The sequence below is a fragment of the Pseudomonas vranovensis DSM 16006 genome (assembly GCF_000425805.1).
GTDB classification, from domain to species: domain Bacteria; phylum Pseudomonadota; class Gammaproteobacteria; order Pseudomonadales; family Pseudomonadaceae; genus Aquipseudomonas; species Aquipseudomonas vranovensis.
Genome location: NZ_AUED01000018.1, coordinates 1 through 56927, shown reverse-complemented (window position 1 = coordinate 56927; position 56927 = coordinate 1). Strand labels below are relative to the sequence as shown.

Sequence of the window (56927 nt, the reverse complement as noted above, 5' to 3'; positions counted from 1 at the left end):
GCACTGTCCAGTCGGGCATCCAGCGCAAGGCGCTGTACATGGTTGTCGGCGTGCGCCAGTTGCTGGCCCTGCAAAACCAGAGCACCTTGCGGGGCCTCCAGGGTACCGGCGACTTCCAGTTTGCCCTTGAGCTGGCCTTGCAATTGCGGCCAGAGCTGGCCCAGGCGCGGCAGATTGAGGTCCAGCTGGCCTGCCAGGCGCTGCTGCAGGCTACCGCTGCCGTTGATGTGGTTGTCGCCCAGGCGGATATCGAGCGTCCCCAGGGTCCAGTTCTTTCCGGCCCCGGTGGCAACGGCCTTGAACACCGCCGGCTGACCGCGTAGTCGCCCCTTGAGGTCGAGGTCGGCATCGAGGCTGAGCTCACCGTTGTTCATTTGCCCTTTGCTGCGCAGCGGCCCGGCCAGTGTGCCCGGCAGCTCGGCCAGCCAGTAGGCTGGGTTCAACGCCGACAGCTCAAGGGCCGCATCCCAGGCCAGGGTATCGGCAAATTGCACGCTGACGCTGCCGGCCAGCTTGCCTTGCCCGGCCGTGAGGGCCAGTTGGGGCAAGGCAATCTGCCCGAGGTCACCCTTGAACGGGCTGCTCAGGCTGAACGCACCCGCTGGCCCATCCAGGTCGCCATTGAATTGGCCCTGATAGTTGCCGTCGCGGTACTGCACCTGGCCATTGAACCGGCGCAAGGTTACTTGGGGCGCCTGCTCCAGCGGGTACAGCCGCAGCCACGGGAAGTCCAGCCAATCGACCGTTGCCTCGGCGCTCAGGCCTGCCTGCCAATCGGCGCTGGCGGTGAGCTTGAGGCGCTGCTCGGCACTGGCGGTCAGGTCCAGCGCACTGAGCTGGGCGCCCTTGGCGTCGACCTTGCCTTGCAGGCTCAGCGCCACCGGGCCTTGCTCGGCCGGCAGGCTGGCTGTTCCTAGCAATTGATAGCCGCGCTGCAGGTCGCCCTTGGCACTGAGGTCAAGGTTGTTCAATTGCAAAGTGTCGGGCAGGTCGGCGCCGGGCTTGAAGGCCTCGGCCTTGATCTGCACCTCAGCCGGCAGATGCTCGGCCAGGGCTTGGAGCTGTCCGCTCAGGCGCGCATTCAGGTAACCGCTGCTGTCGGCAGAAAGCTTGAGGGTTTTCTGCAAGTCACCCTTGACCTGCAAGGCCAATTGCCAGTCCTGGCCGTCGACCTTGGGCAATTGCAACTGCCCCTGGGCCTGCAACGGCCAGTCGCCCTCCGGCTTGAGCAGCCCCTGAAGGTTCAGGTGCAGATCGTCGCGCTGCAGTTGCAGGCTGTCGATCCTGAGCCCTTCGAGGGTCCAGTGTGCCGCCAGCTGCAGCTGGCTCAACTGTTCGTTGCCATCCAGACGCAGATGGCCGATGCGAACGTCACCCAGCTCGATCGCCAGCGGCAACTTCAGCGCAGGCAATTGCAGCGGACCACTGTCGGGAGTCGGCTCACCGGGGGCGAATGCCAGGTTGACCTGCTCGGCCTGCAAGCGCTCGATGCACAAGGTCATGCGCAACAGGCAAGCCGGCGACCAGTCGAACACCGGCGCTACCAGCTCGACCCGATCAGCGCCCTGCTCCCACACCACGCGATCCGCTTGCCACTGGCCAGCCAGACGACCTTCAAATGCCTCAAGCTGCAAACCCGGCACCATCCCGAGCGCCCAGCGGCTGCCGGCCTGGGTGCCCAGCAACAGGCCTACGGCAAGCACCGCCAGCAGCACCAGCGCCAGCACGCCGAGAAGAACAGTTTTGATAACGCGACTCACAGTTCTGGCCCCATGGAGAAGTGCAGACGGAAACCGCCGTCGTCATCCAGCGCATGGGCCAGATCCAGACGCAGCGGCCCTACCGGAGACACCCAGCGCACACCGATACCGACACCGGTCTTGAGGCTGGGGAATTCCAGATCGTTGAATGAATTGCCCTGGTCGACAAAGGTCGCCACCCGCCATTTTTCAGCCACGGCGTACTGGTACTCGGCACTGCCGGCCACCATATAGCGGCCACCGATACGGTCGCCATCGGAGTTCTTCGGTGACAGGCTCTGGTAGTCATAACCCCGAACGCTCTGGTCGCCACCGGCGAAGAAACGTAGCGAAGGGGGTATCGAGCTCTGATAATCATTGGTGGCACTGCCGCCGAACTGCACACGGCCCAGGAAACGATGATTCTGCCAAAGCGTCGTCAGCCCCTTGAGCACTACGCTGCCATGCAGCAGGTTGGTATCGGACACCAACCCTTCCTTGGCCGCCTGCACATCGAACTGCAGGCGATAGCCGTTGTGCGGATCGATACGGTTGTCACTGCGCAGGTAGGAATAGCTCGCCCCTGGCATCAGCAATGTGCTCAACCCCGAGTCATCACCCAGGCGATATTCCTCGTGCTGGAACTTGAGCGACAGCACCTGCTGCCAACCGCTGGGCAGCTTGCTGTGCCATTCCGGGCCGACGGTGAGCAATTTACTCTCCGTGTCGGTGCCGGAAATTTCTTCGTTCTGGTAGCCACCGGCAAAGCGCAGCTTGTCGGTCAGGGGCGGATCGAGCGGGATGTCATAGAACAGCCCGACGTTCTGGCGCGGCGCCGAGAGTTCGGTTTCCCAGCCATAGCTGTGGCCTTGCGGGTTGACCCAGTGACGGGTCCAGTTGGCTTTTCCGCGCGGACCGACGTCGGTAGAGAACCCCAGGCCCAGGCCCATGGTCCTGGGCTTTCGGGTTTGTAGCTGGACGGCCACCGGAATGTTGTGGTCAACGGCGGCCGTGGGTGCGGCATCCACACGCACGCCCTCAAAGTAGCCGCTCGATTGCAGGGCGTTGTTGAGTTCAGCGATCAGTTCGGAATCGTAGGGCGTGTCGGCCTTGAAGGGCACCATGCGTTGCAGGAGGGCTTCATCGAAGGGTGTGTCGCCGGCAAAACTGACCTTGCCCAGGCGATAGCGCGGGCCACTTTCGTAGATGAGCTCGATATCGGCCACGCCCGCCATCGGGTCGACCGACAGGCGCTGGCGTACAAAGTGTCCGCTGAAGAAACCATAGCGCGATGCCTGGTTCTGGATCAGGCGCTTGGCATCTTCGTAGTGACCGTGGTTAAGCACCTCGCCTGAGCGCAGCGCCTTGCTGTTGGGGATACGAAAGGCCTTGAGTTCGCTGGCCGGGCCGTCGATGCGGATGGTCACATCGCGCAAGTGCACGGGTTCGCCCGGATCGATGGTCAAGATCAGTTGTGGGTGGTCGTCAGCCTTGGCTGGCGGTTTGACCTCACTGTCGATCTGCGCCTGATAGTAGCCCAGTGCCTGAGCAGCCTTGCGCGCCTGCTCGATGGCCCCGCGGCTGAAGCGCAGCAGCGCCTCTTCATCGCGTTTACCAAGGCTGCCGATATAGCCTTCGACATTGGCCTTGAGTTCGTTGTTGGCAGGCTTGACTCGAACCACCAGCTCGCTTTGTGCGTACACGGCAAAGCTGGCAACCCATATCATCAAACCGCAGGTGAATCGTCCTGAATACGTCATAGGCGCGGATGCTACCAGAGCTTGGCGCCTGCATGGAGCCCAAGGCTCTCCAGCCTGTTATACAGGCACTGCCGCTGCCTGTCGGGAGGACTGCGGTCTGGGGTGGAAGAACACGTGCTCACGGACAGGCCCAACGGCAATTTCGCCGATCTCCTGATAACCCTGGCGTTGATAGAACGCCAGGTAGTGGGGGTTTCCGGTGTCCAGCACCACACCCTCGGAATGCTCGTCTTCGGCGCACCAGTCATGGACGGCCTGCAGCAGTTGTTCACCGTAGTGCTTGCCCTGGAACTGCGGGTGTATGCCCAGCAGCGGCAACACATGCACCGTGTCGCCTGGCAGGCAGGCCATCAGGGCAGCCTGGTAATCCAAGTAGCGCCGGGTGCAGCGAAACCCGGTACTGAGCACCATGCGCATCCGCCAGGCCCAGCTTTCAGTGATGCCCAGGCGCCGCTGCGGTGGTGCGATCAGGGCAATGCCGATCAGGCGGTCATCCACCAGCAGCCCCAATGCCGGCAGGTCCTGGAGAAAATGCTGTTTGACCAGCTCACGCACCGTGGCCCGGATGCGCTGATCGTAGCCGGGGCGCTGGGCCTCGAACAGGAAGCTGAACGTCGGTTCATGACGATAGGCGTGATACAGCAGAGAACGCGCCTCGCGGCTGTAGCCGCCATCGAGCAGGCGGATCTGGGCCGGGACGGCAGTCGATTCGGACATGCTGGGAAACCTCTGCAAATGGGCATTCATTGCCTTTGAGGTGAACGTTGCGCCGACGTTCACCCCGAGCACCACGGTAGCAGCCTATGGGGTGGCGCGCCACGCTGGCCGCAGGCGCCGATGTCGGCTAGCATCCTGGGTTTTACCAGGATTGTGTTTCCCATGAAGATCGTCTCGTTCAACATCAATGGCCTGCGCGCCCGGCCCCATCAATTGGCGGCGTTGATCGAAAAGCACCAGCCTGACGTGATCGGCCTGCAGGAAACCAAGGTCAGCGACGAACAATTCCCGCTGGCCGACGTCCAGGCCCTGGGCTACCACGTACACTTCCACGGCCAGAAAGGCCACTACGGTGTCGCCCTGCTCTCGCGCCAGGCGCCTCTGAGCCTGCACAAGGGCTTTGCCAGCGATGAAGAAGAGGCCCAGCGCCGCTTTATCTGGGGCACCTTCGCCGATGCCGACGGTACGCCGATCACCATCATGAACGGCTATTTCCCCCAGGGCGAAAGCCGCGACCACCCCACCAAGTTCCCGGCCAAGCAGCGCTTCTACAGCGACCTGCAGACCCTGCTCGAAAGCCAGTTCAAGAACGACGACCCCCTGGTGGTGATGGGCGATGTGAACATCTCGCCCGAAGACTGCGACATCGGCATTGGCGCCGACAATGCCAAGCGCTGGCTCAAGACGGGCAAATGCAGCTTTTTGCCCGAAGAGCGCGAATGGATGGCCCGCCTGAAGAACTGGGGCCTGGTCGACAGCTTCCGCCACCTGCACCCGGAAGTGGCCGACCGCTTCAGTTGGTTCGACTACCGCAGCCGTGGTTTTGAAGACGAACCCAAACGTGGCCTGCGCATCGACCTGATCCTGGCATCCCAGGGCCTGCTGTCGCGGATCAAGGCGGCGGGGGTCGACTACGACCTGCGCGGCATGGAAAAGCCCTCGGATCACGCGCCGATCTGGCTGGAGCTTGCATAACCTGCAGGAACGGGCCTCCCCCGCGACGGCGATATTGAAGGCCACATCGCGGGGCTATACCTACCTGGCGACAGCTATGCAGCCGATCACAGCCTCGTTCCTCGGCAGCGGCTACCGGCTGCAAGCCGAGCCTGCGTAGCCGCTGGCGATAGCCTGCGATCGGCCGCGCAGCGGTCGCGGCTCCATACAGTCGTGTCATCCAACTGTCATTCCACTGTCTTAATCTGCCGCACACCCTCTGCCTGAAGAGTGCCTGCCGGCATGTTCCGCCACCTCAGCCTGATCCTGCTGTGCCTGTTCCCGCTCGTTACCCACGCGGCGCCCCTGTTGCGTATCCAGGGTTCCAACACGATCGGCGCGGTACTCGCGCCGGCACTGGTGCAAGGGCTACTGGCCGCACAAGGCGCCAGCGACATTTCAATCGTCGCGACCCAGATCCCCAACGAAATCCAGGTCAGTGCCCACGACGGCAATGGCCACCCCGTGCGTATCGACATCGCCGCCCACGGCTCCAGCACAGGCTTCGCCGCCCTCAAGGCCGGCCAGGCTGATCTGGCAGCGGCCTCGCGCCCGATCAAGGCCAGCGAACTGGTCGCGCTCACTCCGCTGGGCGATTTGAACAGCGCCACCGCCGAGCAGATCATCGGCCTGGACGGCGTGGCGGTGATCGTCCATCCCGATAATCCATTGCCACAACTGAGCACCGAGCAACTGGCGGGAATTTTTGCCGGGCGCATTACCACATGGGACGCCCTGGGCCTGGGCCACGGGCCGATCCACCTGAATGCCCGGGATGATCGCTCAGGCACCTTCGAAACATTCAAGGCCCTGGTGCTCGACGCCAATGGCCTGGCATTGGCCGCCACCGCCCAGCGCTTCGAGTCCAGCGAGCAACTGAGCAAAGCCGTGCAGTCCGACCCCCAGGCCATTGGCTTCAGCAGCCTGGCCTCGGTGCATGGCGCCAAGGTCCTGGCGATTGCCGATGGCGCTTCCCGACCGATGCTGCCAAGCCCAGCGCTGGTGGCCAGTGAAGACTACCCACTGTCGCGACGCCTGTACTTCTACCTGCCGCCGGACACCCCCTCCCCCTGGGCCCGGGCGCTGGTGGAGTTCGCCCAGAGCCCACAGGGCCAGGCCATCGTGACCGGCAATGGCTTTGTCGGCCAGCAGGTAAATGCCTTGCCGGTACCCCCGGCTGCCGACATGCCGGCGCGTTACCAGGACCTGGCGCGCAACGCCCAGCGCCTGTCGGTGAACTTCCGCTTTCAAGAAGGCAATGCCAGCCTGGACAACAAAGCGCTACGTGATGTGCAGCGGGTGGTCGAGTTTCTGCGCCAACACGGCAAGCTGCACAAACGCGCCGTGCTGGTGGGATTCGGCGATGCCAAGCGCGATCCGCAACGCGCCGACCTGCTCTCGCGCCTGCGCGCCATGGCGGTGCGCCGGGAACTGGTCAAGGCCGGAGTCGAACTGCGCGACATCATCGGCCTGGGCGATGAATTGCCGGTGGCCACCAACACGGCTGAAGAAGGCCGTATCCGCAATAGGAGAGTGGAAGTCTGGGTGTACTAAATGTCCTGGAGTTGCGTAGGCAACCTTTTGTTACAGCCCCGGTTGGGCTGCGGTCGTCATCGGGTCTAGTCTTTCAACTGTGACGCCGGGCCCCTCTGACGGCTGCCAAGCCGCCATGTCGGAGTCACTGCTGCCTTGATCCTCAAGGCAGCGACGACAATCAAGGAGGGGCGCATGGCGGCTCTACAGGCATTTCTCGACAACGACTTCCTCGGTACCAGCGCCTGGTTCTGGCTGGCATTCATCGGCATCGTCCTGACATTACTGGTGCTGGACCTGGGCGTACTGCACCGCAAGGCCCACACCATCGAAATGCGCGAGAGCCTGCTGTTGTACAGCGGCTACTTCAGCGTCGGGATGCTCTTTGGCGGGTGGGTCTGGCTGGAGTTGGGCGCCCAGAGTGCCCTGGAGTTCTACACCGGTTTTCTTGTCGAACAGTCGTTGTCCATGGACAACGTCTTCGTCATGGCAATGATCTTCAGCTACTTCTCCATTCCCCGCCTCTACCAGCACCGGGTTCTGTTCTGGGGCATCCTCGGGGTGGTGGTGCTGCGCGCGATCATGATCGGCGTGGGCAGTGCACTGGTTCAGGAATTCGCCTGGATCCTCTATGTGTTCGGGGCCTTCCTGCTGTTCACCGGGGTGAAAATGCTCCTCAGCCGCGAAGAAACCCACCCGGACCTGGCCAACAACCCGGCGCTCAAGTTCGTCCGCAACCATATCCGTGTCACCGATGACCTGCACGGCCCGCGCTTTTTCGTGCGAATCCGGGCAGCCGGGCAGAACAAGGCCGTGCTGTTTGCCACGCCACTGTTCCTGGCCCTGGTACTGATCGAGCTCGCCGACCTGGTATTCGCCGTCGACAGCGTGCCGGCGATCTTTGCCATTACCCAGGACCCGTTCATTGTCTATACCTCGAACATTTTCGCGATTCTTGGCCTGCGCGCCTTGTACTTCGCCCTGGCGGCACTGATACACCGCTTTGTCTATCTCAAATATGCCCTGGCCCTGGTGCTGATCTTCATCGGTGGCAAGATTTTCTACCACGGCCTGATCGGAGCGGTTCCGGCGCTGCTGTCACTCGGCGTGACCCTTGGCCTGTTGACGGGCGGCGTAGTGCTGTCGCTGCTCAAAACCCGCGACCGCCCACCGCAACCTGTCAATTCCAGCCACCATGAATGACTCAGGCCCGCATGCGCGGGCCTGAGGTTTTCCTGTCATCCGTCAATGCTCGCTGCGGAGCATTTCCTTGGGTACGTACTTGCCGACCTCGAACTTGCCGATGGCCGCCCGGTGGACTTCATCCGGGCCGTCGGCCAGGCGCAAGGTACGCTGCATGGCATACATGTAGGCCAATGGGAAATCACCGCTGACACCGGCTCCACCGTGGATCTGGATAGCCCGGTCAATCACCTTCAAGGCCACGTTCGGCGCCACCACCTTGATCTGGGCGATCTCGCTGCGCGCCACCTTGTTGCCTACCGTGTCCATCATGTAGGCGGCCTTGAGGGTCAGCAGGCGGGCCATGTCGATCTCCATCCGCGAATCGGCGATCTTGTCGACGTTCCCCCCCAGGCGTGCCAACGGCCGGCCGAACGCCGTGCGCTCCACCGCGCGCTTGCACATCAATTCCAGGGCCCGCTCGGCCATACCGATCGAACGCATGCAGTGGTGGATACGGCCAGGGCCAAGGCGCCCCTGGGCAATCTCGAAGCCGCGGCCCTCACCAAGCAACACGTTTTCGTAGGGTACCCGCACGTTTTCGAACAACACTTCAGCGTGACCATGAGGCGCATCGTCGTAACCGAACACCGGCAGCGGACGGACGATTTTCACTCCGGGGGTATCGGTAGGTACCAGGATCATCGAATGCTGCTGGTGACGCGGCCCGTCGGGGTTGCTCAAGCCCATGAAGATCATGATTTTGCAGCGCGGGTCGCAGGCCCCGGAGGTCCACCACTTGCGCCCGTTGATGACCCACTCATCGCCATCGCGCACCGCGCGGGCCGCCATGTTGGTGGCATCGGACGACGCCACGTCCGGCTCGGTCATGGCAAAGGCCGAACGAATCTCGCCGCGCAACAGCGGCTCCAGCCACTGACGTTTCTGCTCCTCGCTGCCGTAGCGCACCAGCACTTCCATGTTGCCGGTGTCCGGCGCCGAGCAGTTGAAGGGCTCGGGGCCCAGCAGCGAACGGCCCATGATTTCGGCCAGGGGGGCGTATTCCAGGTTGGTCAGCCCCGCGCCCAGCTCCGACTCCGGCAAAAACAGGTTCCACAGGCCTTCGGCCTTGGCCTTGTTCTTGAGCTCCTCCATGATCGCGGTCGGCTGCCAGCGATCACCCTCGGCGACCTGACGCTCGAACACCGCTTCAGCGGGATAGACATAAGCATCCATGAACGCCGTGACACGTTCGCGCAACGCCTGGACCTTGGGTGAATAGGCGAAATCCATGGGGCAGTACCTTCAGTGGAAAGGGGATCTGTTGAAGAGACTAGATCAGCGATCAAAATCCACCTAGTCTATTCTCGGCGTGTATAAACATTCATAACCGATATATGATCCACCCATAACACCCACAAGAGCGGCGCCCATGAACCTGAGCAAGGTCGACCTGAATCTGTTCATCGTCTTCGATGCCATTTACACCGAAGCCAACCTGACCCGCGCCGGACAGATCGTCGGCATCACTCAGCCGGCGGTGTCCAACGCCCTGGCGCGACTGCGCGAGACCTTCAACGACCCGCTGTTCGTGCGCACCGCCCAAGGCATGGTGCCGACGCCCATGGCGCAGAACATCATCGGCCCGGTGCGCAATGCCCTTTCGCTGCTGCGCGTGTCGGTGCAAGAGAGCCGCATCTTCAACCCCTTGCAGGCCAACAAGACCTTTCGCATCAGCATGACCGACCTCACCGAGGCGGTGATCCTGCCTCCGCTGTTCCAGCGCCTGCGCCGCCTGGCCCCGGCGGTGATCATTGAAAGTTTTCTGTGCAAGCGCCGCGAGACCACCAAGGAACTGGCTGCCGGCCGCCTGGATTTTGCCGTCGATGCACCGCTCAACACCGACCCCCAGGTACGTCACGTCAAGCTGATGCAGGACCGCTATGTGTGCGCCTTGCGCCAGGGCCACCCGATGACCAAGGACAAACTCAGCCTGGACGACTACCTGGGGCTTACCCATATCCACATTTCCAGCCGGCGCAACGGCCTGGGTTATGTCGACCTGGCACTCGGCAAGATGGGCGTGCAGCGCAAGATAGCCCTGCGTTCTCAGCATTACCTGATGGCGTCCCAGGTGCTGCAGCAGACCGACATGGTCATGACGGTACCCGAGCGTTTCGCTCGTCGGCACCAGCTCAACTACCTGAGCTTGCCGGTCAATGACGTGCCGCCATTGGAAACCCACCTGTACTGGCACGAAAGCACCGACCAGGACCCGGCCAACCGCTGGATGCGCGAGCAGATCATCGAGTTGTGCCAGGCGGTGGTAGCGCAGGATGAGTGCGCTGCCAAGGCTGAGGTGTAGACCTTTTCGCGGGGCAAGCCCGCCCCACAGCTTGACGTATACGTAAAGGTGCAATTAGGTTAGCTCATGCCCCTTTTCCGAGCCAAGCAATGAGCAGCCAGACCTACAGCATCTCCGATCTGTCCCGCGAGCTGGACATCACCACCCGTGCCATCCGCTTCTACGAAGAACAGGGCTTGCTCAGCCCTGAACGCCGGGGGCTTGAGCGAGTGTATTCAGCGCGCGACAAGGTCAGCCTCAAACTGATCCTGCGCGGCAAGCGCATCGGCTTCTCGCTGGCCGAGTGCCGCGAGTTGATCGAACTCTACGACCCCACCAGTGGCAACCTCAAACAGCTGCACAGCATGCTGGCCAAGATTGCCGAACGTCGCGCCCAGCTCGAACAGCAACTGCTCGACATCCAGCAGATGCAGCTGGAGCTGGACACCGCCGAAGAGCGCTGTGAACAAGCGCTGGCCGCCACCTTGAACAATCAGAAAAACAGCCATTGAGCCCTGAGGAACCGCGCCATGTCATTGCCTTCAAACGTTCGCCTGGTCGAAGTCGGCCCCCGCGACGGCCTGCAGAACGAAGCCCAGCCCATCAGCGTGGCGGACAAGGTCCGACTGGTCGATGACCTGACCGCGGCAGGCCTCTCCTATATAGAAGTGGGCAGCTTTGTTTCACCCAAGTGGGTACCGCAGATGGGCGGCTCCGCCGAGGTGTTCGCCCAGATCCAGCAAAAGCCCGGCGTTACCTATGCCGCCCTGGCCCCCAACCTGCGCGGTTTTGAAGACGCACTGGCAGCCGGCGTCAAGGAAGTGGCCGTGTTCGCCGCAGCCTCCGAAGCCTTCTCGCAGCGCAACATCAACTGCTCCATCGACGAGAGCCTGCAGCGCTTCGTGCCGATCATGGATGCCGCTCGCGAGCAGGGTGTGCGGGTGCGCGGTTATGTGTCCTGCGTGCTGGGTTGCCCCTACGAAGGCGCGGTAAAAGCCGAACAGGTGGCACCGGTGGCACGCGAGCTGTTCGAGATGGGCTGCTATGAAGTGTCGCTGGGCGACACCATCGGCACCGGTACGCCGGGGGCTACCCGCCGGCTGTTCGAGGTGGTCGCTGCCCATGTGCCCCGCGCGCAACTGGCCGGACACTTCCACGACACCTACGGCCAGGCCCTGGCCAACGTCTATGCCAGCCTGCTGGAAGGTATCCAGGTGTTCGACAGTTCGGTGGCAGGCCTGGGCGGCTGCCCATATGCCAAGGGCGCCAGCGGCAATGTGGCCAGTGAAGACGTGCTGTACATGCTCCAGGGCCTGGGTATCGAAACCGGCATCGACCTTGAGCAATTGATCCTCGCCGGCCAGCGCATCAGCAACGTGCTGGGTCGTGCGAACGGCTCGCGTGTGGCGCGCGCCCGTAACGCGGTGTGAAAGGCGGCGGTAACAGCAGGCAGGAGGCCTGAGTGTTACCGCCCCCGCAGTTTTCAGCAAAAATCCGGGTAACACGGAAACAAATCGACAAATTCTCTCGCCCCTCTTTCCCGCCAAAAAAGATAAACCATTGATTTTATTAGGTTTTTAAAAGTTGGCACGGCACCTGCTATGTCTTTGGCACAAGAACAATAAAAACTGTGACACACCAATAAAAATAAGACGTAACGACTCTGACATAACAAGAACAACACGGCAGAGACGCAGCTAACAGATTTTTTTGGAGAGGATGTGCTTTCCCGGGGCGTGCCCCGCAACCTGACAAAAAACAATAAAACTACCCCAAGGTAGCGATGGTCACGGTTGGATCAGCAATGATGAGAGTAGATCAGCGCTCAAAAAAATACGTTTGCTCTTGATCCCGGATGGGGATCGCCCGTTTCAAGAGGCAACGGTTGCCAAAAACAACAATAGACCGCCCTCCAATAACAAAAAAAGAGCACGCAACAATCTTTGAGGGGAGCTTCGGCTCCCCTCAGTGCTTCCTGCCCTCCTCGTTTTCGTCCTCATCTTCCTCGTCCTCCTTCTCGAAGCGATCCACCACCCACGGCATCATGCCCAGCACCAGCAATGCCAACAGTGTGCTGATCACCGCCGTTGCTTCGCGGCCCATGCCCGCCGCCACACCAATGGCCGCCGTCATCCACAAACCCGCCGCCGTGGTCAGCCCTTTGACGTGGCTAAGCGCCTGATGATGGCCTTTGAGGATGGTGCCTGCACCCAGGAAGCCAATGCCTGCAACGATGCCCTGGATCACCCGGCTGAGCGCGGCATCGTCGACCCCAGCCATGCGTGGCACCAGCACAAACAGGGCGGCGCCCATCGCCACCAGCATATGTGTGCGTACCCCGGCGGCCTTGCCCTTGAGCTCGCGCTCAAAACCGAGGATGCCGCCGAGCAGGGCAGCCATGAGCATGCGCACCGTTACCTGGGTCAGTTGTTTGGCATCGTTGATGTCAGCGAACTCGGCCACCAGTGTTACCCAGACTTGATGCCACCAGGCGTCCATGGCGTGCTCCGCGAAAGGACTGTTTCAGGATGGACCGCCAACCAGGCCACTAATACTCCGACCGCTGATCGGTTAACCACAGCAACCATCCCCACCCTAGGGTCACAGCAGTAAGCCCCACGTGTGGAGAACGCGAGCATGCCCATTGAAATCGACGAAACCAACCAACGCTGCACCCTGATCAGCGACGACCTGCACATCCAGGGAGCCGCCAGCGATGTCACCGTGGTGACCGATGAACAGTTGCGCATGTCGGTGGCCGAGCTTGCCGGCGAACGCATTCCAATCACCGAAGCGGAAGCCGACGCCCTCACTGTAGCGGGTGCGGTGGATGGTCGCAGGCACCTCAAGACCACCGAGCCAGGCTCGGTAATCTGAGGGCTGCAGGGTTCTGGCGATAAATCTGATACGGTTTTTATAGAAATACCTGAGCCTGTTATGCAAACAGATGGGACGCCATAGTGCTCTGGCCTGATCGAGGCCTGATGAGCGACGAACCATGAGCGATAGAATTCCCGTCCAGATCGTTGAAATTGCCGAGCCTTCCACCGCCAAGAAGAAGACCGCCAGCAGCGACAGACAGATCCATACCCGCAGCTTCACCGGCTTGTTTCGCAACCTGCGCCTGCTGGGCGCGGGTTTTCTTTATGTGCTGTTCTTCGGCACCGTCTGGTTGAACTGGAACGGTCGCCAGGCAGTACTGTGGGACCTGGCGCAAAGCAAGTTCCACATCTTCGGTGCCACCTTCTGGCCGCAAGACTTCATTCTCCTCTCGGCACTGCTGATCATCTGCGCCTTCGGCCTGTTCGCCATCACCGTGCTGGCCGGACGGGTGTGGTGCGGTTACACCTGCCCGCAAAGCTCCTGGACCTGGCTGTTCATGTGGTGCGAGAAGGTTACCGAGGGCGACCGCAACCAGCGTATCAAGCTCGATGCCGCCCCATGGAGCCTGAACAAGCTGACCCGGCGCTCGGCCAAGCACACGCTGTGGCTGGCCATCGCCTTGATCACCGGGCTGACGTTCGTCGGCTACTTCACCCCGATCCGGCCACTGGCCGAAGAACTCTTCACCCTGCAACTGAGCGGCGTCGCCCTGTTCTGGGTACTGTTCTTCACCGGCGCCACCTACATCAACGCCGGCTGGCTGCGTGAAGCGGTGTGCATGCACATGTGCCCCTACGCCCGGTTCCAGAGCGTGATGTTCGACAAGGACACCCTGGCCATTGCCTACGACCCGGCCCGTGGCGAATCACGTGGCCCGCGCAAGAAAGACAGCGACTACAAGGCCAGGGGCCTGGGTGATTGCATCGACTGCCAGATGTGCGTGCAGGTCTGCCCAACCGGCATCGACATTCGCGATGGCCTGCAGATGGAGTGCATTGGCTGCGCGGCCTGCATCGATGCCTGCGACTCGATCATGGACAAAATGGGCTATGCCCGTGGCCTGGTCGGCTACAAGTCCGAACACAACCTGCAAGGCGGCAAGACCAACTGGCTGCGCCCTCGCCTGCTGGGCTACGTCACCGCGCTGGTGGTGATGATTGGCGCCCTGATCATCGCCCTGCAGCAACGACCGATGGTGTCGATGGACGTCATCAAGGACCGTGGCCTGTTCCGCGAGAACAACCTCGGCCAGATCGAAAACATCTACACCCTCAAAGTCATCAACAAGACCCAGCTACCGCAGCGCTACCGCCTGCGTCTGGTCGATGCCGAGGGCTTCGAGCTGCACGGCAAGACCGAGTTCACCCTGGACGCAGGCGAGATGAGCGAGTTGCCGGTGTCGGTAGCCATGCTCGCCGAACGCGCCCCGAGCAGCTCCCAGACGATCGGTTTTGAAGTGGTCGACACCGACGAGCCCGGCGTTGCCAGCACTGCCCACAGCCGTTTTGTCGCGCCAATGAACCGTTGATCACATACACTTCGCAGCAGTCGAAACGTCCAGAGCCATGATGAAACGCTACGAAAAATTCGCCGACGACATTGCCGAACTGATTCGCTCCGGGGTCCTTGCCCCCGGCCAGCGGGTGCCATCGGTGCGTTACGCCAGCCAGACCCACGGGGTCAGCCCTTCGACGGTATTCCAGGCCTACTACCTGCTGGAACGCCGCGGGCTGATCCGGGCACGGCCGCGCTCAGGCTACTTCGTCAATGCCCATGCCCCGCGTCAGTTCAACGAACCACAGATCATCGAACAGGCCAGCGAGTCCACCGAAGTGGATGTCAGTGAGCTGGTGTTCTCGATCCTCGACTCGATCAAAGACCCGCAAACCGTGCCCTTCGGCTCGGCCTTCCCCAGCCCGCACCTGTTCCCGTTACCGCGCCTGGCCCGCTCCATGGCCAGTGCCAGCCGCGAGATGGACCCGCGCATGGTCGTTACCGACCTGTCGCCGGGCAATCCCCAGCTGCGCCGGCAGATCGCCCTGCGCTACATGGTGGGCGGGCTGATGCTGCCCATGGAGGAGCTGTTGATCACCAACGGTGCGCTGGAAGCGCTGAACCTGTGCCTGCAGGCGGTGACCGAGCCAGGTGACCTGGTGGCCATCGAAGCGCCGGCCTTCTATGCCTGCCTGCAAGTACTGGAACGCCTCAAGCTCAAGGCAGTGGAGATTCCCGTACACCCGCGCGAAGGCATCGACCTGGGCGTATTGGCACAAACCTTGAGCAAGCACCCGGTCAAGGCCGTGTGGTGCATGACCAACTTTCAGAACCCGGTGGGCGCCAGCATGCCGGAGGAAAAGAAACAGCAATTGGTCGAACTGCTGCGTGAGCACCAGGTGCCGCTGATCGAAGACGATGTGTATGCCGAGCTGTACTACGCCCAGCAGGCGCCAAAACCAGCCAAGGCGTTCGACACCGACGGCCTGGTGATGCACTGCGGCTCGTTTTCCAAGAGCCTGGCACCGGGTTACCGTATCGGCTGGGTGGCGGCCGGGCGTTACGCGCAGAAAATCGAACGGCTGAAGTTGATGACCTCGCTGTGCGCTTCCATGCCCGCCCAGGCAGCGATCGCCGACTACTTGCAGCACGGTGGCTACGACCGCCACCTGCGCCGGCTCAGGTACGCCCTGGAAGAGCAGCAGAACGCCATGCTTGCCGCCATTGCCCGGCACTTTCCGGCCCAGACCCGCGTCAGCCATCCGGCCGGTGGATACTTCCTGTGGCTGGAGCTGCCCGAGCAGATGGATTCGCTCAAGCTGTTCCAGATGGCCCTGGCTCAAGGTATCAGTATTGCCCCCGGGCCGATCTTTTCGCCGACCCAGCGCTTTCGCAACTGCATTCGCCTGAACTACGGCAGCCCCTGGACCGAGCAGTCGGAAAAGGCCATGGAAACCCTGGGCAGGATCGTGCGTTCGTTCTAAACCGCCAGGCGTGCCTCGACAGCATTGTTGAGCGCCGCCGGGAGCGCTACAGTTTCAGGTCTCCAGGCCGGAACTCCCGTATGCCACCAAGCGAACTCGACACGCTGCGCCAACAGCTGGATGCACTCCGGCAGCAAAACACGCAACTCAAGGCCCAGTTGGCTGAGCGCAACGCCCGTGACCGCGTCCAGGCACAGATCGAACAGGCCCTGGCCGAAGCCCGGCAGCGCTACCTGTTTTTGTTCGACACCATGGACGAAGGCTTCTGCATCATCGAATTCTTCGATGGCCCCCATGGCCCCCTCAGTGACTACATTCATATCGAAGCCAACGCTGCCTATGCCAAGCACGCGGGCATCGAACATGTGGTCGGGCAAACGCTCAGGAGCATGGTGGCCGCCGAGGCCGATGACTGGATTGAACGTTACCGCCCGGTGTTACTGACAGGCGAGCCGGTGCGTTTTGAACAGGAACTGGTCGCCACCGGCCGCTTTCTGAGTATTTGCGCGTTTCGCATGGAGCCTGCCAGCGCCCGCCAAGTGGCGGTGCTGTTCCAGGACATCACCGAGCGCATACGGGCGCAAGGCGCACTCAAGCGGCTCAATGAAGACTTGGAGCAACGGGTAGCCCAGGCCGTGGCTGAACTGCAGCAAGAACAGCATCAACTGCACAAGGCCGAAGAAGCCTTGCGCCAGTCGCAGAAAATGGAAGCCGTAGGCCAGCTCACCGGCGGCATCGCCCATGACTTCAACAACCTGCTCACCGGTGTGCTGGGCGCCCTGCAGATCTCGCGTAATCTGCTGGCCAAAGGTCGTCATCAAGACATTGACCGGCTGCTGGATACCGCCGAAGAAGCCTCCAATCGCGCCGCATCGTTGATCCAGCGATTGCTGGCCTTTTCCCGGCGCCAGCTGCTGGATCCACGCCCCACCGATATGAACGCGCTGGTGGCCGGCATGGAGGAGCTGATCCGCCGCAGCGTCGGTCCGCAGATTGAAGTCAACGTCATCACCAGCACACCGCCGTGGCACACCTTCGTTGACCCGCCACAGCTGGAAAATGCGTTGCTCAACCTGTGCCTGAATGCTCGTGATGCGCTGCCGGATTACGGGCATATCACCATCGAGACCCGCAACCTGCTGCTCGATGCCCAGGACGCTGCGCTGCTGGACCTGCCACCCGGCCACTACCTGCGCCTGAGCGTCTGCGACGATGGCACTGGTATGCCTCCCGAGGTGCAGCGACGGGTATTCGATCCGTTCTTCACCACCAAACCCGTAGGCCAGGGCACCGGCCTGGGCCTGTCGATGGTCTACGGGTTTGTGCGCCAGTCCGGTGGCCAGGCACGGGTACAGTCGGTACCGGGCCAGGGCACCAGCATCCACCTGTACTTGCCGCGCCTTGAGCCGCAAGAGGACCTGCGCACCTGATCAGCGCCCGCCGCCCAGGTCGATGAAGCTGCCGGTGGAATACGAAGCCTTGTCCGACAGCAACCAGATGATCGCCTCGGCCACTTCCTCGGCCTGGCCGCCACGCCCCATGGGAATGCCGGGTTCAAGCTTGCTGACCCGGTCCGGATCGCCGCTCAGGGCGTGGAAGTCGGTGAAGATGTAGCCCGGGCGCACGGTATTGACCCGCACGCCTTCACCGGCCACTTCCTTGGCCAGCCCCACGGTAAAGGTATCCAGCGCGCCCTTGGTGGCGGCGTAGTCGACATACTCGTTGGGCGAACCCAGGCGGGCGGCGACCGATGACACGTTGACGATGCTGCCGCCCTGGCCACCGTGACGCGTCGACATGCGCTGCAAGGCATGCTTGGTACACAGGATCGGCCCGACCACGTTGGTTTTCATCAACTTGAGCAGGCGGAATTCCGACACTTCCTCGACCCGGCTTTTCTGGCCGATGGTCCCGGCATTGTTGACCAGTGCGGTCACCGGGCCCAGCTCGGCATCGACGCGGTGGAACAGCTGGATGATCTCGTCCTCGACACTGACGTCAGCCTTGACCACGATGGCCTCGGCACCCAGCTCGCGCACCTCGGCCAGCACACGCTGGGCCGCCTCGTCGTCGCTCAGGTAGTTGATACAAATGCGATAGCCCTCACGGGCCGCCAGGCGTGCCGTTGCGGCGCCAATGCCGCGGCTGGCGCCGGTGATCACGATGACCTTGTCCATGGATACTCCTTGCCCCCACTGGTGCTGAGCCATCAAGGCTAACGCAGGAAGGGGGCCGGCGAAAAGCAGCGCCCAATAGCCTTCGTCACTGCAGGCGCGCGAGGGCAACTGACAAATCTGTAATCTGCGTCTCAGTTTCCTGACAGTCGCCACTGACTAATGTCGTGCCACCATCGCTACTGGATTGGCAATGACATGCTCCGACACCCCACCCGCCGTACCTTCGTCAAAGGCTTCGCCGCCGCCAGTACCCTGGCCGGCCTTGGTCTCTGGCGCCTGCCTGCCTTCGCTGCCAGCACCCCGCTGGGCAATGAACTCACCGGCCGCGACTTCGATCTGTTCATTGGCCAGACGCCAGTGAACATCACCGGCCGCCCGCGCACCGCACTGACCATCAACAACAGCCTGCCAGGCCCGGTGCTGCGTTGGCGCGAAGGCGACACGGTAACTTTGCGAGTGCGCAATCGCCTGGACGAACCGACCTCGCTGCACTGGCACGGCATCATCCTGCCGGCGAACATGGATGGCGTGCCGGGCCTGAGCTTTGCCGGCATCGAACCCGGCGGCGACTACCTGTACCAGTTCACCCTGCAGCAAAGCGGCACCTACTGGTATCACAGCCATTCCGGCCTGCAGGAGCAGGCCGGAGTGTATGGCGCGATCGTCATCGAGCCCAAGGCGCCCGAGCCTCATCGCTACCAGCGCGACTATGTGCTGTTGCTCAGCGACTGGAGCGATCAGGCACCTGATGAATTGATGGCCACGCTGAAAAAGCAGTCCGACGCCTTCAACTACCACAAGCGCACCGTCGGTGATTTCATCGACGACGTGGCGCTGCACGGCTGGTCAAAGACCGTGGCCGAGCGCAAGGGCTGGGCGCAAATGCGCATGAGCCCTACCGACCTTGCCGACATCAGCGCCGCCACCTACACCTACCTGCTCAACGGCCAGCCCCCGGACGGCAACTTCACCTGCCTGTTCCAGCCGGGTGAAACCGTGCGCCTGCGCCTGATCAACGGCTCGGCCATGAGCTACTTCGATTTTCGCATCCCGGGGTTGAAGCTGACGGTCATCGCCGCCGACGGTATGCCGGTGCATCCGGTGAGCGTGGATGAACTGCGCATTGCCGTGGCTGAAACCTACGATGTGCTGGTCGAGGTGGGCGACCTCCCCGCCTACACCCTCTACGCCCAGAGCATGGACCGTACCGGCTACGCCCGCGGCACCCTGGCGCGCAGTGCCGGACTCAGCGCCCCCGTGCCGGTTCCCGATCCACGGCCGATCCTGACCATGGCCGACATGGGCCACGGCGGCATGGATGCCATGGGAGGCATGGATCACAGCAAGATGGCTGGCATGGAGGGTATGGACCACGGCGCCATGTCCGGCATGCAGGCCCACCCGGCCAGCGAAACCGACAACCCGCTGGTAGACATGCAGACCATGAGCCCCAAACCCAACCTCGCCGACCCGGGCATCGGCCTGCGCAACAACGGTCGCCGGGTACTGACCTATGCCGACCTCAAAAGCACCTTTTCCGACCCGGACGGCCGCGAGCCATCCCGGGAAATCGAGCTGCACCTGACCGGCCATATGGAACGCTTTGCCTGGTCGTTCAACGGCATCAAGTTTTCCGACGCCGAGCCCCTGCGCCTGACCTACGGCGAGCGGCTGCGCATCACCCTGGTCAACGACACCATGATGGCCCACCCAATCCACCTGCACGGGTTGTGGAGTGACCTGGAGGACGAACACGGCCGCTTCCAGGTGCGCAAGCACACCCTCGACATCCCGCCGGGCAGCCGGCGCAGCTACCGGGTCAGCGCCGATGCCCTGGGTCGCTGGGCCTATCACTGCCACTTGCTCTACCACATGGAGATGGGCATGTTCCGCGAGGTACGCGTCGATGAATGAATTCTTCAATCGCCCGCTGCTGGGCAGCCTGGCACTGCTCACCCTACTGGCCAGTGAAGACCTGCGCGCGCAGCCGATGGACCATGGGGCCATGAACCACGGCAGCATGAAGCACGGCGCAATGGACCACAGCGTCATGAGTCATGCTCAGGCCCCGGACACGCCGCGTACCCCCTTGCGCCCCATCACCGACGCCGACCGCCGCGCCGCTTTCCCGCCCTTGCCCGGTCACTCGGTGCATGACAAGCAGGTCAATTGGGCAGTGATCGTTGAACAACTGGAGTATCAGAACTACGACAGCCGCGACGTGCTGAACTGGAACGCCAACGCCTGGATCGGCGGCGACGTGGACCGGCTCTGGCTGCGTACCGAAGGCGAGCGAGAAAACGGCGTCACCCACAAGGCTGAACTGCAGGCACTCTGGGGCCACGCCATCAGTCCCTGGTGGGAGTTGGTGGGTGGCGTGCGTCAGGATTTCAAACCGGCCAGTGGCCAGGCCTGGGCGGCATTCGGTATCCAGGGCACGCCGCTCTATGGCCTGGAGCTGGAAGCCACTGCCTACGTGGGTGAGCGTCAACAAACCGCGCTGCGCCTGGAGAGCAGTTACGCTATCCTGCTGACCAATCGCTGGGTACTCGAGCCCTCCCTGGAGGCCAATTTCTATGGCCGTAACGACGCCAGCCGCGACCAGGGCAGCGGCCTTGCCGACAGTGAGATCGGCGTGCGTCTGCGGTATGAGATCACCCGCGGATTTGCCCCTTACCTGGGCGTGAGTTTCAACCGAAGCTACGGCAATGCTGCCGAACAGCTTCGTGATGACGACGGCGACATCGGCCAGACCCGCCTGGTCGCCGGTGTCCGCCTGCGTTTCTAGTCTTGGAGAATCACCATGTTGAGCAAGAAAATCGCCGCTTTCGGCCTGCTGGCCCTGAGCACCCTGGCCCAGGCCGGCCAGACCATCGACGTCTACCGCGACCCGAACTGCGGCTGCTGCAAAGAGTGGATCACCCACCTGCGCGACAACGGGTTTACCGTCAATGATCATGTCGAGCCGAACATGAGCGCCGTCAAGCAACGCCTGGGCGTGGCACCGCGCCTGGCCTCATGCCACACCGGCGTGATCGACGGCAAGTTCGTCGAGGGCCATGTACCGGCCGAGCAAGTCAAGTTGCTGGCCAAGCGCTCCGACCTCAAGGGCCTGGCCGTACCGGGCATGCCCATGGGCTCGCCCGGCATGGAAATGGGCGACCACAAGGATGCCTACGAAGTCATTGGCCTGACCCAGGATGGCCGCGACGAAGTGGTTGCCAAGTACTGATCCGCCCTGAATGTTGAGCGAATGGGCGCTGTTTCTCAGCGCCTTTGGCGCCGCCACCCTGTTGCCGCTGCAATCGGAAGCCGTGCTGGTGGGCTTGCTGGTGCGCGACCCGCAGGCGGTGGTGAGCCTGTTGCTGATTGCCACGGCCGGCAATGTGCTGGGCTCGATCGTCAACTGGCTGCTGGGCCGGGGCATCGAGCACCTGCGCGACCGGCGCTGGTTTCCGTTCAAGCCCGCCCAACTGGAAAAAGCCCAGCAGCGATACCAGCGCTTCGGACAGTGGTCGCTATTGCTGAGCTGGATGCCGGTGATCGGTGACCCGTTGACCCTGATCGCCGGGATCATGCGCGAACCGTTCTGGCGCTTCCTGGTGCTGGTGACGCTGGCCAAGGCCGGTCGCTACCTGGTGCTGGCGCTGGTGACACTGGGCTGGATGCAACATTGAATCCCTGCAAGCGGGTAGAGTCTGAGCCTGAACCCGAGGCTCAACACGGAGTACCCTGATGCTGCGCTTATCCACCCTGGCCCTGAGCGGCCTGCTCGCCAGCCACGCCTTCGCCGCCCAGCCCCCGACCTATGGCGCGCAACTCGAAGGTTTCGACTACCCCTACCCCCTCAAGCATTTCGATTTCCAGTCCCAGGGCCAGCCCCTGCAGATGGGCTACATGGACGTTGCTGCCAGCGGCAAGGCCAACGGCCGAACCCTGGTGTTGATGCATGGCAAGAACTTCTGCGCCGCCACCTGGGAAACCACGATCAAGGCCCTGAGCGATGCCGGCTACCGGGTCATCGCCCCGGACCAGATCGGTTTTTGCAGCTCAAGCAAACCGGCGCACTACCAGTACAGCTTCCAGCAACTGGCCGACAACACCCACGCCCTGCTCAAGCAATTGGGGATCAGCAAGGCCAGCCTGCTCGGCCACTCGACCGGCGGCATGCTCGCCACCCGTTATGCCTTGCTCTACCCACAACAGGTCGAACGTCTGGCGCTGGTCAATCCCATCGGCCTTGAGGACTGGAAAGCCCTGGGCGTGCCCTACCGAACCGTCGATCAATGGCATGAACGCGAGCTCAAGCTTGATGCCGAAGGGATACGCAATTATGAGCGCAAGACCTATTACGCCGGGCGCTGGAAGCCTGCATACGAACGTTGGGTGCAGATGCTGGCAGGGCTCAACCAGGGGCCCGGGCACAAGGCGGTGGCGTGGAATTCGGCGCTGATCTACGACATGATCTTCACCCAGCCAGTGGTCTATGAGTTCAAGCACCTGCAGATGCCGACCCTGCTGCTGATCGGCGATGCCGATACCACCGCCATTGGCAGCGATGTCGCCCCGCCCGAGGTCAAGGCGCGGCTCGGTCATTACCAGACCCTGGGCAAGAAGGTCAGCAAGCTCATTCCACAAGGCGAGCTGGTGGAGTTCCCGGGCCTTGGGCATGCGCCGCAGATCGAGGAACCTGAGCGTTTCCATCAGGCCCTGCTCGGCTGGCTGGGGCGTTAACGCCCCCAGACCTGCGCTTCGGTCCAACCCAGCTCGGCGAAATCCTGGGCCCGCAGGTGGGCTTCGTCCTCGCAGAAAAACTCATCGAGCTGTGGGGGCCTCACCGACGTGTCGCTGAGCATGCCATGGACCTGCCCGCGATGATGGATCTGGTGCTCGAACAGATGGGAAAGCAGGCGCAAGCGCTGTTCGCGCTGAACCCAGTCAGGACGCACGATGCTCACATAGCGCTGCAACTGGTCGTCGCGTAACTGGCTGCAATAGGCAATCAGGCGATGATCGGCCTGGGCCTGCTCGTCATACAGGGTTTCACAGGTGGCAAAGGGTTCCTGGGGCTCGAAGAAGCGTTCGGTGTCGGGCTCCGGCGCCTCGCCGCGCTGCTCGGACTCCAGTGCATTGAGGTAGAACCAGTCCACCGTGAGGATGTGATTGAGGGTCGCCTTGATCGACCCGAAGAAGCTGCAGCGTTGCGCCACGAACTCGTCCTGGGTCAGTTGCAGGCAGGCCTTGTAGAGCCTGTGGTTGGCCCAGCCATTCTGATAGGCCATGGTCAACAGGTAATGCGAAAGCGAAAGCGGCTGCATGATCGACTCCTTCAACAGAAGCGTTGCAGTTGCATCTCCCGCAAGCGGCTCAGTGTTCGCCGAAACGGGAACTCCAGATACCCTTGAGTGTAGAGCGCTTCGAGCGGCACTTCGGCCTCCAGGTACAGGGCGACCCGACGGTCGTAGCATTCATCGACCAACGCAATGAAGCGCCGCACGCTGTCATCGTGAATCGACAGCTGGGGCAACTCACGATCCCCCGCCGCCACGCGCTCGGCACCGTCCTCGGTGCCCCGGGCAATTTTCGCCGGACGCTGGCGGGCGCCCAGGGCCGGCACATCACTCAGCAGGATCGCCTTGAAGGTATCGCACATGGCCATGAAATCCATGGCAGCCAGCGGCTGTTCGCACAGGTCGGTATAGCGGCACCAGATTACCGTGGCGCAGCGTTGCACTACCTGGACCTGGCGTGAGCCTACTGGCATTGGCTGATCGGTACAGCGCTGATCGCCACACAGCTGCGCAAAGATATCGGCCAGGGCTTGCGACTGTCCGGGTTCGCGTACCCAATAGCGCTGTTGCTCGGCGCCGGGGTGCAGGCGGTGGTCCTGGTCACCGATGACCGGCTGCACATGCATGTGCTGCTCGATCGCAGCAATTGCCGGCAGGAAGCGCTCGCGATTGAAACCATCGGCATACAACTGCCGGGGCGGCTGGTTGGAGGTTGCGACAATCACCACGCCGGCCTCGAACAGCACCTGGAACAAGCGCCCGAGAATGATCGCGTCACCGATATCGTTGACGAACAGTTCATCGAAGCACAGCACACGGATCTCGTCGGCCAGGGACAAGGCCAGCGCCTGCAACGGGTCGGCGGTGCCGTTGAGCTGGAACAGACGCTGATGCACCCAGCGCATGAAATGGTGGAAATGCTGGCGTCGGGCCGGCACCTGCAAGCAGGCATGGAACTGGTCCATCAGCCAGGTCTTGCCGCGCCCTACCGGGCCCCAGAGGTAGACGCCATGTGGGGTTTCGCCGCGCTGCAGGGCGTTGAAGCATGCATCCAGGGCGCTGGCAGCCTGAGCCTGGGCCGGGTCACTGACAAAGCCGTCGTGGTCGATGGCCTGCTGGTAGAGGCGCAGGGGGGAGCCGGACATGGAACGGGCCTTTGGGAAAAAGGCCCATTCTGGTGGCGAAGCGAATCGCGGGCAAGCCCGCGACTACAGGTCCAGCCCCACTTTCAGCAACTGACCGTCCTCGGCATCGGTGAGCAGGTACAGGTACCCGTCCGGCCCCACCCGCACATCACGGATCCGCGCATCGAGCTCACCCAACAAGCGTTCTTCATGAACCACCTTGTCGCCATCAAGCTGCAGGCGAATCAGTTCCTGGCTGAGCAAGGCTCCGATGAACAGGCTGTGGTCCCAAGGTTTGAAGCGGGGGTTGTCGTAAAAGGCCATGCCACTGATAGCGGGCGACTTCTCCCAGACATGGTGCGGGTCGACCATGCCATCCACATGCTCGCCCTTGGCCTCGGGAATCGGCAGCAGCGAGTAATTGATGCCGTGGGTCGCAATCGGCCAGCCATAGTTCTTGCCGGGTTTGGGCAAGTTGATTTCATCCCCGCCACGAGGCCCGTGCTCATTGGTCCACAGCTCGCCGGTCCAGGGGTTGAGCGCCGCGCCCTGCTGGTTACGGTGGCCGAACGACCAGATCTCCGGGCGCACATTCTGCTGCCCTGCAAAGGGGTTGTCTTTCGGTACCGTACCGTCCGGCAGGATGCGCACCACCTTGCCCTGCAACTTGTCCAGGTCCTGCGCCGTCGGGCGCTGGTTGTTTTCGCCCAGGGCGATGAACAGGAAGCCGTCGCGGTCGAATACCAGCCGTGAACCAAAGTGATTACCCGTCGACAATTTGGGTTGCTGGCGGAAGATCACGCTGAAGTCTTCAAGCTTGGCCATGTCGGCAGACAGCCGTCCACGTCCGACCGCCGTGCCTGCCTTGCCGTCCTCACCCGCCTCGGCAAAGCTCAGGTACACCCAGCGGTCCTGCTTGAACGTCGGCGACAGCGCCACATCCAGCAAGCCGCCCTGCCCCTGGGCCCACACCACCGGCACGCCCCCCAGCGGTGCGCCGACCTTGCCTTCGGCGCTGACAATGCGCAGGTTGCCCGGGCGTTCGGTCACCAGCATGCCTTTGCCATCCGGCAGGAACGCCAGGGCCCAGGGGTTGCGCAGGCCTTCGGCCAGGGTGCTGACCTTGACGGTGCCCTCCTCGCTCTTGAAATCGCGCTCGGGTGCGGCATGCGTCATCAGCGGCAACAGTGCCGCCGTCAACAGTATGGGTATCCAGGTGCGTGCAGACATCGGCGTTTCCTTTCAAGGGGCCGCCATCAAGGCGTGCGAGGCGACTCGCGGGGCGGTCGGGTGGGTTCCAGGCGCGGCGTGGACTGCTCGCGGCGCATGTCCTGACCATTGCCAATGCCCCTGTTCTCAAGGGTCGGCTGGCGTGGCACAGGCTGGGTGGAGGGGCCGCGCAGCGGCGGTGCGGGCTGCACGCTGCCCTGGCGGCTGTTGGGATTGGCCCGCATGATCGGGCTGTTGTAGGGGTTGTTCGGCGAGGCAGCCAGCTGTACCGGTGCCTGCGCGGCATGAACCGGCGCGAGCAACAACAGGCCGAGGGACAGGCCGGCCAGCGCCGGCAGTGATGTGTTCACGGGTTTACCTCCTGCGCGAAACGACGCGCCCAAGCATTGGATAGCCTAAGGCGCGCCAGGTTCGTCAGGGAACCGTGATTTCTCCTACACGTGATTCATTTTGTTTCCGACTCACATATCCACTTTGTGTCGCGCCGCGTACAGACACAGCATTTCCATCGCCAGGGTCGCCCCCGCCAACGCCGTGATATCGGCGTGGTCGTAGGCTGGTGCGACCTCCACCAGGTCCATGCCCACCAGGTTGATACCGCGCAGGCCACCGATGATCTCCAGCGCCTGCACCGTGGTCAGCCCGCCACACACCGGCGTGCCGGTGCCGGGCGCGTAGGCTGGGTCCAGGCAATCGATGTCGAAGGTCAGGTACACCGGGTTGTCGCCCACCCGCTCACGGATCGCCTCGATGATCGCCTCGCAGCCTTGCCGATGAACCTGACGCGCATCGAGCACGGCAAAGCCCTGGGTATCGTCGTTGGTGGTACGCAGGCCAACCTGTACCGAACGCGCAGGGTCGACCAGGCCTTCACGGGCGGCGTGCCAGAACATGGTGCCGTGGTCCACCCGTCCGCCTTCTTCGTCGGGCCAGGTGTCGCTGTGGGCGTCGAAGTGGATCAGCGACAAGGGCCCGTGTTTGCGGGCATGCGCCTTGAGCAGCGGATAGCTGATGAAGTGATCGCCGCCCAGGGTCAGCATGGCGCAGCCCGCCTCGAGAATATGTTCGGCATGGGCCTGGATGCTGTCCGGTACGGTGTGTGGGCTGCCGTAGTCGAAGTTGCAGTCGCCATAGTCGATCACTGCCAGATGATCGAACGGATCGAACGCCCACGGCCAATGCCGGGCCCAGGCCTGCTGCACCGAGGCCGCGCGAATGGCCCGCGGGCCGAAACGCGCCCCCGGTCGGTTGCTGGTGGCGGTATCGAACGGCACGCCGCTGACCACCACATCGACACCACGCAAGTCGCGGCTATAGCGGCGTCGGGAAAAACTGGTGATACCGGCAAAGGTGTTTTCAGCGATGGTGCCATAGAGGCTGTCACGGGTCATGGCCTGGTCGTTGTTCGGGGTGAGATCCATCATCGGGCTCCTGGTTCTATTGTTATTGGCGGCTACGGAAGGTGGTCCACAGGCGGGTGCGCTGGCGCATGTCGGCCAGGCTCATGCTGCGGTCGGCGAACAGCCGCGCGCGCACTTCATCCGAGGGGTAGATATCCGGGTCGCTGCGCACCGCCTCGTCCACCAGCACCGTGGCGGCCTGATTGGCATTGGCGAAAAACAGCGTGTTGGTCAGCGGCGCCACCGAGTCGGGGCGCAGCATGAAGGCGATAAAGGCCCGCGCGGCCTCCGGGTGCGGCGCGTCCTTGGGGATGACCAGGTTGTCTTGCCAGATGATCGTGCCTTCGCGGGGGATCCGGTAGATCACCTGGTAGGGCTTCTCGGCCTGGCGGGCCTGGTCGGCGGCCATTCCGGCGTCACCGTTGTAGGTCAGCGCCAGGCACACGCTACCGTTGGCCAGGTCGTTGATCTGCCGGCCGTTGGCCACGTAGCTGATCGAGGGCTGCAACTGCTGGAGCAGCGCCTGGGCAGCGGCCAGGTCTTCCTTGTTACGGCTGTAAGGGTCTTTGCCCAGGTAGTGCAGGGCTACGCCGATCACTTCCTGGGGCGAGTCGGACATGGCGATCCCGCAGCCCTTGAGCTTGCTGGCGTACTCGGGCTTGAACAACAGATCGAGGCTGTCCAGCGGCGCATCATCGCCAAGCCGCTGGCGTACCGCCTCAAGGTTCATGCCCAGCCCCAGGGTGCCCCAGGTGTACGGCACGGCGTACTGGTTGCCGGGGTCCACCTCGGCCAGCTTGGCCAGCAGGTCCTTGTCCAGATTGCTGTAGCCGGGCATCGCCTGCGCCTGCAACGGTTGCAATGCACCTGCCGCCAAAGCCCGCGCCAGCACACTGGACGACGGCACCACCACGTCGTAGCCACTGCCTCCGGTAAGCAACTTGGTTTCCAGCACCTCGGTGGTGTCGAAGGTGTCGTAGCGCACCTTGTAGCCGGTTACCTTTTCAAAGCGCTGCAAGGCCTCTGGCGCCACATAGTCGGCCCAGCTGTAGAGGTTGAGGACTTTTTCTTCGGCCTGCACCGGCAACGCCAGTATCAGGGGGAGCAACCACAGGGTCGTACGCATGTCGGGCACCTTTGTGAGTGGATGCCGCCAGCATGCACGCCGGGTTACATTGCTAAAATGGTAAGTTACTTAACCTGACATTCAGCGGGAGCAATGTTTGATGCTCGGACAACTGCACGACCTGGACCTGCACCTGCTGCGGCTGTTCGTCACTGTAGTCGAGGCCGGCGGCTTCAGTGCCGCCCAGGGCGTGCTGGGCCTGAGCCAGCCGAGCATCAGCCAGCAAATGGCCCGCCTGGAAACGCGGCTGGGTTATCGCCTGTGCAGTCGAGGCAAAGGCGGCTTTCGCCTGACCGCCAAAGGCGAAGTGCTGCTCAAGGCCACGCGGGAACTGCTGGTGCAGATCGAAGCCTTCCGCCACCAGGCCAACGGCGTGGCCGGGCGATTGCTCGGAGAGGTACGAATCGGTATTTCCGAAGCCCAGGACAGCAGCGTCACCCTGCGCCTGGCCCACGCCATCGAGCGCTTTCGTCAACGTGACGAATCAGTACGCCTGGAACTGGTCAGCGCCATGCCGGCCGACCTCGAGCGCCAGCTGTTGCAGCAGCGCCTGGACCTGGCAATCGGCTATTTCTCGGGCAAGCAGTCGGCCTTCGACTACGCACCGCTGTTCGAGGAGACCCAGCGCCTGTACTGCGCCAGCCACCACCCATTCGCCGGCCAGGCTCACGTAAGCCTTGAGGTATTGCGTGAGGCCGACCAGGTCGAGCACCCCTACCGCTTCATGGAAAACCCCGACCCGCTTACGGGCGGTCGCGCCTCGGCGCGCTCCGAGCAGGTCGATGGCGCCCTGGCGTTTGTCTTGTCAGGGCGACACATCGGCTACCTGCCCTGCCACTACGCCGCGCCCTGGGTAGAGCGCGGGCTATTGCATGGGTTGGACCCTATGCTGAACTTCCAGGTGCCCTTCGTTCTCGTCCGCCACCGTGCCCAGGTCCCCAGCGACGCCCAGCAGGCCTTCAGTGACGACCTGCTGGCAGCCTTCGCCTGACTCAATAGGCCATCGACCAGGTCAGGGTGTAGGTACGCCCACGGCCCTGGTAGTCATACAGGTACTCCGGGCCGTAGGTCGGTGAGTAGAACAGCGTCGCGCGCTGGCCCCAGACGGTGCTGTACTGCTTGTCGAGCAGGTTCTGGATACCGGCGCTGAAGGTACCGAAACCGGTGTCCTGGCTGCCCAGCAGGTCGAAGGTGGTGTAGCCGCTGATCTTGTGGTCGGCATCGTCTTCGAGGGTGAACGCATGGTTGGCCTGCAGGCGCGCGCTGCGGCCTTCCTCCTTCCAGCCGACAAAGGCGGTGGACTTGGACAGCGAGGCATAGCGGGCGTCACGCTTGATCCAGTCGCCGTCCTGGTCTTCTTCCTCGGAGCGCACCAGGTGCAGAGTGCTGCCCGCCTCCCAGCCACTTTCGAAGTGACGGGTCAGCGAGCCTTCAAAACCGAAGTCCCGGCTCTTCTGGTCTTCGACGTTGATGGTCAGGGTGGCCATGTCGGTGGTGATGATCTTGTCCGACCAGATGTAGTACACGGCTGCCTGGGCATCCCAGTCCAGGTCGGCGTAGCGCCAGCCCATTTCCACCTGGCGGCTCTTGATGCCGGCCAGCGGGTTGTCTTCAACACTCAGGCCGGGCTTGCCGTAATACTTGGCCGGGTCCGGCAGGTCGAAGCCTTCGCCGTAGTTGGTCCACACCTGGTGGCCGTTCTTGAAGTCATAGATGGCGCCCAGGTTGAACAGGTTGACCTGGTAGTCGTTATTGCCGCCGGGCACGTTCTTGAATTCACCGACATCCACGTCCATCTGCTGACGCCGGGCGCCACCGGAGACGGTCAGGTTATCGGTGGCATGCCAATCCAACTGGGCGTAGTACGACAGGCCGTCCACCCGGTAGCTGGGATAACGCGGGGCCTCGCTGGCCTTGTCCAGGTCCAGGCCGCCGCTTTGGGATGAGGTCAAGGCATCGAAGGTGGTCTGGTCGGCATTGAAGCGCTCGCGGTCCAGGTCCACGCCATAGGTCAGCTTGAGGGTGTCCCACTGCTTGGCGAACAGCGCCTTGAGGCTGCTGACTTCGAAGTTCTGCTGCGAGGCAGCGAAGTACACACCCTTGGACCCGGCCGGCTTTCCGGGGTTGTAGTAGGGGAACGGGTAGAAGTTGTCGTCTTCCTTGCGGTAGGACGCCTGCAGGTAGAAGTCTTGGCCCAGCACATCGCTGTGGTGGTAGTTGGCATTGAGCAGCAGGCGCTTGGTGCGCGGTTCAAGGTCGGTGGAGTAACCGCTGCGCAGCTCGGCGTCCTCGAGGTCCGAGGGGGCGTTGTAGTTCAGGTTGGGAAAGTAGATCCCGGTACTGCCGTGGTTGCCCGAGTCGTAGTACTGGGCGAGCAGGTCGAGGCTTTGCTCATCGTTGAATTTCAGGCCCAGGCTGCCGAGCACATCAATGGTGCGGTTGTACTGCAGGTCGGTCTGGGTGTTGTCGATGAAAATCTGGTCGCCGGCACCATCGTAGAAAGCTTCATTCTGCTCGCCCGAGATACCCAGGCGCGCATTCACACGTTCATTGCCGCCACTGACCGACTGGGCGATGCGGGTCGAAAGGTCGTCGCTGTTGTTGAAACCGCTGCTGGCGCCCAACTGGGTTTCAAAGCGCGCCGGGCCTTCCTCGCCCTTTTTGGTAACGATATTGATGATGCCGCCAGTCGCGCCGCCACCGTAGATGGCGCTGGCGCCCGAAAGCACTTCGACCCGCTCGACGTTGAACGGCGAGATGCTGTCGAACTGGCGCGACAGACCGCGCGAACTGTTCTGGCTGACCCCGTCGATCATCACCAGCACATTGCGGCCACGCATGTTCTGGCCGTAGTTGGTACGCCCTTCCGGCGCCAGGTCCAGGCCTGGTACCAGCTTGCCAATGGCTTCCTTGAGGCTCACCCCACTGTTGATCTGCTCGTTGAGCTGCTGCTGATCGACTACCCAGACCGTGCCGGGAATTTCGCTGATGGAGGTGCTGGTACGCGAAGCGACGCTGACTTCGATCGGCTTGAGGCTGACACTGGCCGGCGTTGCCTGGGCCTTGCGCAGAATCACCGTGCGCGCATCGCTGAACTGCCAGCTCATGCCGCTGCCGGCCAGCAGGCTTTGCAGTGCCTGGGCGATGCTGTAGCGACCGCTGAGCGCCTGGCTGTGCAAGCCGTCGACATCGGAAGTGGTGAACAACAAGTGCAGACCGGCCTGATCGGCGAACGCGGTCAGGGCCTGATCGAGGTTCTGGGCCGGCAGCTCCAGGGTGACTTCGCGGTCTTGCTGGGCGCTGTTCTGCGCAGCATTGGCAACCTCGGCAGCCTGAACCCAGACCGGACCGAGCAACGCAGCAACAGCGGTAGAGGCCAGCAGCGCGTGTTTGAAATAGCCACTGGAGGGGGCGATAGACTTCACTGTTTTCTTCCAGGCAAAGGTACAAATGAGAATGAATTGCTGATCAGTCTCACTACGACGATTGGGCGAAGAAGAACTTGCAGTGCGAAACCAAAATTATTTTCAAACGGGTTGGCGCGGGCGAGTGCTGCGCAGTCGATCGCAGCCTCTTTCCTCGCCAGCGGCTACAGATTACTGCTGTAGCCGCTGAGCCAATTGCTCCCACCGCGGTCAGTACACCACCGCCAGCCAGGGCAGATAGGTGACCTTCAGCGCATACCGCTGCTCCAGCGTACGCAACAACCCTTGCGGATCATCCAGGTCGAACACCCCGCTGACCTGCATCGCCCCCAACTGCTGATCCGACAACACAATGCGACCATGCTGGTAGCGCTCCAGCTCAGCCAGCACTTCGCGCAACGGCTTGCCATTGAATATCAGCTTGCCCCGCTGCCAGGCCGTCAGCGCCCGCGCATCCGGGGTGGCCTGCAACAGCCGGTCGCCCACCTGCGCCTCACCCTGGGCAATCACGACCCGATTACCGCCGCCATTGCGGCGCACACTGAACACCGCTCCGCTCCCCTGCACCGGCTCACCACCGGCATCGACCACGAACGGTCGCGGATCACTGGCGGGCTCGAACAGCGCCTCACCCGCCTTGAGCAGCACCCGCCGCTGGCCATCGGTGAAATCCACCGACAACGCACTGCCACTGTTGAGCAGCACATGCGAGCCATCGGCCAGGGTAATGCGCTGCTGCTGGCCTACCGCGGTGTGGTAGTCGGCGAGCAAGGCCGGCGCCTGTTGCCAACCGCCATACCCCACCAGCGCCAGCACCAGCGATGCCGCCAGGGCCGAACCCCAGCGACGGCGACGCGGCGCTGGCAGTGTCAGTTCGGCGGCCGTGCGGGTCTGGCCCAGGTCGCCCCACAAGGCTTCGGCTTCCTGCGCCGCCTGTGCATGGGCAGGGCTCAGATTGCGCCAGCGCAGGTAGCGCCCACGGTCGGCATCGGTGGCGTTGCCTGAGTGCAGCAACACCTGCCAGTCGAGGGCATCGTCGGAGATATCGCTGATCGGCTGCGGTGCAGGCATGGAAAGGGCATCAATCATGGTTGTGTTTGAGCCAATTGCGGCAATGGCGCAGCGCCTGGCCGATGTATTTTGCCACCATGCTCTCGGAAACGCCCAGCTGTTGTGCGATCTGCGCCTGAGTCAGGCCCTCGACACGGTTGAGCAACAACGCCTGGCGGGCGTTGGGCGATAACTGCAGCAACGCCTCGTCCAAGTGCTTCAGGCGCTCGCGGGCCAGCAGGGCCGCCTCGGGCGCAGGCGACGGGCACGGCACCTCACGCGCAGCGTCGCTGTCATCGAGGTTGCCGGCCATGCGCTGCTCACGTCGCAAGGTATCGATGGCCAGGTTCCCGGCCACACGAAAAATGAAACTGCGCGCGTGCAGCACCGGCAGGTCCTGTTGCTCGATCTTGACCAGCTTGAGGTAGGTTTCCTGGGCCACGTCGGCCGCACGCTGACGGTCGCTCATGCGCCGGGTCAGGAACTGCAGCAGGTCATCGTAATGTTCCTGAAAGCTGGCAAGCAGCCCGGACACGGGAGACGTCAACATGGAGGAATTCGAAGGGCCTTGGGAACGGAAGACAGACGTTAATGAGAAACAGTATCGTTCATAACGCCAACGGCTTTCAACGTCGCCGTGCATTTGCCACACTGAACTTTCTATTCTGCCGCCTGGAGCTTCACCCATGCCCCATGGTTATCGTCACCTTTTGCGACTGTGCCTGGTACTGACGATACTCCTTGGCCTGAACGCCTGTGCCCTGTTCCAGGCGCGCGACCCCGTGAACATCAGCGTGATCGGCATCGAACCCCTGCCCGGCCAGGACCTCGAGGTGCGCATGGCGGTGAAACTGCGGGTGCAAAACCCCAATGAAACGCCGATCGACTACAACGGCATCGCCCTGAACCTTGAGGTCAATGGCCAACCGTTGGCGGCGGGAGTGAGTGACCAGAGCGGCAGCATTGGCCGCTTCGGCGAAAGCGTACTGGTGGTGCCGGTGAGCGTCACCGCCTTCACCGTCCTGCGCCAGGCCGTGGGCCTGAGCCGGGTACAGACGCTCGACGGCTTGCCCTACGTGCTGCGTGGCAAGCTTGCCGGCGGCCTGTTCGGCACCCGGCGCTTCAGTGACAGCGGTCGACTGAGCCTGCCACAACCGAGCGCCCCGTCCAGGTAAAGGCCTGTTACTTGGCGGCAGCCATCAGCTTGTTGACTTCACTGCGCACCATATTGGCGAACTCGGGCGGCGACATGCCGTCCAGCTCGGTGCGAACCCATTCGGCCCACTTGCCCTTGCGCCGCGGTTTTTCGGCGATCAGCCGGGCGGCTTCGCCCTTGGCCTTGCCCAGGTTGGTCTGCCAGAGCTCGAACAAACGTGCTTTCTCGTCCTCGATCTGCGCCCGTTCGGCGAAACTCTTGTTGGCCAGATTGAAACTCATGAGGGGTGTCCTGCCGCTGGAAAATAGGCGCTATCTTACACTGTAGCCGCCGGAGTCCGGCACTCCGCTGCAACTTTCCGTACACAGCGGCATCCACTGTTCAATGCCCATCAACTGACGAGGAAATGCCCATGGCCAGGAAAACCACCGTGCAAGCCGAAGCCGAGCAAATCAAGGACCAGGCGTTCAGCGAGCTGCAGGCGTTGATCGAAGAATCGGAAAAGCTGTTGCAGGACAGCGCCAAGCTGGTGGGAGAAGACGCCGACACGCTGCGGGCCCAGATCGGCCTGAAACTCAAACAGGCACGTGAATCGGTCGGGAACGTACGCAGCAAGGCACAGCCGGTGGTCGATGCCACCCAGGACTACATCGGTGGACACCCGTGGCAGACCGTGGCGATTTCGGCCGGGTTCGGGCTCGTGGTGGGGCTGTTGCTGGGGCGTCGCGCCTAGCATCCCGAAACCGTAGCCGCTGCCGCCAGGCTGCGATCGACTGCACAGCAATCGCCTAGTGGTGTCTACGACCGCTTCGCGGCCGATCGCGGCCTCGCGGCAGCGGCTACAACAGCGTTCAGCGCAGTCTCAACGCCTGCACCACCCCACAGGCAATCGCCATCCCCACCAGGGCTGGCAGCGTTTCGGCCTCCATGCGCTTCATCACCCGTGCCCGGTACAGGTCGACGGTCTTCACGCTGATTTCAAGTTGCTCGGCAATTTCCCGGTTGCTGAACCCCTGCACCAGCGGTACAAATACGTCGCGCTCACGCGGGGTCAGGCTATCGATCCGCGCCTGCACCTGGTCACGCGGCCCGCTGCCGGCCAGGGCCTGGGATGATCGGTCCAGCGCGGCCTGGACTGCATCCAGCAACAGCTGGTCGTTATAGGGCTTTTCAATGAAGTCGCAAGCGCCCGCCTTGAACGCACGCACCACGATCGGTACATCGGCATGGCCGCTGACAAAGATCACCGGCAACTCGACGCCGCGCCCGCGCAAGGCCTCCTGGACACCCAGCCCGCCCATCCCCGGCATACGCACATCCAGCAGCACGCAAGCGGGCAAGTGACCGTCACAGGCACTTAAGAACGCTTGGCCACTGGTAAAGGGCAACGCCTGGATACCGACCGACTCCAGCAGCCAGACCGTGGAGTCGAGCATGCCCTGGTCGTCGTCGACCACATAGACTTTCGGTTGCTGCATTACACATCCTCTGGTGCGGCGCCGGCCACTGGAGCCAGCCGACAAGACAAAACCAACCCACCCGCTCCACCTGGCATCGCCTGCAAGGTGCCGCCAAAACCTTCGATGATACTGCGGCTCATACTAAGGCCAAGGCCGAGCCCTTCGGGCTTGCTGGTGTTGAAGGGGGTAAAAATACCGTCCAGGCGCTCTGGCGCTACACCCGGCCCCTGGTCGATCACTTCGATCTGCACCTGCCCGGCGACCAGCGCGGCGCTGAGCACGATACGCGAGGGCTGGCCTGAGTGCTGCTCGCGATTGGCATCAATGGCGTTGCGCAGCAGGTTGAGCAGCACCTGTTCGAGCAACACCCGGTCGGCGTACACCGTCGGCAGCGTATCGGCTACCTGCTGCACGATGGTCACCTGGTCGCGCGTCGCTTCCCAGTCGCACAGCCGTACCGCTTCAGTGGCGATATCGCCGACATGCAAGGCCTGCAAGCGCCGGGGTTCCTTGCGCAGGAAGGCACGCAGACGCTTGATCACCGCAGCGGCATGGGTGGCCTGCTCGCTGATGCGCTGCAACCCCTGAGAAACCCGCGCGGCCGCCTGGGGATCACGCTCCAGGGCCTGTAGGTAACGCTGGCTGGCACCGGCGTAGTTGACCACCGCCGCCAACGGCTGGTTGATCTCATGGGCAATGCCCGAGGCCAGCTCGCCCAAGGTGATCAAGCGCGCGCTGTGGGCCAGTTCGTCCTGATGCCGACGTTGCTGGCTTTCGCGCAGTTCACGTTCGGTCATGTCTCGCGCCACCAACGAGTAGTAGCGCTCGCCGCCCGTGCCGCGATGGGCCAGCAGTACCAGCGACACGGGGAATGCCGCAGCGCCCTGCCAGGGTATCAACCGCGTCTCGGCATGCCACACCCCGCCTTGTTCGGCACACTGCCAGCCTTCGCGATCCAGTCGTTGCTGCAGGCCCGGGTCCAGCAGGGCCTGCAGCAGCGGCAGTGCATCGACTTCCTGCAACGCCAGCGCCCGCCGCGCCGAACCATTGAGGTAACTCAGGCGCCCGTCACGGTCGGTGAACAGCACAAGATCGGTATTGGCCTCCACCACTTCGGCCAGCCGCCGGCGGTTTTCCTGGGCCTCGATCCGCACGCTGATATCCCGTGAGACGCTGACGATCTCTACCACTGCACCGGTGTAGGTTTCGCGAATGGCACGGCTGGCGATCTCGAACCACAGGTAGCGGCCGTCACGGTGACGCACCCGGCAGGTCATGGTCTGGTAGCCGTCCTGTTCCAGGGCCTGAGCGGCCAGCATCAGCGACTGCTGGCGGTCCTGTTGATGGAACAGCGACTGCACCGGCACCCCGCGCAGTTGCTCGGGCCAATACCCGAGCAAACGGTAGGACGCGGGCGAAGCGTCGAGAAAACAGCCATCGGGGCTGTGCCGGGAAATCAGGTCGGTGGTGTTCTCGGTGATCAACCGGTACAGGCGCCGGGCCTGGCTGGCCTCGCGCTCAGCCAGGCGCTCGGCGGTGGCGTCGCGACAACGCGCCAGTACTTGCCCGGTGCTGGCAGGCATGAAGGTCCAGAGCAGAATCCGCCCGGCTACGGATGCTTCGACATCGCTGATGGCCCGCACCTGGCCCAGGCAGGCCGTGACCAGGGCCTGCAAGTTGCTCGGCAACCAGTAATCTGCCGACCGTTCGGGCCACGGCCCCAGCATGGCCTGCAGTGCCGGGTTGACCGCCAGCACCGCGCAAGAGGCGTCCAGAAGCAGGCTGGGCTGGGGATCACTGTCGAGCAAGGGCGTCATGGGTGCACTCAAAGGATGGCCTTGAAGCCTGATATGGTACTTCTACTATATTGCTATAGTCCATCTTCCAAGTAACATAGCGATTCACGTAAAAAATGTGACACCTGAAGGGCCCACCCTTCACGACACCTGATCAGAGCTAACAATCAGCCACCGGGAGTTGTACTGCGCCACGCGCCGACTCCCTGCACAGGAACATTGCATGTCGATCTTCTCCCAGGGCCTGGCGCCCGCCCCTGTCAATCACCAGGCCTTGAGCCCCTTGAGTTTCATCGAACGCACGGCGGCGGTCTATGGCCACTACCCGGCGGTGATCCACGGTGCCATCCGGCGCAACTGGCAACAGACCTACGAACGCTCCCGGCGCCTGGCCAGTGCCTTGGCCGGGCGCGGTATCGGCCAGGGCGACACTGTAGCGGTGATGTTGCCCAATATCCCGGCGATGCTTGAAGCGCACTTCGGCGTGCCGATGATCGGCGCAGTGCTCAATGCCCTGAACGTACGCCTGGACGCCGAGGCCATTGCCTTCATGCTCGAGCATGGCGAGGCCAAGGTACTGATTACCGACCGCGAGTTCCACAAGGTGATCGAAGGCGCCCTGGCGCTGATGGAAAACCCGCCGTTGGTGATCGATGTCGACGATCCGGAGTACGGCGAGGGCCAGGCCGTCAGTGACCTGGACTACGAGGCCTTCCTGGCCGAAGGCGATCCCGACTTCGTCTGGCACTGGCCCGAGGACGAATGGCAGGCCATCTCGCTGAACTACACCTCCGGCACCACCGGCAACCCCAAGGGCGTGGTCTATCACCACCGTGGCGCCTACCTCAATGCCCTGGGCAACCAGATGACCTGGGCCATGGGCAACCACCCGGTCTACCTGTGGACCCTGCCGATGTTCCACTGCAACGGCTGGTGCTACCCCTGGACCGTCACCGCCCTGGCCGGCACCCATGTGTTCCTGCGCCGGGTCGACCCGCAAAAGATCCTCACCCTGATTCGCGAACACCAGGTAACCCACCTGTGCGGAGCACCTATCGTGCTCAATGCCCTGATCAACATGCCCGAATCGGCCAAGGCGGCCATCGATCACCCGGTCAATGCCATGGTGGCCGGCGCGGCGCCGCCCGCCAAGGTGATTGGCGCGGTGGAAGAAATGGGCATCAAGGTCACCCACGTGTATGGCTTGACCGAGGTCTATGGCCCGGTGACAGTCTGCGCCTGGCACGCCGAGTGGGACGAGCAGCCATTGGCAGAACGGGCGCGGATCAAGTCCCGCCAGGGCGTGCGCTACCCCACCCTCGAGGGCCTGATGGTCGCCGACCCGCAGACACTTGAGCCGGTGCAGCGCGACGGCAACACCCTGGGCGAGATCTTCATGCGCGGCAACACGGTGATGAAGGGCTACCTGAAGAACCCCGAGGCTACTGCCGAAGCCTTCCGCGGCGGCTGGTTCCACACCGGCGACCTGGCGGTATGGCATGCCGACGGTTATGTCGAGATCAAGGACCGGCTCAAGGACATTATCATTTCCGGTGGCGAAAACATTTCCACCATCGAAGTGGAAGACACCCTCTACAAGCACCCTGCTGTACTCGAGGCCGCCGTGGTGGCCCGTCCGGATGAAAAGTGGGGCGAGACGCCCTGCGCCTACATCACCCTCAAGACCGGTTTTGATCAGACCCGCGACACCGAGATCATCAGCTTCTGCCGCGAGCACCTGGCGGGTTTCAAGATACCCAAGACCGTGGTCTTCAGCGAGTTGCCGAAAACCTCCACCGGCAAGATCCAGAAGTACCTGCTACGTGACTGGGCCAAGGCGCTCTGACCCCCTTTTGATGCGAGATCCCCATGCCTGAATTCAATGCTCCCCTGCGCGACATGCGTTTTGTGCTCCACGAAGTGTTCCAGGGCCCGGCCCTGTGGGCACGCCTGCCGGCCCTGGCCGAACGGGTGGATGCCGACACCGCCGATGCCATCCTTGAAGAAGCGGCGAAAATCACTGGCCAATTGATCGCCCCGCTCAACCGCAGTGGTGACGAACAGGGCGTATCGTTCGATGCAGGCCAGGTACGCACCCCCGAGGGCTTTGCCCAGGCCTGGCAGACCTACCGCGAAGGCGGCTGGGTCGGTCTTGCCGGCAACCCGGAGCACGGCGGCCTGGGCATGCCGAAAATGCTCGCGGTGCAGTTCGAGGAAATGCTCTATGCCGCCAACTGCAGCTTCAGCCTGTATTCGGCCCTGAGCGCCGGTACCTGCCTGGCCCTCGACGCCCACGCCAGCGACGAACTCAAGGCGGCCTACCTGCCGGCGCTGTACAGCGGCCAGTGGGCCGGCACCATGTGCCTGACCGAACCCCATGCCGGCACTGACCTGGGGATCATTCGCACCAAGGCAGAACCTCATGCCGATGGCAGCTACCGGATCAGTGGCACCAAGATTTTCATCACCGGTGGCGAGCAGGATCTGACCGAGAACATCATCCACCTGGTGCTGGCCAAACTGCCGGACGCCCCGGCCGGGCCCAAGGGCATCTCGCTGTTCCTGGTACCCAAGTTCCTGGTCAATGCCGACGGTACCCTGGGCGAGCGCAACCCGGCTCACTGTGGTTCGCTCGAACACAAGATGGGCATCAAGGCCTCGGCCACCTGCGTGATGAACTTCGACGGTGCCACCGGCTACCTGATCGGTGAACCCAATCGCGGGTTGGCTGCCATGTTCACGATGATGAACTACGAGCGCCTGTCCATCGGTATCCAGGGCATCGGCTGCGCCGAGGCGTCGTACCAGAACGCCGCCCGTTATGCCCAGGACCGCCTGCAAAGTCGCGCCGCCAGCGGCCCACAGGCACGGGAGAAGATCGCCGACCCGATCATCGTCCACGCCGATGTGCGCCGCATGCTGCTGACCATGCGCACCCTGACCGAAGGCGGTCGCGCGTTTGCCACCTACGTCGGCCAGCAATTGGATATTGCCAAGTACGCCGAGGCACCCGAAGAGCGTGAAGCCGCACAACGTCAGGTGGCACTTTTGACGCCAGTGGCCAAGGCGTTCTTTACCGACAACGGCCTGGAAAGCTGTGTGCTCGGTCAGCAGGTGTTCGGCGGCCACGGCTACATTCGCGAATGGGGCCAGGAGCAATTGGTGCGCGACGTGCGTATCGCCCAGATCTACGAAGGCACCAACGGCATCCAGGCCCTGGACCTGCTCGGGCGCAAGGTGGTAGCTGATGGCGGCAAGGCCCTGGCCGAGTTCACCGTCCAGGTCCGCAGCTTCTGCGAAGGCCGGACACCCTATCGCGACCCCTTGCTCACGGCCGTGGCCGAGCTGGAAAGCCTCAGTCAATGGTTGTGCGAACAGGCCGTAAAGGACCCGAACGCAATCGGCGCGGCATCGGTGGAGTACCTGCAGGTGTTCGGTTATGTGGCTTACGCCTACATGTGGGCACGCATGGAGGCCGTGGCCAGTGAACATCTGGAGCAGGACCGGGCGTTCTATGAAGCCAAACGGGCCAGTGCGGCGTTTTTCTTTGCCCGCCTGCTGCCGCGCACCTTGTCGCTTCAGGCCAGCATCCGAGCGGGCAGCACCGCACTGTTTGGCCTCGCAGCCGAACAGTTCTGAGCTTCATCACGGCCAGCCATCGGTGCGATAGTGTCGCTATCGCACCGATGGCTGGCGAAATAGCTGCGAATTCGATGTTTTTGCACGATTATTCTGCAATGACTTTCTTTGACTGATAGTTATTCGCCATTATCTCGGTTCTCGCCCCCAGCCCTGCAAGGTTAGAATGGGCAAAACCGGGAGCCTCGATGAACCACACCAGCCTCAGCGCCGACGATCACGATGCCATCACCGATGCCGCCGCGCAGTGGTGCCTGCGCCTTCAGGCTGGAGATTGCACGGCAGCTGAACACCAGGCCTTCGGGCAATGGCTGGCCGCAAACCCGCTGCACGCCCAGGAATACCAGGCAATGCTGGAGATCTGGCACACCGCCGACCATCTCCCGCGCCCGGCTGTGGCAAGCAATGTCATCACCCACTCCGAGCGTCGGCGCAGCACTTGGCGCCACTACGCCTTGGCTGCCGCCATTGCCCTGGCGGCCTTGCCCGCAGGCGCCTGGATCGGCTGGGAGCAAGGTTGGCTGCCCAACAGCTACCAGCACCTGGAAAGCACCAATACAATCACTCATGCCGTGCTCGAGGATGGCAGCGAGGTCGAACTGAACCTGGGCAGCGAATTGCGCTATAGCAACTACAAGGGCGAACGCCGGGTCACGCTGATCAAGGGCGAGGCCTTCTTCAAGGTCCGACACGATAGTCAGCACCCGTTCATCGTGCATGCGGCCAACGGCCAGACCCGAGTCACCGGTACCCAGTTCAACGTGTGGAAGTATGAGGATCGGGTCAAGGTGACCCTGGTCGAAGGCTCGGTACTGGTCGACAGCAACAGCCAGGATACCGAGGGCGGCTACCGCCTGGTCCCGGGCATGCAGGCCAGCTACCAGGCCGGCGACTACGAGCCGCATTTGAGCCAGACCTACGCCCAGGACACCAGTCTGTCCTGGCGCAATGGCAAGTTGATCCTCGACAACCTGAGCCTCGAGCAGGCTCTGCCACAGATCAATCGCTACCTGGAAAAGCCGTTGCTGCTGGCCGACGAGAGCATCGGCAACATTCGCATCAGCGGCGTGTATGACACTGCCCAGATCAACCGCCTGGTGGGCAACCTGCCCAAGGTGTTGCCGGTCTACCTGACGCGCAACAAGCAGGGCAACATGGTGCTGAACCGCATCTCGCCGCCACCTTCGCGGGGTTGAGCCTTGCGCCCAACCCCGCTTTTCCCCTAGAGCATCATTGCCGCCAGCCAACCGAACGCCAGCAACGGCAGGTTGTAGTGGATGAAGGTCGGTACCACGGTGTCCCAGATGTGGTGATGCTGGCCGTCGACGTTCAGGCCCGAGGTCGGACCGAGGGTCGAGTCCGAGGCCGGCGAGCCGGCATCCCCCAGGGCGCCCGCGGTACCGACGATACACACGGTGGCCACCGGGTCGAAGCCCAGTTGCACGCACAGCGGCACGAAGATCGCGGCCAGGATCGGTACGGTAGAGAACGACGAACCGATGCCCATGGTCACCAACAAACCCACCAGCAGCATCAGCAGTGCGCCAACGCCCTTGCTGTGGTTGATCCACGCAGCCGAAGCCTCGACCAGGCTCTTGACCTCACCGGTGGCCTTCATCACTTCGGCAAAGCCTGAGGCCGCAATCATGATGAAGCCGATCATGGCCATCATCTTCATGCCTTCGGTGAACAGGTCGTCGGTTTCTTTCCAGCGCACGATCCCCGACACCGAGAAAATCAGGAAGCCCGCCATGGCACCGATGATCATCGAGTCCAGCCACAGCTGAATGACGAACGCCGCGGCAATGGCCACGCCGGCCACCAGCAAGGTCAGCGGGTTGTAGCGCACCGACACCTGCTCGACCTTCTCGATTTTCTCAAGATCGTAGACGCGTTTTTTCCGGTAGCTGAACAGCACCGCCACCAGCAGGCCGAAGAGCATCCCCGCCGCCGGGATCGCCATGGCATGGGTAACATTGACGCCGCTGACATCCACCCCGCTGCGGCTGACGTTGGCCAGCAGGATTTCATTGAGGAAGATGTTGCCAAAGCCCACTGGCAGGAACATGTACGGGGTGATCAGGCCGAAGGTCATGACGCAGGCAATCAGGCGTCGGTCCAGCTGCAGCTTGGTCAGCACATATAGCAGTGGCGGCACCAGCAGCGGAATGAAGGCGATGTGGATCGGCAGGATGTTCTGCGACGAAATCGCCACCACCAGCAACAGGCCGATCAGCAGCCATTTGACCTTGGCGGTCGAGTCGTGCCCCTGGCGGTCGACCATTGTCAGAATGCGATCGGCCAGGGCATGAGCCATGCCGGACTTGGCAATGGCCACGGCAAACGCCCCGAGCAAGGCATAGGACAACGCCACGGTGGCACCGCCGCCCAGGCCGCCATTGAACGCCTTGAGCGTACCTTCGATACCCAGGCCACCCACCAGCCCACCGGCCAGCGCGCCGACGATCAGGGCGATCACCACATGCACGCGGGACAGACTCAATATCAGCATGATGCCGACCGCGGCAATTACTGCATTCATTCCTGTGACCTCTAGAAACCAGACAAAAAGCGACCGATTCGGCAACAGACTGCTCGGGGCAGTGGCCGAACGACGGGTATTTTTATGGAGGGCGCACACTCTGAAGCACCCCCTCGCGCTTGTCAAAGTCAAGCGTTGGACGGGTGTCGTCTGGGTGAACGAAAACGACGCAATTGAATTGAACGTTTGAATAAAGAAGCGGGATATCCGGCCGATAACCTCCGCAGCCTCAGACTTTCAGAATCAAGGGACTTCGCCATGCCTTTCAGACAACTGTCCATTCAGTGGAAGATCACCCTGTTGGCGGGCTTGTGCCTGGCCAGCATTGTCACACTGCTGGTGGGCCTTTCGCTGTACCGCATGGAGCACAGCTCGGAACTGGTGAAGGCCAGCAGCATGCACATGCTGACCGAAGCGGCCCAGGGACGCATCGAATCCCAGGGCGAAGTCCAGGCCCTGAACATCCGCCGCCAATTCATGGATGCCTACCAGTACGGTGCCGGCTTTTCCCGGCAGGTACTGTTCTTGCGTGAACAGGCCGAGAAGCGTTTTCTCGACGCCTTCGACCTGCGCGAAGATTTGACCCGCCAGGTACGCGCAGCCTTGCAGGCCAATCCTGACTTGCTCGGCCTGTCACTGGTATTCGAGCCCAATGCCTTGGACAACAAGGACGAACTGTTCGCCAATCAAGAGGAACTGGGCAGTAACGAAAAAGGCCGCTTTGCCCTGTACTGGTCGCAACCGACCCCGGGCCAGCTCACCTCCATGGCCCTGCCCGAGCATGACCTTGCCGATACCAGCATCGGCCCCAGCGGCGAGCCCGCCAACTTCTGGTCGGTGTGCCCGCGCACCACGCGCAAGACGTGCGTGATCGAGCCCTACTTCTACGCGATCGACGGCCAGCAGGTACTGATGACCAGTATCGTGTTCCCGCTGATGGTGGCCGACAAGGTCGTCGCCACCCTGTCCATCGACATCAACCTCAACAGCCTTCAGGCCATGAGCCAACAGGCCAGCCGCAACCTGTACCAGGGCCAGACACACGTCAGCATTTTGAGCCCGGCGGGCCTGCTGGCGGGCTACAGCCCGGATGCCGGCAAACTGGCCCAGCGCTTTGACCAGGTAGACCGCGACAAAGGCGCCGAGCTGGTACGCCTGCTGGCCGACAGCATTCCACTGCACAGCATCCACCATGAGCAGCGCCTCAAAGTGCTGGCTTCCTTTGCCCCAATTCCCGGCGGCAAGGCCTGGGGCGTGTTGCTCGATGTACCGGAGAGTGCCCTGACCGGTCCGGCCGAAGCACTCAAGCAAGAGCTCGACCGGAGCAACACCAGCGGCATGCTGATCGAACTGGGCCTGGGTGGACTGGCGGCCGTCGTCGGCCTGCTGCTGATCTGGCTGATGGCCCGTGGCGTGACCCGGCCGATCCTCGGTGTGGCTGACATGCTCAAGGACATCGCCAGCGGCGAAGGCGACCTGACCCGTCGCCTGCACTACGACAAACGCGATGAACTGGGCGAGTTGGCTGGCTGGTTCAACCGCTTCCTGGACAAACTGCAGCCGACCATTGCCGAGGTCAAACGCTCGGTGCAGGCGGCGCGCGACACCGCCGACCAATCCTCGGCAATTGCCACCCAGACCAGCGCCGGCATGGAGCAGCAGTACCGCCAGGTCGACCAGGTGGCTACCGCTTCCCATGAAATGAGCGCCACTGCCCAGGATGTCGCCCGCAGCGCCGCGCAAGCAGCGCAGGCAGCCCGCGATGCCGACCAGGCCACGCGCCAGGGCCTGGCGGTGATCGACCGCACCACTACCAGCATCGACACCCTGGCCGCCGACATGAGCACGGCCATGAGCCAGGTAGAAGGCCTGGCCGAGAACAGCGAGAAAATCGGCTCGGTGCTGGAGGTGATCCGCTCCATCGCCGAACAGACCAACCTCCTGGCCCTCAACGCAGCCATCGAAGCCGCTCGCGCCGGTGAAGCGGGCCGCGGTTTTGCCGTGGTCGCCGATGAGGTACGCAACCTGGCCCGCCGTACCCAGGAGTCGGTGGAAGAAACCCGCCAGGTGATCGAAGAACTGCAAGCGGGCACCCGCGACGTGGTCGGTGCGATGGACAGCAGCCATCGCCAGGCCCAGGGCAGTGTCGAGCAAGTGGGCCAGGCGGTTACCGCCCTGCAGCAGATTGGTGATGCCGTTACCGTGATCAACGACATGAACCTGCAGATCGCCAGCGCCGCCGAGGAGCAGAGTGCTGTGGCCGAGGAAATCAACAACAACGTCGCGACCATTCGCGATGTGACCGAGTCGCTGTCGGAACAGGCCAACGAATCGGCGCGGGTCAGCCAGTCGCTCAACAGCCTGGCCAACCAGCAGCAGGGGTTGATGGACCAGTTCCGCGTGTAAGCGCGTGGCAGCCGCTGCCGCCAGGCTGCGATCGACCCCTCAGCAGTCGTCATCCAGTCACCTCGACGGGCCTGAATGACGGCCGTTTCACGCCCGATCGCAGCCTGGCGGCAGCGACTACACTTGCCAGACTCCATTGCCCTGCGAGCGAGGCACGATGAATCGACTTATCTCCCTGGTGGGCAGCGTACTGCTGACCCTGGGCCTGATCAGCCCAAGCCATGCCGCCAACACCTCCAAACCCATCCTGTTCGGTGACATCACCTGGGAAAGCGGGAGCCTGACCACCGAAATCCTGCGCCTGATCGTCGAGAAAGGTTACGGCTATTCCACCGACACCCTGCCCGGCAGCACCGTCAGCATGGAGGTGGCCCTGGCCCGCAACGACATTCAGGTCATCGGCGAAGAATGGGCCGGCCGCAGCCCGGCCTGGATAAGGGCCGAGCAGGCCGGCCAGGTGTTCGCCCTCGGTGACACGGTGAAGAACGCCGATGAAGGCTGGTATGTACCCGAATACGTGATCAAGGGCGATGCCGGGCGCGGGATCGAAGCGCTGGCCCCGGACCTCAGGTCAGTCACCGACCTCAAACGCTATGCCAAGGTTTTCAGCGACCCGGAAGCTCCGGCAAAAGGCCGCTTCCTCAACAGCCCCAGCGGCTGGACCTCCGAGACGGTCAACAGCCAAAAGCTCAAGGCCTATGGCCTCGACGATCTGTATGTGAACTTTCGCAGCGGCTCCGGTGCAGCCCTCGACGCCGAGATCACTTCGTCGATCCGCCGCGGTAAACCGGTGCTGTTCTATTACTGGTCGCCCACCCCGCTGATGGGCCGTTTCGCGCTGGTACGCCTTGAAGAACCGCCGTTCAGCGAACAGGCCTGGAAGACCCTGACCGACGCCAGCAACCCTAGTCCACAAGGCAGCCGGTCGCTGCCTGCCAAGCTGTCCATTGGCGTTTCCGCCGCGTTCAAGCAACAGTACCCGGACCTGGTCGAGTGCTTCGCCAAGGTCGACCTGCCCATCGACACGCTCAACAAGACACTGGCGCACATGAGCGAGCGCCGCCAGTCGCCGCGAGATGCAGCAGTGGCGTTCATGAAGGATCACCCTGATGTGTGGAAGGCCTGGCTGCCTGCCGAGGTCGCCGGCAAAGTAGAGGACGGCCTGTGAGTGGAGGCTTCCCGCAGTCGCTGCATGTCTCATTCGCCGACCAGGTCAATCGCTTTGTAGACTGGTTGGTGCTCGCTTATGGCGATCAGTTGCGCGGCGTCTCCGACGCTTTGCTGCAACTGCTGGTAGCCTTGGAAACCCTGCTGCGCGCTACGCCCTGGTGGCTGTTGCTGCTGATCGTCGCCGTGCTCACCTGGCATGCCAGTCGCAGCCTGCTGCGGGCCCTGGTACTGACCGGCCTGCTGTTTCTGATTGGCGTGATCGGCCTGTGGGACAAACTCCTGCAGACCTGCGCCCTGGTGCTGGTCAGTACCGGCCTGTGCATTCTCATCGGGGTTCCCATCGGCGTGCTGTTGGCCAGTCGACCACTGGCACGCAGATTGATGATGCCGGTACTCGACGTCATGCAGACGCTGCCCAGCTTCGTCTATTTGATCCCGGTGTTGATGCTGTTCGGGCTGGGCAAGGTGCCGGCGATCTTCGCCACCCTCATCTATGCCCTGCCGCCACTGATCCGCCTGACCGAACTGGGCCTGTCGCAGATCGACCCGTCCCTGACCCAGGCCGCCAAGGGGCTCGGCGCCGGGCGCTGGCAGCGGCTGCGCCGGGTGATGCTGCCATTGGCCATGCCGAGCATCATGGCCGGGCTCAACCAGTCGGTGATGATGGCCCTGTCGATGGTGGTGGTCGCCTCGATGATCGGCGCGCGAGGGCTGGGGGAGGATGTGCTGGCGGGGATTCAGACATTGAATGTCGGCAAGGGCGTTGAAGCCGGGTTGGCGATCGTGGCGCTGGCGATGGTGATTGATCGAATTACCCAGGCGTATGGACAGCCAAAGACGAGTACTTTCAATCAGCGTTGATCAACGCGATGATGCACATCACTCGCCCCCAACCGGAGCCCACGCGTGTCCCTCAAAGCCCTGCGCACCCTGGTGACCATTGCTCGCCACGGCACCTTTGCCCGCGCCGCCGATATCCTCAGCTTGACGCCCTCGGCCGTCAGCCTGCATATCCGCAGCCTGGAGGAAGAACTGCAGGTCACGCTGTTCGACCGCAGTCGGCGCCAGGTCAGCCTGACCGGGGCCGGGCACCTGGTGGTGGAGCGGGCCGAAGGGATTCTGGCGGCGTATGACGACATGGCCGATGCCCTGGTCAGCGGCCCGGGCCTGAGTGGTCGACTGAAAATCGGTGCCATTCATACTGCCCTGGCCGGTCGCCTGCCGGCAGCGCTGGTACGGATCAAGGCCGAGCATCCCCACTTGCACATCAGCGTATTGTCGGGGATGTCCGCCGAGCTTGCACGGCGCGTCGAGGACGGCGAGCTGGATGCGGCCATCACCACCGAGCCTGTGGCGCCCTACCCCGCCAATCTGGACTTCACCCCGCTCTACCAGAACCGCTTCTGGGCCGTCGCCGGCCCTGCGTTTGCCGGCGTCAGTTTGCGCGAGCTGCTGGCCACCCAACCGTTCCTGCGCTTTGATAAACGCGCCTGGGCCGGGCGCATCATCGAACAGGAACTGCGCAAACTGCAACTGCCGGTCAGCGAACAAATGGAGCTGGACAGCCAGCAAGCCCTCACGCACATGGCCTCGATGAGCCTGGGCGTGGCTATCGTGCCCCTGGCTGACGAAGACTTGCAGCACCTGCCCGATGTGACCTTGTTGCCGTTCGGTGAACCGCAGCGGGTGCGCCATGTCGGCTTGATCGAACACGCCAGCAGTCGACGTCGGCACCTGACGGCGGTGCTGAAGACGGCACTGGGTCAACCGTGAAGTTTTTCTCATCGGTTGGTTGAGAATTCTGCGTTTTTTTCTTTCAGTGCTTCAGGCTAGCCTGATGTCGAGTCTCGCGTGGGACGACCGACTGATAGGAAAACCGTCTGATGTTGCAACTGATCCTCGCCACTATCGTGCCCATTGCCTTGCTGATTGCCTTGGGCCGCTGGCTTCGGGCGCAGGGTTTTCTGGGTGAGCACTTCTGGCCCGCGGCCGAACGCCTGAGCTACTTCGTGTTGCTGCCGGCGCTGTTCATGCACGGCCTGGCCACGGCTGACCTGACAGGCCTGCCCGTGTTCGACATGGTGACGGTGCTGCTGCTTTCGACGGTGATCGGCGCAACCTTGCTGGTGTTGTGCAAGGGGGCGGTGGCCAGTGACGGAGCCAGTTTCACCTCGGTATTCCAGGGCGGCGTGCGCTTCAACAACTACATTGGTGCGACCCTCGCCGCAGGGATCTATGGCAGCGGCGGAATCGCCCTGGCCGCTGTGGCAAATGCGGCCATCGTGCCGACCGTGAACGTGCTGTGCGTGATGGTGTTCGCCCGCTACAGCGGCACGCGCAGCTCGGCCAGTGCGGTTGCGAAGGCGATCGTCACCAACCCGCTGATCGTTGGTTGCGCCGCCGGGATTGCCTTGCGCGTGACTGGCCTGGGGCTACCGGCAGGTATTGAACCGACCATCAAGGCCCTTGGCCAGGCCGCTCTGCCCTTGGGCCTGCTATGTGTTGGCGCCGCATTGGGCAGCAGTGCCCAAGGTTTGGGCAGACGGCCGTTGCTGGCGGCGTCGCTGTTCAAGTTCGTGGTGCTGCCTTTGACCACATTTGGTATATGCCGGGCACTGGGCCTGAGCGGCCAGGCGGCGATCATCGCCATCCTGTTCCAGGCACTGCCCACCGCATCATCTTCCTATGTGATGGCTCGGCAAATGGGCGGTAACGCACCGCTGATGGCCAACATCATTGCCTTGCAGACCCTGCTGGCTGCCTTGACCTTGCCGGTGATGCTGAGCCTGACGCTGGTGTGAAGTGGAAGGTAATTTTTTGTATCTGAATGATAACGCTTTGCAAATACACCTGTTAACATTTGCGATTACTAATTACTCGCAACGCCAGGAAGGCGCCAACTCGACATTAACAGGGCCTCCGCCATGGCTTTACGCTCCCCCTTTCGCCCCACCCTGCTTGCCGTTTGCTGTGCTGCCAGCGTAACCGCGCACGGCGCCGACGCCGTTCTGGAGCTCGACGCTACCGCTGTCAATGCCCAGGCCACCAAGCCCCTGCGCAATGCGCCAGTCGAGGAATATGCCGGCGGCCAGGTTGCCCGTGGCGGGCAGATGGGCGTATTGGGGAACCAGGACAATATGGATGTCCCCTTCACCATGACCAGCTATACCTCGAAACTGATCGAGGACCAGCAGGCCGAAGACGTGGGCGATGTTTTGCTCAACGACCCGTCAGTGCGCCAGTCTGTCGGCTTCGGCAACCAGTCGCAGGTCTTCGTGATTCGCGGCTTGCCCCTGAGTGGCGATGATATTTCCTACAACGGCCTGTATGGCGTATTGCCGCGCCAGATCATCTCCACCGATGGGGTGGATCGGGTCGAGGTGTTCAAGGGGCCCAACGCCTTCATCAATGGTGTCAGCCCTACCGGCGGCGGCCTGGGCGGCAGCGTCAACCTGCAACCCAAACGTGCCGGCGACACGCCAACCCGCCGCTACACCCAGGACATTTCCACCGATGGCCGCATCGGCGAGCATCTGGATATCGGCCAGCGCTTCGGTGCCGACAACCGTTTCGGTGCACGCCTGAACCTCTCCCAACGTGAGGGCGAAACAGCGGTCGAAGATCAGGATCAGCGCAGCAAGCTGTTTGTCGCAGGCCTGGACTACCAGGGTGATCGCTTCAGTGTGTCCACCGATTTCGGCTACCAGAAAGAACGCGTCAACCACCTGCGCAACTCGGTGCAGCTCGGCGCCGGCCTCACCGATATTCCCCGCGCCCCCGATGCCAGCCACAACTACGGGCAGGACTGGACCTTCACCGAGACCGAAGACACCTTCGGCATGGTGCGCGGCGACTGGGACTTGAACGACAACTGGAGCGCTTACCTGGCCGGTGGCGTCAAGCACACCCGCGAGACCGGGTTCTACGGCACCCCGACCCTGACCAATGCCGCCACGGGTGCGGCGACCATGGGCGGCTCGTTCATTCCACACAACGAAGACAACACTACATTCATGGGCGGCCTCAACGGCAAGCTGCAAACCGGGCCGGTCAGCCACCAGTTGAACCTGGGCGCTTCGACCATCTGGACCCAGCAGGAAAACGCCTACGTGTTCTACCGTGGCCAACCGACCAACATCTACAACACCACCCCGCTGCCCAAGCCGACCGCTGTGACCATCACCGGCGGCGAATTGGGTGATCCGGGTGTCACCGGTAAGACCCGCAACCGCAGCATTGCCTTCTCCGACACTCTGGGCTTTTTCGACGACACCCTGCTACTGACCGCTGGGGTGCGCCGCCAACAGTTGCGGGTGGAGAACTACCTGTACGACGGCTCCACCTCCGGCGGCGTGGCCAACCCGGCCAACGACGGCAGCCGCAGCGCCCTGTATGACAAGGGCATCACCACACCGGTGTACGGCATCGTCTACAAGCCTACCGAATCGGTGTCGCTGTATGCCAACCGCATCGAAGGCCTGTCCAAGGGCCCGACGGCCTCGGCCAACGCCATCAACCGCGGCGAAGCGTTCCCACCCGGGCGCACCAAGCAGATCGAAGCAGGCGTCAAGTACGATCAGGGCACCTTCGGCGCCAACCTTGCGGTCTTCCGTATCGAGAAGCCCAGTGACGGCTACCTCGACAGCAACACCGGGTTTTACCTGCGTGATGGCGAGCAGGTGAACCGCGGCATCGAGCTGAGCATCTTCGGTGAGCCACTGCCGGGCCTGCGCCTGCTGGCCGGCGGAACACGTCTTGATTCGGAGCTGAAGAAAACACAGAACGGCACCAACGACGGCAACCATGCCATTGGGGTCCCGACCTTCCAGCTGAACGCGAGTGTCGACTGGGACGTTCCAGGGCTGGACGGCGTGGCGCTCAATGCACGGATGCTGCGCACCGGCGGACAATATGCCGATCAGGCCAACACCCTGAGCCTGCCTACCTGGAACCGCTTCGATGCCGGTGCTCGTTACCGCTTCAAGGTCCAGGAGAAGGACATCACCTTGCGCATGAACGTCGAGAACATCAGCGACAAGAACTACTGGGCCTCGGCCAACGGGGGTTACCTGACCCAAGGCGAGCCTCGCCTGGTGAAGTTCTCGGGCACCGTGGACTTCTGATCGATCCGGTGGCGGGCAGGGCCCTGATCAGCGCCCTGCTCGACGCGGTAACTCGATGCACACCCGCAGCCCCTCCAACGGGCTCTGCTCAAGGCTCATACGCCCGCCCCAGGCTTCGACGATATCGCGCACGATCCCAAGCCCCAGGCCGTGGCCATTGACCTGCTCATCGAGCCGGGTGCCTCGTTCCAGCACCTGCGCTCGAGCAGCCTCGGGAATACCAGGGCCATCGTCGTCGATCAGCAGCCGGTAATGCTCCGGCTGTTCTTCGATGCTCAGTTGCACCTGGCTGTCAGCCCACTTGCAGGCGTTGTCCAACAGGTTGCCGAGCAGCTCGAGGAGGTCTTCACGGTCCCAGGGCAGCAGCAGCCCGGGGGGGACTTGCTGGCTCAACTCCAGCCCTTCGCCATGGATCATCCCCAAGGTCGAGAGCAACCCGGGCAGCTCGGCATCACAGTCGAACTGCGCACCCGGCAAGGCATCGCCGGCCAGCCGGGCTCGATTGAGTTCGCGGCTCAGTCGCTGCTGAATCTGCTCCAACTGTTCACGTAGCTGCGCGCGCACCTCTGGCAACGCTTTCAGGCGCTCACTGGAGGCCAGGCTGAGCAACACCGCCAGGGGCGTTTTCAAGGCATGGCCCAGGTTGCCCAAGGCATTGCGCGAGCGGCGCAGACTGTCTTCGGTATGGGCCAACAAGTGGTTGATTTGTGCGACCAGCGGCTCCAGCTCGATGGGCACCTGGGTATCAAGCTGCGAGCGTTTGCCCTGCTGCAACTGGGCAATCTGTTCTCGCGCGCGCTCCAGGGGACGCAATGAGCGTGTGACGGTAATGCGCTGCAGCACCAGCACCAGTACCAGGGCCAGCAGCCCCAGTCCCAGGCCGATTTGCTGCATGCGCTGGAACTGCTCGCGTACGGGGGTGTAGTCCTGGGCGACGCTGATCGAGATCGACTGGCCGAAGCGCCGGTAGTCACTGCGCAGAACCAGCAGTTGTTGATCTTCAGGCCCCAGCTTGAGGTCGGTATGCAGACCGGCCGTGGCCGGTGTCGGCATTTCTAGGTCCCACAGCGAACGGGAACGCCAGTTGCCACCCTCGAAATCGATTCGGAAGTAGTACCCGGAAAACGGACGTTTATAGGCCGAGGAGATCCGTCGCTCATCCAGCTCGAGGCCTGTCTGCCCGCGTACCAGGGCAACCAGCAGGTTCTCGCTTTCCTTGCGCAGGCCGGTTTCCAGGTAGCGTTGCAAACCTACCTCGAACAACCACAGGCTCAATTGAGCAAGGGCCAACCCCACCAGCACCAGCACCGCGACCAGGCCCAGGCTCAGGCGTGCCTGGATCGACTTCACTCGCTGCTCCCGGCGTAGCGATAACCCTGACCGCGACGAGTCTCGATCACGCTACGGCCGAGCTTGCGACGCAGGTGGTTGACGTGGACTTCCAGCACATTGGAGTCGCGCTCTGTCTCACCGTCATAAAGGTGCTCGGCCAAATGGCTCTTGGAGAGGATCTGTTGCGGGTGCAGCATGAAATAGCGCAGCAAACGGAATTCTGCCGCCGTGAGCTGGATGTCGACGCCGTCACGCATCACACATTGGCGTCCTTCATCGAGCTGCAGGCCTGCGGCTTCCAACGTTGTCTGATTGGCAAGGCCACGCGCGCGGCGCAACAACGACTGGACTCGCAACTGCAGCTCTTCGGGGTGAAAGGGTTTGCTCAGGTAGTCATCGGCCCCGGCCTTCAGGCCCTCGATACGTTCGGCCCAGGAACTGCGGGCAGTGAGGATCAGCACAGGCGTTGCAAGGCCGGACGCACGCCATTGGGCCAATACGTCCAGCCCGGACAATCCGGGCAAGCCCAGGTCGAGAATGATCAGGTCATAGGGTTCGCTGCTACCCTGGTGGACGGCATCGCGACCGTCTGCCAGCCAGTCGACTGCATATCCCTGGCGCTGCAGCCCCTGGATCAGTTCATCTGCCAGCGGGACATTGTCCTCGACCAGTAACAGGCGCATCAGTCATCTTCCTCGTCTTTGAGCAGAGCTCCATTGGTTGCGTCGAGTTTGATCTCGCGCACCACCCCCTCAGGGGTCAACAGCTCGACTTCGTACTCATAGCGGTCGTGCTTTTCTTCCAGCTCCGCCTCCAACAACGTCGCCCCGGGATAGCGACCCAGGGCGTCATTGAGCAGTTGCTCGAGCGGCAGGATGATGCCTTGCTGGCGCAACCGCAGGGCTTCGTCCTGATCAAGATCGCGGGCCGAGGCCTGCGAACAGAGGGCTAACAGCGCAGCGAGTGCCACCTGCGCTGTTCGCAATCGAACCGTCATTAGTTATCCCGGGCGTCCTTGAGGATTTCGCCAGTCTTGGCGTCCATGTCGACATCCCACTCGACGTTCTGGGCATCACGCAGCTCGACCTTATAGATGTAGCGGCCGTACTCGTCTTCAAGCTCCGAGTCGGTAACGGTGGCGCCTGGGTGCTTGGCGACAGCCTTGGCCTTCAGGTCGTCCAGCGACAGGATGGTTTTGGCTTGAACCAGTTTCACAACTTCATCCGGTTGTACGTCCTTGGCCATGGCAACGTTGGCGCTCAGGGCAAGCGCAGCAGTGGCGAACAGGGCAGTCAAAGTTTTCATGGTGTCTCTCCGTTGAGATCAATAATGTTTCTACGGGGCCTAGATTAACCAACCGAACTTAATTGAAGCTGAAAACAACTGGCGACATGATAGCGCACCCCTGCCCCACAACTGGACTGCTGTTCTTTATAATTGCCAGCTCCCTTGAGCGAGGCCCGTATGAGCGCAATCCATATCAAGTATCCGGCCCTGACCTTGAAGGCAGGCAATGGCGCCTTGCAGCGCATCCGCGAACGTGGATTGCAGGCAGCCGATGTAGGCGTACTGCCAGGCGCTGCAGGGGGCCCCAAGGCGCTTGGCATACAAGGCCTTGATCTGGCGTTGTTCGGTCACTGGTTGCCCAGTACCCCGCGTGTACGAGCGCTCATTGGCGCATCGATCGGCTCCTGGCGCTTTGCCAGTGCCTGTTTGCCCAATCCCGCTGAAGCCTTGCAGCGCCTGGGGCAGCTGTACACCGAGCAGGACTTTGCCAAAGGCGTGACCCAGGCCGAGGTCAGCCGTAGCTGCCAACGCATGCTCGAAGAATTGTTGCAGGGCCGCGACGCGCAGATCCTCGAAAACCCGGATTACCGCCTCAATATCATGGTGGTGAAAAGCCACGGGCTGCTTGCCCATGACCATCGTGCTCGCTTGGGGATGGGCTTGTCTTCGGTGATCGCGGACAACCTGATTGGCCGTCCGCGATTGGCCCGACACTTCGAGCGGATCATCCTGCACGACGCCCGTAACGGCCCACCATTGCATCCGCTGACTGACTTTCCTTCGCGCTGCCTGCCACTGGATGTGGCCAACCTGCGCCATGCGCTGCTGGCATCCGGTTCGATTCCGATGGTCATGGAGGGTGTGCGTGATATACCAGGCGTCGGTAAAGGCACCTATCGCGATGGTGGCTTGCTCGACTACCACCTGGACCTGCCGTACCAGGGTGACGATATCGTGCTTTACCCGCACTTCACCGACAGGGTCATACCTGGCTGGTTCGACAAGGCATTGCCCTGGCGTCGTGGAGATACCCAGCGCTTGCGTAACGTCCTGCTGCTGGCGCCTTCGGCTCAGTATCTGGCCAGCCTGCCCTTCGGCAAGCTGCCGGACCGAAGCGACTTCAAGCGCTTCATGGGCGATGCTGGCGGCCGTCAGCGCTACTGGAAAAAAGCGATGGCCGAAAGCCAGCGCCTGGGCGACGAGTTGCTTGAGCTGTTAGAAACCGGCGAGCTGCACGCGCATCTGCAACCACTGCAGTGACCATACTGGTAAACTGCTCGACAGCATTGGTTTTCAGAGTTGAGAGATCGTGGAAATTTTCAAAGAGTTCACCTTCGAGTCGGCGCACCGCCTGCCGCACGTTCCTGAAGGACACAAATGTGGCCGCCTGCACGGACATTCGTTCAAAGTCGCGCTCCACCTGACCGGCCCACTGGACCCGCACACTGGCTGGATTCGTGACTTCTCCGAGATCAAGGCGATCTTCAAGCCTCTGTACGAGCAGTTGGACCACAACTACCTGAACGACATTCCTGGCCTGGAAAACCCGACCAGCGAAGTCATTGCCAAGTGGATCTGGGATCAGGTCAAGCCGTTGCTGCCAGAGCTTTCCAAGGTCCGTATCCACGAGACCTGCACCAGCGGTTGCGAGTACTACGGCGACTGAGTGCCTCGATGTGAAGAACCACCCTGCGGGGTGGTTTTTTTTGGCCTGGACTCTGCTGTTTTGCACAAGGCCAGAAAAGACAAAACCCCTACCTGCGTGTGCAGATAGGGGTTTCGGAATTTAATCTTGACGATGACCTACTCTCACATGGGGAAACCCCACACTACCATCGGCGATGCATCGTTTCACTGCTGAGTTCGGGATGGGATCAGGTGGTTCCAATGCTCTATGGTCGTCAAGAAATTCTGTGTACCGGACCGTCTTTCGACACTCCAGCAAATCGGGTATGTGATGATTGTGAGCTGCAAACTTTCGGTTCGTTTCGTCTTCACAACACCGCAATCTGGTCATTCGACGCAAATTGCTTGGGTGTTATATGGTCAAGCCTCACGGGCAAT

The 56927-nt window shown here is 62.5% G+C and carries 50 protein-coding genes, 1 rRNA gene and 3 pseudogenes (1 of these 54 running past the window's edge); 30 read left to right on the top strand and 24 right to left on the bottom strand.

Features of this window, described 5'->3' with window-relative positions:
* The 3 genes in view from H621_RS0115125 to H621_RS0115115 are tightly spaced (at most 57 nt apart) and all read right to left on the bottom strand, a layout consistent with a single transcriptional unit that may run on beyond the window.
* Nucleotides 1-1760, bottom strand: the 5' end (the start) of a protein-coding gene (locus H621_RS0115125) for a translocation/assembly module TamB domain-containing protein (protein WP_028944219.1). It extends 1915 nt beyond the left edge of the window; 1760 of the gene's 3675 nt are visible here — the first part of the coding sequence; its start codon is at nt 1758-1760; its stop codon lies off the left edge, out of view.
* Nucleotides 1757-3499: an autotransporter assembly complex protein TamA gene (locus H621_RS0115120; protein WP_028944218.1), complete on the bottom strand. Its 1743-nt coding sequence runs from the start codon at nt 3497-3499 to the stop codon at nt 1757-1759. The genes H621_RS0115125 and H621_RS0115120 overlap by 4 nt, the downstream gene beginning before the upstream one ends.
* A 57-nt stretch (nt 3500-3556) precedes the next feature.
* Entirely contained in the window at nt 3557-4216 is a 660-nt protein-coding gene (locus tag H621_RS0115115) for a GNAT family N-acetyltransferase (protein WP_028944217.1), read from the bottom strand.
* 162 nt (nt 4217-4378) lie between these two features.
* Here H621_RS0115115 and xthA point away from each other — a divergent pair, with 162 nt between their 5' ends.
* The 3 genes from xthA (at nt 4379) to H621_RS0115100 (ending at nt 7945) form a co-directional block, all read left to right on the top strand.
* Complete coding sequence (gene xthA, locus H621_RS0115110) at nt 4379-5191, top strand: exodeoxyribonuclease III (protein ID WP_028944216.1); 813 nt, start codon at nt 4379-4381, stop codon at nt 5189-5191.
* A gap of 261 nt (nt 5192-5452) precedes the next feature.
* The gene (locus H621_RS0115105) at nt 5453-6763 is read left to right on the top strand and encodes a substrate-binding domain-containing protein (RefSeq protein WP_028944215.1); all 1311 of its coding nucleotides are present in this window, start codon (nt 5453-5455) and stop codon (nt 6761-6763) included.
* Nucleotides 6764-6937: 174 nt separating this feature from the next.
* Nucleotides 6938-7945: a TerC family protein gene (locus H621_RS0115100; protein WP_028944214.1), complete on the top strand. Its 1008-nt coding sequence runs from the start codon at nt 6938-6940 to the stop codon at nt 7943-7945.
* Nucleotides 7946-7987: 42 nt separating this feature from the next.
* Here H621_RS0115100 and H621_RS0115095 read toward each other — a convergent pair whose 3' ends face one another.
* Complete coding sequence (locus tag H621_RS0115095) at nt 7988-9217, bottom strand: acyl-CoA dehydrogenase (protein WP_028944213.1); 1230 nt, start codon at nt 9215-9217, stop codon at nt 7988-7990.
* Nucleotides 9218-9356: 139 nt separating this feature from the next.
* On the opposite strand from H621_RS0115095, the gene H621_RS0115090 reads away from it, so the two are divergent.
* The 3 genes from H621_RS0115090 (at nt 9357) to H621_RS0115080 (ending at nt 11698) form a co-directional block, all read left to right on the top strand.
* A complete protein-coding gene (locus H621_RS0115090; RefSeq protein WP_028944212.1) occupies nt 9357-10289 on the top strand; it encodes a LysR family transcriptional regulator in 933 nt (310 codons plus the stop codon).
* An 89-nt stretch (nt 10290-10378) separates the two neighbouring features.
* On the top strand, nt 10379-10780 hold the full coding sequence (locus H621_RS0115085; protein WP_028944211.1) for a MerR family transcriptional regulator: 402 nt from the start codon (nt 10379-10381) through the stop codon (nt 10778-10780).
* A gap of 18 nt (nt 10781-10798) precedes the next feature.
* On the top strand, nt 10799-11698 hold the full coding sequence (locus tag H621_RS0115080) for a hydroxymethylglutaryl-CoA lyase (RefSeq protein WP_028944210.1): 900 nt from the start codon (nt 10799-10801) through the stop codon (nt 11696-11698).
* A gap of 535 nt (nt 11699-12233) precedes the next feature.
* On the opposite strand, the gene H621_RS0115075 is transcribed toward H621_RS0115080, so the two are convergent.
* Nucleotides 12234-12767, bottom strand: a complete 534-nt coding sequence (locus H621_RS0115075; protein ID WP_028944209.1) for an MgtC/SapB family protein — start codon at nt 12765-12767, stop codon at nt 12234-12236.
* 138 nt (nt 12768-12905) lie between these two features.
* On the opposite strand from H621_RS0115075, the gene H621_RS0115070 reads away from it, so the two are divergent.
* The 4 genes and pseudogenes from H621_RS0115070 to H621_RS27130 form a co-directional block, all read left to right on the top strand.
* Nucleotides 12906-13145, top strand: a complete 240-nt coding sequence (locus tag H621_RS0115070) for a DUF3203 family protein (protein ID WP_028944208.1) — start codon at nt 12906-12908, stop codon at nt 13143-13145.
* Between the two features lie 121 nt (nt 13146-13266).
* On the top strand, nt 13267-14679 hold the full coding sequence (ccoG, locus tag H621_RS0115065) for a cytochrome c oxidase accessory protein CcoG (RefSeq protein ID WP_028944207.1): 1413 nt from the start codon (nt 13267-13269) through the stop codon (nt 14677-14679).
* 40 nt (nt 14680-14719) lie between these two features.
* Nucleotides 14720-16129: a GntR family transcriptional regulator MpaR gene (gene mapR / locus H621_RS0115060; protein WP_028944206.1), complete on the top strand. Its 1410-nt coding sequence runs from the start codon at nt 14720-14722 to the stop codon at nt 16127-16129.
* A 251-nt stretch (nt 16130-16380) separates the two neighbouring features.
* Nucleotides 16381-17556 (top strand): annotated as a pseudogene (locus H621_RS27130) (ATP-binding protein); the annotation flags it as partial.
* A 3-nt stretch (nt 17557-17559) separates the two neighbouring features.
* Here the strand turns inward: H621_RS27130 and H621_RS0115050 are convergent.
* Nucleotides 17560-18306, bottom strand: a complete 747-nt coding sequence (locus H621_RS0115050; protein WP_028944205.1) for an SDR family oxidoreductase — start codon at nt 18304-18306, stop codon at nt 17560-17562.
* A gap of 195 nt (nt 18307-18501) precedes the next feature.
* On the opposite strand from H621_RS0115050, the gene H621_RS0115045 reads away from it, so the two are divergent.
* Genes H621_RS0115045 through H621_RS0115025 form a run of 5 tightly spaced genes read left to right on the top strand, consistent with a single transcriptional unit; the run spans nt 18502 to nt 23040 of the window.
* Nucleotides 18502-20220 (top strand): copper resistance system multicopper oxidase, encoded by a 1719-nt coding sequence (locus H621_RS0115045; protein WP_028944204.1) that lies wholly within the window; start codon nt 18502-18504, stop codon nt 20218-20220.
* The gene (locus H621_RS0115040) at nt 20213-21094 is read left to right on the top strand and encodes a copper resistance protein B (RefSeq protein ID WP_028944203.1); all 882 of its coding nucleotides are present in this window, start codon (nt 20213-20215) and stop codon (nt 21092-21094) included. The genes H621_RS0115045 and H621_RS0115040 overlap by 8 nt, the downstream gene beginning before the upstream one ends.
* Nucleotides 21095-21109: 15 nt before the next feature.
* Nucleotides 21110-21538 (top strand): DUF411 domain-containing protein, encoded by a 429-nt coding sequence (locus H621_RS0115035; protein WP_028944202.1) that lies wholly within the window; start codon nt 21110-21112, stop codon nt 21536-21538.
* Between the two features lie 10 nt (nt 21539-21548).
* Nucleotides 21549-21983 (top strand): YqaA family protein, encoded by a 435-nt coding sequence (locus H621_RS0115030; RefSeq protein ID WP_028944201.1) that lies wholly within the window; start codon nt 21549-21551, stop codon nt 21981-21983.
* A 58-nt stretch (nt 21984-22041) separates the two neighbouring features.
* Complete coding sequence (locus H621_RS0115025) at nt 22042-23040, top strand: alpha/beta fold hydrolase (RefSeq protein WP_028944200.1); 999 nt, start codon at nt 22042-22044, stop codon at nt 23038-23040.
* Here H621_RS0115025 and H621_RS0115020 read toward each other — a convergent pair.
* The 6 genes from H621_RS0115020 to H621_RS0114995 form a co-directional block, all read right to left on the bottom strand.
* Entirely contained in the window at nt 23037-23624 is a 588-nt protein-coding gene (locus H621_RS0115020) for a DinB family protein (protein ID WP_028944199.1), read from the bottom strand. The genes H621_RS0115025 and H621_RS0115020 overlap by 4 nt on opposite strands.
* An 11-nt stretch (nt 23625-23635) precedes the next feature.
* Nucleotides 23636-24742 (bottom strand): cell division protein ZapE, encoded by a 1107-nt coding sequence (gene zapE, locus H621_RS0115015; protein ID WP_028944198.1) that lies wholly within the window; start codon nt 24740-24742, stop codon nt 23636-23638.
* Between the two features lie 63 nt (nt 24743-24805).
* A complete protein-coding gene (locus H621_RS0115010) occupies nt 24806-25951 on the bottom strand; it encodes a PQQ-dependent sugar dehydrogenase (protein ID WP_028944197.1) in 1146 nt (381 codons plus the stop codon).
* Nucleotides 25952-25977: 26 nt separating this feature from the next.
* Nucleotides 25978-26301, bottom strand: coding sequence for a hypothetical protein (locus H621_RS0115005; RefSeq protein WP_028944196.1), 324 nt, complete (start codon nt 26299-26301; stop codon nt 25978-25980).
* 111 nt (nt 26302-26412) lie between these two features.
* Nucleotides 26413-27372 carry an agmatinase gene (gene speB / locus H621_RS0115000; RefSeq protein WP_028944195.1) on the bottom strand — a complete coding sequence of 320 codons (960 nt, stop codon included), beginning with the start codon at nt 27370-27372 and terminating at the stop codon, nt 26413-26415.
* A 22-nt stretch (nt 27373-27394) separates the two neighbouring features.
* Nucleotides 27395-28477 (bottom strand): extracellular solute-binding protein, encoded by a 1083-nt coding sequence (locus H621_RS0114995; RefSeq protein WP_028944194.1) that lies wholly within the window; start codon nt 28475-28477, stop codon nt 27395-27397.
* Nucleotides 28478-28577: 100 nt separating this feature from the next.
* On the opposite strand from H621_RS0114995, the gene H621_RS0114990 reads away from it, so the two are divergent.
* Nucleotides 28578-29468, top strand: a complete 891-nt coding sequence (locus H621_RS0114990; protein ID WP_028944193.1) for a LysR family transcriptional regulator — start codon at nt 28578-28580, stop codon at nt 29466-29468.
* Between the two features lies 1 nt (nt 29469).
* Here the strand turns inward: H621_RS0114990 and H621_RS0114985 are convergent, their stop codons facing one another.
* The 3 genes and pseudogenes from H621_RS0114985 to H621_RS0114975 form a co-directional block, all read right to left on the bottom strand.
* Nucleotides 29470-31902: a TonB-dependent receptor gene (locus H621_RS0114985; RefSeq protein ID WP_051270546.1), complete on the bottom strand. Its 2433-nt coding sequence runs from the start codon at nt 31900-31902 to the stop codon at nt 29470-29472.
* 210 nt (nt 31903-32112) lie between these two features.
* Nucleotides 32113-32991, bottom strand: coding sequence for a FecR family protein (locus H621_RS0114980; protein ID WP_319801992.1), 879 nt, complete (start codon nt 32989-32991; stop codon nt 32113-32115).
* Nucleotides 32992-32995: 4 nt separating this feature from the next.
* Nucleotides 32996-33502, bottom strand: a pseudogene (locus H621_RS0114975) (RNA polymerase sigma factor); the annotation flags it as partial.
* A 136-nt stretch (nt 33503-33638) separates the two neighbouring features.
* Between H621_RS0114975 and H621_RS0114970 the strand changes: the two are divergent.
* Nucleotides 33639-34127 carry an LEA/WHy family protein gene (locus H621_RS0114970; protein ID WP_028944189.1) on the top strand — a complete coding sequence of 163 codons (489 nt, stop codon included), beginning with the start codon at nt 33639-33641 and terminating at the stop codon, nt 34125-34127.
* 7 nt (nt 34128-34134) lie between these two features.
* Here H621_RS0114970 and H621_RS0114965 read toward each other — a convergent pair whose 3' ends face one another.
* Entirely contained in the window at nt 34135-34389 is a 255-nt protein-coding gene (locus H621_RS0114965) for a hypothetical protein (protein ID WP_028944188.1), read from the bottom strand.
* Nucleotides 34390-34520: 131 nt separating this feature from the next.
* On the opposite strand from H621_RS0114965, the gene H621_RS0114960 reads away from it, so the two are divergent.
* Nucleotides 34521-34841, top strand: coding sequence for an ElaB/YgaM/YqjD family protein (locus H621_RS0114960; RefSeq protein ID WP_028944187.1), 321 nt, complete (start codon nt 34521-34523; stop codon nt 34839-34841).
* A 118-nt stretch (nt 34842-34959) separates the two neighbouring features.
* Here H621_RS0114960 and H621_RS0114955 read toward each other — a convergent pair whose 3' ends face one another.
* Together H621_RS0114955 and H621_RS0114950 are read right to left on the bottom strand one after the other, a co-directional pair.
* Nucleotides 34960-35586, bottom strand: a complete 627-nt coding sequence (locus tag H621_RS0114955) for a response regulator transcription factor (RefSeq protein ID WP_028944186.1) — start codon at nt 35584-35586, stop codon at nt 34960-34962.
* Nucleotides 35586-37385, bottom strand: a complete 1800-nt coding sequence (locus H621_RS0114950; protein WP_051270544.1) for a PAS domain-containing sensor histidine kinase — start codon at nt 37383-37385, stop codon at nt 35586-35588. The genes H621_RS0114955 and H621_RS0114950 overlap by 1 nt, the downstream gene beginning before the upstream one ends.
* Before the next feature lie 202 nt (nt 37386-37587).
* Between H621_RS0114950 and H621_RS0114945 the strand changes: the two genes are divergently transcribed.
* From H621_RS0114945 to H621_RS0114935, 3 genes are all read left to right on the top strand, one after another.
* Nucleotides 37588-39210, top strand: coding sequence for an acyl-CoA synthetase (locus tag H621_RS0114945; protein ID WP_028944184.1), 1623 nt, complete (start codon nt 37588-37590; stop codon nt 39208-39210).
* Nucleotides 39211-39233: 23 nt separating this feature from the next.
* A complete protein-coding gene (locus tag H621_RS0114940) occupies nt 39234-41003 on the top strand; it encodes an acyl-CoA dehydrogenase C-terminal domain-containing protein (RefSeq protein WP_028944183.1) in 1770 nt (589 codons plus the stop codon).
* Between the two features lie 188 nt (nt 41004-41191).
* Entirely contained in the window at nt 41192-42199 is a 1008-nt protein-coding gene (locus tag H621_RS0114935) for a FecR family protein (protein WP_028944182.1), read from the top strand.
* Nucleotides 42200-42225: 26 nt separating this feature from the next.
* On the opposite strand, the gene H621_RS0114930 is transcribed toward H621_RS0114935, so the two are convergent.
* A complete protein-coding gene (locus tag H621_RS0114930; protein WP_028944181.1) occupies nt 42226-43545 on the bottom strand; it encodes a Na+/H+ antiporter family protein in 1320 nt (439 codons plus the stop codon).
* A gap of 258 nt (nt 43546-43803) precedes the next feature.
* On the opposite strand from H621_RS0114930, the pseudogene H621_RS29275 reads away from it, so the two are divergent.
* From H621_RS29275 to H621_RS0114900, 7 genes and pseudogenes are all read left to right on the top strand, one after another.
* Nucleotides 43804-45093: pseudogene (locus H621_RS29275) on the top strand (methyl-accepting chemotaxis protein); the annotation flags it as partial.
* Nucleotides 45094-45195: 102 nt separating this feature from the next.
* Nucleotides 45196-45951: a methyl-accepting chemotaxis protein gene (locus H621_RS29270; RefSeq protein WP_371919746.1), complete on the top strand. Its 756-nt coding sequence runs from the start codon at nt 45196-45198 to the stop codon at nt 45949-45951.
* Between the two features lie 157 nt (nt 45952-46108).
* Complete coding sequence (locus H621_RS0114920) at nt 46109-47119, top strand: ABC transporter substrate-binding protein (protein ID WP_028944179.1); 1011 nt, start codon at nt 46109-46111, stop codon at nt 47117-47119.
* Complete coding sequence (locus H621_RS0114915; RefSeq protein ID WP_028944178.1) at nt 47116-47982, top strand: ABC transporter permease; 867 nt, start codon at nt 47116-47118, stop codon at nt 47980-47982. Before H621_RS0114920 ends, H621_RS0114915 begins: the two co-directional genes overlap by 4 nt.
* Nucleotides 47983-48027: 45 nt before the next feature.
* The gene (locus tag H621_RS0114910; RefSeq protein ID WP_028944177.1) at nt 48028-48894 is read left to right on the top strand and encodes a LysR family transcriptional regulator; all 867 of its coding nucleotides are present in this window, start codon (nt 48028-48030) and stop codon (nt 48892-48894) included.
* 110 nt (nt 48895-49004) lie between these two features.
* A complete protein-coding gene (locus H621_RS0114905; protein ID WP_028944176.1) occupies nt 49005-49922 on the top strand; it encodes an AEC family transporter in 918 nt (305 codons plus the stop codon).
* Nucleotides 49923-50045: 123 nt separating this feature from the next.
* Nucleotides 50046-52244 carry a TonB-dependent receptor gene (locus tag H621_RS0114900; RefSeq protein ID WP_028944175.1) on the top strand — a complete coding sequence of 733 codons (2199 nt, stop codon included), beginning with the start codon at nt 50046-50048 and terminating at the stop codon, nt 52242-52244.
* A 27-nt stretch (nt 52245-52271) separates the two neighbouring features.
* On the opposite strand, the gene H621_RS0114895 is transcribed toward H621_RS0114900, so the two are convergent.
* The 4 genes from H621_RS0114895 to H621_RS0114880 are packed head-to-tail and all read right to left on the bottom strand — an operon-like array spanning nt 52272 to nt 54881.
* On the bottom strand, nt 52272-53594 hold the full coding sequence (locus H621_RS0114895; RefSeq protein WP_028944174.1) for a sensor histidine kinase: 1323 nt from the start codon (nt 53592-53594) through the stop codon (nt 52272-52274).
* Nucleotides 53591-54259, bottom strand: coding sequence for a response regulator transcription factor (locus H621_RS0114890; protein WP_028944173.1), 669 nt, complete (start codon nt 54257-54259; stop codon nt 53591-53593). Before H621_RS0114890 ends, H621_RS0114895 begins: the two co-directional genes overlap by 4 nt.
* Entirely contained in the window at nt 54259-54573 is a 315-nt protein-coding gene (locus H621_RS0114885) for a PepSY domain-containing protein (RefSeq protein ID WP_028944172.1), read from the bottom strand. Before H621_RS0114885 ends, H621_RS0114890 begins: the two co-directional genes overlap by 1 nt.
* Nucleotides 54573-54881: a PepSY domain-containing protein gene (locus tag H621_RS0114880; protein ID WP_028944171.1), complete on the bottom strand. Its 309-nt coding sequence runs from the start codon at nt 54879-54881 to the stop codon at nt 54573-54575. The genes H621_RS0114885 and H621_RS0114880 overlap by 1 nt, the downstream gene beginning before the upstream one ends.
* 159 nt (nt 54882-55040) lie before the next feature.
* Here H621_RS0114880 and H621_RS0114875 point away from each other — a divergent pair, with 159 nt between their 5' ends.
* A complete protein-coding gene (locus H621_RS0114875; RefSeq protein WP_028944170.1) occupies nt 55041-56123 on the top strand; it encodes a patatin-like phospholipase family protein in 1083 nt (360 codons plus the stop codon).
* A 49-nt stretch (nt 56124-56172) separates the two neighbouring features.
* Nucleotides 56173-56529, top strand: coding sequence for a 6-carboxytetrahydropterin synthase QueD (queD, locus tag H621_RS0114870; protein ID WP_010226613.1), 357 nt, complete (start codon nt 56173-56175; stop codon nt 56527-56529).
* Nucleotides 56530-56653: 124 nt separating this feature from the next.
* On the opposite strand, the gene rrf is transcribed toward queD, so the two are convergent.
* Nucleotides 56654-56769 (bottom strand): 5S ribosomal RNA (rrf, locus tag H621_RS0114865).
* Between the last annotated feature and the right edge of the window lie 158 nt (nt 56770-56927).

Excerpts from the sequence above, each read along its gene's own strand:
- H621_RS0115120 (WP_028944218.1), bottom strand. The coding sequence starts at position 3,499 with ATGACGTATTCAGGACGATTCACCTGCGGTTTGATGATATGGGTTGCC.
- H621_RS0115115 (WP_028944217.1), bottom strand. The coding sequence starts at position 4,216 with ATGTCCGAATCGACTGCCGTCCCGGCCCAGATCCGCCTGCTCGATGGC.
- xthA (WP_028944216.1), top strand. The coding sequence starts at position 4,379 with ATGAAGATCGTCTCGTTCAACATCAATGGCCTGCGCGCCCGGCCCCAT.
- H621_RS0115105 (WP_028944215.1), top strand. The coding sequence starts at position 5,453 with ATGTTCCGCCACCTCAGCCTGATCCTGCTGTGCCTGTTCCCGCTCGTT.
- H621_RS0115100 (WP_028944214.1), top strand. The coding sequence starts at position 6,938 with ATGGCGGCTCTACAGGCATTTCTCGACAACGACTTCCTCGGTACCAGC.
- H621_RS0115095 (WP_028944213.1), bottom strand. The coding sequence starts at position 9,217 with ATGGATTTCGCCTATTCACCCAAGGTCCAGGCGTTGCGCGAACGTGTC.
- H621_RS0115090 (WP_028944212.1), top strand. The coding sequence starts at position 9,357 with ATGAACCTGAGCAAGGTCGACCTGAATCTGTTCATCGTCTTCGATGCC.
- H621_RS0115085 (WP_028944211.1), top strand. The coding sequence starts at position 10,379 with ATGAGCAGCCAGACCTACAGCATCTCCGATCTGTCCCGCGAGCTGGAC.
- H621_RS0115080 (WP_028944210.1), top strand. The coding sequence starts at position 10,799 with ATGTCATTGCCTTCAAACGTTCGCCTGGTCGAAGTCGGCCCCCGCGAC.
- H621_RS0115075 (WP_028944209.1), bottom strand. The coding sequence starts at position 12,767 with ATGGACGCCTGGTGGCATCAAGTCTGGGTAACACTGGTGGCCGAGTTC.
- H621_RS0115070 (WP_028944208.1), top strand. The coding sequence starts at position 12,906 with ATGCCCATTGAAATCGACGAAACCAACCAACGCTGCACCCTGATCAGC.
- ccoG (WP_028944207.1), top strand. The coding sequence starts at position 13,267 with ATGAGCGATAGAATTCCCGTCCAGATCGTTGAAATTGCCGAGCCTTCC.
- mapR (WP_028944206.1), top strand. The coding sequence starts at position 14,720 with ATGAAACGCTACGAAAAATTCGCCGACGACATTGCCGAACTGATTCGC.
- H621_RS0115050 (WP_028944205.1), bottom strand. The coding sequence starts at position 18,306 with ATGGACAAGGTCATCGTGATCACCGGCGCCAGCCGCGGCATTGGCGCC.
- H621_RS0115045 (WP_028944204.1), top strand. The coding sequence starts at position 18,502 with ATGCTCCGACACCCCACCCGCCGTACCTTCGTCAAAGGCTTCGCCGCC.
- H621_RS0115040 (WP_028944203.1), top strand. The coding sequence starts at position 20,213 with ATGAATGAATTCTTCAATCGCCCGCTGCTGGGCAGCCTGGCACTGCTC.
- H621_RS0115035 (WP_028944202.1), top strand. The coding sequence starts at position 21,110 with ATGTTGAGCAAGAAAATCGCCGCTTTCGGCCTGCTGGCCCTGAGCACC.
- H621_RS0115030 (WP_028944201.1), top strand. The coding sequence starts at position 21,549 with ATGTTGAGCGAATGGGCGCTGTTTCTCAGCGCCTTTGGCGCCGCCACC.
- H621_RS0115025 (WP_028944200.1), top strand. The coding sequence starts at position 22,042 with ATGCTGCGCTTATCCACCCTGGCCCTGAGCGGCCTGCTCGCCAGCCAC.
- H621_RS0115020 (WP_028944199.1), bottom strand. The coding sequence starts at position 23,624 with ATGCAGCCGCTTTCGCTTTCGCATTACCTGTTGACCATGGCCTATCAG.
- zapE (WP_028944198.1), bottom strand. The coding sequence starts at position 24,742 with ATGTCCGGCTCCCCCCTGCGCCTCTACCAGCAGGCCATCGACCACGAC.
- H621_RS0115010 (WP_028944197.1), bottom strand. The coding sequence starts at position 25,951 with ATGTCTGCACGCACCTGGATACCCATACTGTTGACGGCGGCACTGTTG.
- speB (WP_028944195.1), bottom strand. The coding sequence starts at position 27,372 with ATGGATCTCACCCCGAACAACGACCAGGCCATGACCCGTGACAGCCTC.
- H621_RS0114995 (WP_028944194.1), bottom strand. The coding sequence starts at position 28,477 with ATGCGTACGACCCTGTGGTTGCTCCCCCTGATACTGGCGTTGCCGGTG.
- H621_RS0114990 (WP_028944193.1), top strand. The coding sequence starts at position 28,578 with ATGCTCGGACAACTGCACGACCTGGACCTGCACCTGCTGCGGCTGTTC.
- H621_RS0114980 (WP_319801992.1), bottom strand. The coding sequence starts at position 32,991 with ATGATTGATGCCCTTTCCATGCCTGCACCGCAGCCGATCAGCGATATC.
- H621_RS0114970 (WP_028944189.1), top strand. The coding sequence starts at position 33,639 with ATGCCCCATGGTTATCGTCACCTTTTGCGACTGTGCCTGGTACTGACG.
- H621_RS0114965 (WP_028944188.1), bottom strand. The coding sequence starts at position 34,389 with ATGAGTTTCAATCTGGCCAACAAGAGTTTCGCCGAACGGGCGCAGATC.
- H621_RS0114960 (WP_028944187.1), top strand. The coding sequence starts at position 34,521 with ATGGCCAGGAAAACCACCGTGCAAGCCGAAGCCGAGCAAATCAAGGAC.
- H621_RS0114955 (WP_028944186.1), bottom strand. The coding sequence starts at position 35,586 with ATGCAGCAACCGAAAGTCTATGTGGTCGACGACGACCAGGGCATGCTC.
- H621_RS0114950 (WP_051270544.1), bottom strand. The coding sequence starts at position 37,385 with ATGACGCCCTTGCTCGACAGTGATCCCCAGCCCAGCCTGCTTCTGGAC.
- H621_RS0114945 (WP_028944184.1), top strand. The coding sequence starts at position 37,588 with ATGTCGATCTTCTCCCAGGGCCTGGCGCCCGCCCCTGTCAATCACCAG.
- H621_RS0114940 (WP_028944183.1), top strand. The coding sequence starts at position 39,234 with ATGCCTGAATTCAATGCTCCCCTGCGCGACATGCGTTTTGTGCTCCAC.
- H621_RS0114935 (WP_028944182.1), top strand. The coding sequence starts at position 41,192 with ATGAACCACACCAGCCTCAGCGCCGACGATCACGATGCCATCACCGAT.
- H621_RS0114930 (WP_028944181.1), bottom strand. The coding sequence starts at position 43,545 with ATGAATGCAGTAATTGCCGCGGTCGGCATCATGCTGATATTGAGTCTG.
- H621_RS29270 (WP_371919746.1), top strand. The coding sequence starts at position 45,196 with ATGGAGCAGCAGTACCGCCAGGTCGACCAGGTGGCTACCGCTTCCCAT.
- H621_RS0114920 (WP_028944179.1), top strand. The coding sequence starts at position 46,109 with ATGAATCGACTTATCTCCCTGGTGGGCAGCGTACTGCTGACCCTGGGC.
- H621_RS0114905 (WP_028944176.1), top strand. The coding sequence starts at position 49,005 with ATGTTGCAACTGATCCTCGCCACTATCGTGCCCATTGCCTTGCTGATT.
- H621_RS0114900 (WP_028944175.1), top strand. The coding sequence starts at position 50,046 with ATGGCTTTACGCTCCCCCTTTCGCCCCACCCTGCTTGCCGTTTGCTGT.
- H621_RS0114890 (WP_028944173.1), bottom strand. The coding sequence starts at position 54,259 with ATGCGCCTGTTACTGGTCGAGGACAATGTCCCGCTGGCAGATGAACTG.
- H621_RS0114885 (WP_028944172.1), bottom strand. The coding sequence starts at position 54,573 with ATGACGGTTCGATTGCGAACAGCGCAGGTGGCACTCGCTGCGCTGTTA.
- H621_RS0114880 (WP_028944171.1), bottom strand. The coding sequence starts at position 54,881 with ATGAAAACTTTGACTGCCCTGTTCGCCACTGCTGCGCTTGCCCTGAGC.
- H621_RS0114875 (WP_028944170.1), top strand. The coding sequence starts at position 55,041 with ATGAGCGCAATCCATATCAAGTATCCGGCCCTGACCTTGAAGGCAGGC.